Genomic DNA, 48,868 nt, shown 5'->3' with positions numbered 1-48,868 from the left:
CCCGGACCCCAACACCCCCGGGGCCCCGCGCCCCACGACCCGAGGAGCACCGAACCGCCATGCCACTGTGGACCATTCACCACACCCCCGGAATCTTCACCGACCACGACAAGAGTCGGCTCGCCGCCGGCATCGCTGACCACTACGAGAAGGTCGGGCTGCCCCGGTTCTACGTAGTGACCCTTTTCCAGGAGATGCCTGCCACGGACTTCTACGTCGGCGGGGAACCCACCCCGGCCGGTGTCCGCATCACCATCGACCACATCGCCCGGCACCACTCCGACCAGGAGAGCCGCCGCCGCATCGCCGAGTGGATCCGGGCGATGCTCCAGCCCCACCTCGAACAACACGCGGGGCTGCACTGGGAGTTCCACGTCGACGAGACGAGCCGGGACCTCTGGATGATCAATGGAATGGTGCCGCCCCCGGAAGGCTCGGAGGCCGAGAAGGGCTGGGCGCGGCAGAACGCGGCATCCCCTTACTGACCGGTCCTTACTGACTGGTCCTTACTGACCGGTCCTTACTGACCGGTCCGCGGCCCGGGTCAGGTGGCGCTGACCGGCTCGGCCTCATTCACGTCGTACATGCCGAGGTGGCGGTCGAAGACGACCCAGGCGATGGAGGTCGCGAGGCCGCAGGCCGCGATGACCAGGGCCGTGGTGGGGCTGAGGAACTGGGAGACCGTGCCGCCCACGAGCGCGCCGATGGGCTCGAAGCCCAGCGTCGTGAAGCGCATCGCCGAGGTGACCTGGCCGATCATGTGCGAAGGCGTCACCATCTGCTTGATCGTCTCGCTCATGACCAGGTTCACGACGATGGCGAAGCTCCACAGGAACATTCCGGCGGCCACGGCCAGGAACTGGAGAACGGAGGAGCCCAGCAGTTCGGAGCCGGGGACGAGGAACGCGCCCACGGTGGGTACGGCCAGGGACAGGACGTAGAGCAGCCGGGTACGCACCTTGCTCATGAACGTGGAGGCGGCTGTCGCGGACAGGACGCCGCCGAGCCCGCCGGCCGCGCTCGCCAGGCCTACGAGGAGGGGGCTGAAGCCCAACTCCTTGACCACGTAGTAGGTGTAGACGGCGAAGAACATCGCGGTGAAGAAGTTGAAGTGGGCCGCGGAGACGATCACCGGACGCAGCACGCGGTGGGAGAAGGCCCAGGTGAAGCCGGACAGGGCGCCCTTGACCGTCTCCTGCTCGGCATCTTCGTGGGCGGTCTCGGCATCTTCGTGGCCGGTCTCGGCGTCCTCTTCCGCGGTGTTCGTCGCTCCCTCCTTCGTCCCCTTCCTCGTGCTGTCCCCCGCTCCGAGCAGCAGCACTGTGCTCGCGATGTAGCTGCATACGTCGGCGACCAGGGCCAGGGGTGCCCCGAGCGCCTGGACCAGGAGGCCTCCCAGGCCAGGGCCCGCGACCTCGCTGACCGCGGTGCTGCCCTCCATATACGAGTTGATCTTGGGGAGTTGGCGGCGGTCGAACGTCAGGACCACGTGCGAGGACAGGGCGGAGTCGTAAAGGAGCGTGAGGGCCCCGACCAGGAAGACGGTGACGAAGAGCAGGGGGATGCTCAGGGCGTCGAGCGCGTAGGCCACCGGGATCAACCCGATCAGCAGCAGGCGCAGGATGTTCGCGGTCACCATGACCGACCTGCGCGGGTAGCGGTCGGCGGTCATGCCCACCCAGAGCCCGAGGAGCAGCACGGCCAGTGACTCGGCGCTGCCGAGCAGGCCCATCTCGAACGCGGAGGCGTCGAGGGTGCCCAGGGCGAGCAGCGGGATGATGACCACGCTGGCCTGGGTACCGAACAGGGATACGGTCTGGGCAGTCCACAGGCTTCTGAAACTGCTGTCTTTGAGCACGTCGAACTCCTGGCGGCACGCCGGTAGATCTGATGAGAGCGGGGGTGGACATCACCGCACGGCTCTGCCTGTGGTGGCGAGAGCCGTGCGGGGGTCAATGGTCGGCCGCCGGGGCCGGTCGGGGCGAGCCGTATTTCGGAGCGGCCGTTACTTGGCCGTGCCGAAGTGGACGGCGACGGAGAAGCGCACCCAGGTCCGCGAGCGGATCCCGCACACGCTGTGGTGGTATCCGGGGTTGATCCGCAGGAGCGCCAGGCGCCCTCGCTCGGGCTGCGTGGCCAGGGAGGCGCCGCTGGGAGCCTCCACGACCAGTTCGCCGCCGTCGCCCGCGGACCAGCCGGGCGAGAGGAAGAAGACGAGCCCGAAGCGCCGGTCGTCGAAGGTGTCGGAGTGGCGGCGCAGGTAGTGGCCGGCCTCGTACCTGGCGATGTCGGCCGAGCGGAAGGAGACGCTCTCGCCGAACGCGGAGGAGAACGCGTCGGCCACCTTGCGGCTCTTGAGCGCGGAGATGAAGGCGCGGATGCCCAGGGCGGACTGGGGGATGTCGCGCAGGCAGCCGCTGCGCGAGAAGCGCCGCTCGGGGGCTGCCTCGGTGAACTCCTGTTCGCTGCACGGCTTCACGTCGTCATCAGGGGTGAGCAGCCAGTGCTCCGTGGCCCAGGTCGGCAACGCGGCCAGCTCGGAGACGAGAGGGGCGGTCATGTCCGCCGGCATCAAGGGCAGGCTGGTGGCCGGGGCGTCGCTTCCCGGCCGCAGCAGACCGAGCGCTTCCGTCACGGGGGCCGCGGTCAGCATGTCGATCGTCCTGCCGTGGAAGGCGATCGCGGCGTCCCTGCTCATGTGGTCCGTGGCAGAAGTGGACTCCTGGTCCGGGACGGAAGTGGACTGCCGGTCCGTGACAGAAGTGGTCTGTGCCGAGTCCTGCATCTTGCCTCTCCTTCGATCGGTAGGGGTCACGCCAAGGGATCAGCGGGCCCTGGTCACCCGGCTCTCGTCCCACACCGGTTCCTGCGTCTGCACGACCTCGCCGTCGGAGCGGAAGAGGAGGTAGCGGTTGAAGGAGCTGGCGAGCCAGCGGTCGTGGGTGACCACGACGACCGTGCCGTTGAACTGTTCGATGGCCTGCTGGAGCGCCTCGGCCGAGACCAGGTCGAGGTTGTCCGTCGGCTCGTCGAGCAGGAGCAGCGTCGCGCCGCCGAGTTCCAGGAGCAGGATCTGGAACCGCGCCTGCTGTCCTCCGGAGAGCGTTTCGAAGCGCTGGTCCGCCGCGGCCGCCAGTTCGTAGCGCGAGAGCATGCCCGCGGCGGCCCCGCGGTCCAGGCCCTCGCGGATGCCCTCACCGCGGCCCATGATCTCTACGAGCGTCTTGCCCGCCCACTCCGGATGCTGGTGGGTCTGGGTGAAGAAGCCGGGTACGACCCGGGCGCCGAGGCGCCAGGAGCCCGTGTGGTCCACGTCGAGGCCGGCCAGCAGCTTCAGCAGGTGGCTCTTGCCCGAGCCGTTCGACCCGAGCACCGCGACGCGGTCCCCGAGGTAGACCTCCAGGTCGAACGGCTTCATGAGGCCGGTCAGTTCCAGCTGCTCGCACGTGATGACGCGCGTGCCGGTGCGCCCGCCCGTCAGACGGGGGACCACGCGCTGCTCCCGGGGCAGCTCAGGCGGCCGGCCGGCTTCCTCGTACTTGCGCAGCCGGGTCTGGGCGGCGCGGTAGCGGGGCGCCATGGCGGCGCTGATCTTCGCCTGCTCGCCGAGCGTGTGTACCAGTTCCTTGAGGCGTTCGTGCTCCTCGTCCCACCGGCGGTGCAGCTCGGCCAGCCGCTCGCGCCGCGCCTGGCGGGCCTCCTTCCATCCGGTGAAGGAGCCGCCGTGCACCCAGGTGGTGCGGCCTTCGAGGGCTACGACCTTCGTGGCGACGTTGCCCAGCAGGGCGCGGTCGTGGCTGACGAGGAGCACGGCCTTGTCGGTCGTGCGCAACTGCTCCTCCAGCCACCGCTTGCCCGGGACGTCGAGGTAGTTGTCCGGCTCGTCGAGGATGAGCACCTGCTCACGCCCGCGCAGCAGCGCTTCCAGGACGAGGCGTTTCTGCTCGCCGCCGGAGAGGGTGTTGACGTCGCGGAAGCGGGCGCGGTCGAAGGGCATGCCGAGCGCCGCGGTGGTCACCACGTCCCAGAGCACCTCGATCTCGTAGCCGCCGGCCTCGCCCCAGGTGCCCAGCGCCTCGGCGTACCGCATCTGGGTGGCCTCGTCGTCGCGTTCCATCAGTTCGAGTTCGAGCGCGTCGATGTCCGCCGCCGCCGCGGCGATCCGCTCGGGAGCGGCGGCCAGCAGCAGATCGCGCACGGTCGACTCATCACGTACGGAACCGATGAACTGCGGCATCATCGCCAGGCCGCCCTGTACGTGGACGGCGCCCGCGCGCGGCTTGAGGCGCTTGCCCGCGACGTTGACCAGGGTGCTCTTCCCCGCGCCGTTGTGGCCGATCAGCGCTGCGACCTCCCCGGCGCCCACGGAGAAGCTGACGTCTTCGAACAGTGTCCGCCCGTCGGCGAGATTGCACTCGACACCGTTGAATTCAAGGAATCCCATGATTCTGAGCTTCGTTCTCTCGGCTTTGGAAGATGCGCTGTGTGCGGGCTCGGAATTTCATGTTCCGGTTTTCGTGATCCGCCCAAAGGGTCCACTACCCCTCCCGGGCGTCGCTTCAATCCCCCGTGCCAATCCTTTATTCCCGCCGCAGTATTCCTTCCGCGGTACGGCCCCAAAGGCCTTCATGCGTTTCACGGATCCTGCCTGGAGAGATTGGCGAACACAAGGGAAGAAATGTCCGCATTGAAGGCATTGGGTGCGCTTTGCGTGGAAAATAAAAATCCTGCCTTGAAGATGCTTGACAAGAACCTGGGGGAATGGTGAAGCTTCCTGGCGTCAGAGCAATTCAGTTCCGATGCACATGAGGAGCGACAGTGAACGAGAACGTTACTGAGACCGCAATTCAGGTTGCTACGCAGGAGCAGGATGACATCTTCTTCATCGAGGAGATGGACGTGGCCGACGCCGCTCAGGTGATGGTCCACCGCTGCTGACAATGTGAGTGGGAGGACAGCCCCGTTAAATCGGGGCTGCCCTCCAACTCCTTGCATCTGTGCGTGTTATTCGCTTCCTGCCTCAAGGATGTGTCGCGGGCTATGCGTGTATGGCTGAACCCTGCCTGGCAACTGGAATCGGCCGGCAGCACGGTGACGTTCCGGGGCGAGAAGAAGAAATACGTCCTCGATGACAGTAAAGGCGTGGTCAGCCGGCTGGTGGCGGCCCTTGAAGACGGCTGCGAAACTGACGCCCTCGAAGCGCTGACCAGTAGCGACTCCGCCTGCGAAAGCCTCGTCGGAGCCCTGCGCAAACGCGGCCTTCTCATCGAGTCGCCCGCGGGGCCGAGCGGCGACGACAGCATCCACGCCCGTCAGTGGGGGCACCTGGCCCTGCACAGCCCCCGCCCTGACGAGGCACAACGCCGTATCTGCGCTGCCACGGTCATGGTCATGGGCGTGGGGGGCACCGGCAGCGTGATCCTCCAGCACCTCATCGGGGCCGGAGTGCGGCGCTTCGTACTCGTCGACACCGACAACGTGCAGCTGAACAACCTGAACCGCCAGTTCCTCTTCCCCGGGGCGGCCGTGGGCGAACCCAAACTGGAAGCGGCCCAATCCTATATTCGTGACCGTGTGTCAGACGCCGAGGTCTCGCTCGTCGACCGGTTCGTCACCTCATCCGCGGACATCGAAGAACTCCTCGAAGCGCATACGGACGTCGATGTCATCGCCGTCTGCATAGACCAGCCGATAGGCAGCATCTCTGATGCTGTGACCGAATCCGCCTGGGGTCGGGAAGTGCCGTCCATATTCGGCGGAGTGGGTATGCAGCGCGGATTCTATGGGCCGCTCTTCGCTCCCGGTAAATCAACTGTTACTCCGCAGCAACTAGCATTTTCCGCGCGCGCGGATGATGCTGGGGCGACGGCCGATTCCGGGAATCTGCGGAGCACGCGCTATTCGTTCGGCCCCAACAACACCATCATCGGTGCCTGGATGGCCTCCTCGATTATTCACCACCTCGCGGGTATTACCGAACTCGTCGACTACGACGTACGGAAAATCATCGACTTCGAAACCGGCCGTATCACCGCCCAGACCCCGTAAACACGCGCCCGGCGCCCTGAAGGCCCCGCCTAGCGCGCTTCGCCGTAACGGCATGGGTTCGCGCCAAACACGCGGCGGTATCGCGCCAAAGGGGAAGCGGCATGCCCAAGCCGATCCGAGTGGAAACGGACCTCATCCCGTCGGGCCTCTACGGCGCGGCCGACGACTGGACCGGCCTGACCATCACGCGCCAACTCGCCCGCCCGCTCTTCGTGGAAGGCCCCGGCCGCACCCTGATGCCAGGCCTGTTGCACCAAGCGCAACGCCTGGACGACAAACGCTGGGACTTCGCCCTGCGGCCCGGTGCGCGATGGTCCGACGGCCCGCCGATCCGCGCTCTCGACATCGCCCGGCACATCACGGCGGTCGCCAAACAGGCCGGCCCCTTCGCCTGGCTCGTGTCGCTCATCGAGCAGATACGGCCCATCGGCCCCGACCGGCTGCGGCTGACCACCCGCCACCCCGTGGGCAACCTGCCCGCACTCCTGGCCAACCCCGTCTTCGGCCCCCGGCACAGCGACCCGGCCGTCACCAGCGGCGCCTACACCCTGGCCGACGCACCACCGGGGGAACTCCGGCTGCGGGCCACCGGGCCCGGACCCGATGTCACGTACGTACTGTCCTCCGACGCCCAGCACGGTCAGCGCCTCTTCGACCGGGGAGCCGTCGACATCACCTGCCCGACGACATTCCCCGTGCTCCAGTGGGCACGCCGCGCCGACTACCCCGACCTACAGGTCGACGACCTCGACATCGCCGTCGCCCTCCTGCCGCCGAGCGGCATGGCCGCCGAACGCAAACGGGCCGTCGCCGCCGCCCTCGACCGCCGGGAGCTGTCCCGCAGGCTGCACGGCGCCATCAGCCCACTCGACTCCCTGACCGGGCTGTGGGATCCCGGCCGTCCCGTCCCACCGGCCCTCGCCTCCCGCGACCTGTTCCCGGCGGCCGACCGCACCCCCATGCGTCTGGTCTTCCCGGACTTCTCACCGAACCGGGAGGCGGCCCACGTCCTCGCCGAGCAGATCGGCGACCACACCGGACTCACCCTGCGGCCCGAGGCCATCGACTACCGGGCGTATCTCACCCAGCTCCCCACCACGTACCGCGAGGACTTCCGGCTCGTGCTGATGGCCTCCCCCTGGCCCGACCCGGTCTCCCTCCTCCTCCCCTTCACCCGGCGCCCCGCGGCCCAGCTGCCCGGCGGACCCACGTCCGCGTTCAAGGACCTCGTGCACCACGCCCTGGCCGCGGACGACCTCGACGACCGGCTCGCCCGCTGCGCGCAGGCCGAGCAGGCGCTGAACGCCACCGGCGAAGTGTGCGTGTTCGGACGGCTCAGGTCGGCGGCCCGGCTCCGCGTGAAGAACTACGTCAGCCCGCCGTCCGGCTGGGCGGACCTGTCGGTTTGCGAACCCCCGCAGGACTGAGGACAGCGATGGCAAAGATCAATTATCTCAAGGTCAACGAGCGGTACTGGGACTCCAACAGCGAGCTGTACCACGACGCCCACCCCGAGCACTTCGACGCCGCCCGGCACCCCTCCTGGGGCATCTGGCACCTTCCGGAGAGCGACCTCAGGATCTTCACGGACGACCTTCCGGCCGGCTCCCGGATCATCGACCTCGGCTGCGGCATCGGGCACGACACCGAGGGGTTCGCCCGCGCCGGGTTCCGGGCCTACGGCGTCGAACTCTCCTCCGGCCAGCTCTCGCGGGCCCTCGGCGAGGAGGCCGCGGGTTTCGTCCAAGCCGCGGCGGAGCGCCTGCCGTTCCGTTCCGGAGCCTTCGACGCGGCCTTCTGCGACCACGGCGCGTTCGACTTCTCCCCACCCCGGCGCCTGCTCGAAGAGGCGCACCGCGTGCTCCGCCCCGGCGGCATCCTCGGCCTGTGCACCTACTCCCCGCTCCTACAGATGTGCTTCGACAACCAGAGCGGCACGGTCGGCGAGCACCTCGCGAACCCCTATGGCGACGCCCGTCTGAAGTACGGCGGCGACGTGGTCGTCTTCCACTCCACCTACGCGCAGTGGATCGACATGTTCCGGGAGTGCGGATTCACCATCGAACGGCTGGTGGAGCCCACCGCCCCCGCCGACGGCGGCACCTACTTCAAGGAAGCCCTGGACCGGGAGTGGGCTGAGAAGTGGCCGGCGGAGGTGCTGTGGAAGGTGCGCAAGACCTGAGTTCCAGCTGCTGACCTGGGGGAGCGGAGTCAGTGGGGAGCCGTTTCCGCGAGTACCGTCGCGATGCCTTCGTGGGCCAGTGCCGCCGCGTACTGATTGCCGAGGCGCGGGGCCATGGCCAGCGCCTGGCGATGCAGCCGCAGCGCCTCTTCGGGGAGGCCCGCGAGGCGGCAGGTCTCGCCGTAGCCGTTGAGGAAATGGATCTTCCAGTGCTCCTCGAACAACTCGTCGAGCAGGGCGAAGGCCTCCCGGTGGCTGGCCAGGGCCTCCTCGTACCGGCCCATCTGACGCAGCGCGACGCCCTGGCAGTTGAGGCACCACGCCTGATTGTGCAGGTGTCCGTCGTCGCGGGCCTGGGCCAGGGCCAGGCGGAGGTGCTCCGCCGCCTCGTCGGGCGCCTCGTGGGCGAGGGCCACGCCGAGGGTGAGCCGGGCCGTCAGGGCGGGCGGCCACGCCGGGTCGGTGTGGGGCGTGTCCAGCACCGCGCGGGCCCGTTGCGCGGCCTCCTCGCGGTGGCCCAGTTGCAGCATCGCCCAGGCCTCGGACGCGGCCGCGTGGGCGGCGCCCGTCGGGCTGCCCGACTTGTCGTACAACTTCCCCGCCAGCCGGAAGAGTTCGAGCGGCTCCGTCACCTGTCCCGCGTCCCAGCTCAGGTAACCGCGGCGCAGGGCAAGCTCGGCATCGGCCCGTGTGTCGCCCGTCTGGGACACCCGGATCCCCGCCGCCTCGTACGCGGCCGCGGCCTCCGCCACGCGGCCCGCGTTGTAGCGCGCGAAGCCCAGGTCGCTGTGCGCTTCCGCCAGTTGCAACGGGTCGCCCAGGCGTTCGGCGGCGGCGAGGGCGCGTTCGAAGAGGGAGTTGAGGTGGGTCGTGCCGCAGCGCCGTGCGAAGTACGCGCGGAGGAAGCGCGGCAGCTCGCATACGTGCGCGTCGGCTCCGACGGCGGCCGCCGTCTCGAAGGCCGCCATCAGATTTCCGTACTCCGCGACCAGCCAGGCGAAGGCCGCGTTCTTGTCGGAGAACCGCGGCAGCTCGGCCGGCGCGCGTCCCGCGGCGGGGGGCCTGCCGGATGACGGGAACGGCATCGCCGCGTCGGCGGCGGCCGCCGCGTGGACGTAGTAGTCGAGTACCCGGCCGAGCGCGCGGCCCCGCCCCTCCTCCGAGTCCTGCTCTGCCGCGGCCCTGCGCGCGTGCTGGTGCACCAGGTCGTGCAACCGGTACTGGCCCGCCGCGGGCTGCTGGACCAGGTGCGCGTCGAGCAGGTCCTCCAGCATCACCCTGGCGGTGCGCAGCGGCACGTCCGCCAGCGCCGCCACCACGTACTCGTCGAAGGACGCCCCGGGCAGCAGGCCCAGCATCCGGAACAGGCGGGCCTGCCCCCGGTCCAGCTGCCGGACCGACATGGCGAACGCCGTGTCGAACTCGCTCGCGCCCTCGGCGAGCCGCTCGACCAGGATGCCCACGGTCCAGCCGGGCCGGTGCCGCAGCCGGGCCGCCGCCAGCCGCAGCGCCAGCGGGAGGTGACCGCACAGCCGCAGCACCTCGGCGGCGGACTCCGGATCGCGGGCCAGCCTGCTGCCGGTACCACCGGGGTCGCCGCTGGCCCGGGCCAGCAGCTCCGCGCTCTCCCGCGCGCTCAGCACGTCGAGCGAGACCGGGGGCACCTCGTCCAGGTCGAGGAGGCGGTTGCGGCTGGTGATCAGGGCGACCGAGGGGCCCGCGCCGGGCAGGAGCGGGCGTACCTGCTCGGCGTCGGCGGCGTTGTCGAGGACCACGACGACCCGGCGGCGCGCCAGCTCCGACCGCCAACAGGCAGCCAGCTGTTCGACACCCTCCCGTGGGACCCGTTCGGACGGGACGTCGAGGGCGCCGAGCAGCATCCGCAGCGCGGAGTCGGGGTCGAGGGGCGGCCGGCCTTCGGTGAACCCGTGCAGGTCCACATAGAGCTGGGCGTCCGGGAAGTCGGCGGCGAGCCGGTGCGCGGCGTGGATCACCAGAGCGGTCTTGCCGACGCCCGCCATCCCGTCGACGGAGACCGCCCGGTGACTTTCGACAGCGGCGAACACGGCCGCGAGCCGCTCCTCGCGCCCGGTGAAGTCGGACACGTCACGCGGCAGGTCGTTGCGGGGCAGGGCCCGGACCTGACGGCTGCTCTTCGGGGGCGCGGGCAGCGGGGCCGAGGTCCGTTCCCACAGGGGGCGCAGCGGGCGGGGGTCGCGTTTCACCAGGCGGCAGAGGGCGACCACGGCGGGCCAGGGCGGGACGGTCTGACCATTGAGGTAGCGCGACAGTGAGGACGAGCTGAGGCCGGTGTCCCGGGCGAGGGCCCGTACGCCGAGCCCGGACAGCTCCTGGAGCAGGCGTAACCGGGCGGCAAGCTCGTCCTGAGGGGCGCCCTTCGCTCCTTGCCCACGTTCGGCGGCTCGCCCTTGACCGTGACCGTCCATCGTTCCCCCGTGTCCCCGTGTCCCCGTATCCCTGTGTCCCCGTGTTCCCGCTTCTCCGGCGCCTCGCGCCCCGTCCCGCCCTGGCCGAAGTTTCCCGAGCCAAGTCGCCGCTGGTCAAGGCTTGTTCGGCTGTCCCACGGTGTCCCAGCGCCGTGGTCCGGCCCGGCGGGGACGGCTGTTATGGAGTCACACCCCGACGGAACGAGGAGAAAAACCAGATGCAGTCCCGTATGAAGAACCCCGCCGCCGTCCTGCCCGACGCGATGCAGCCCATCCAGCAGCTCCTCAAGGCCACGCACGCCGGTGGCGTGGACCCTCAGACGCTGGAGCTGGTGCACCTGCGGGTCAGCCAGATCAACGGTTGCAGCGCCTGCGTCGACGGCGGCGCCAAGACCGCTCGCAAGGCCGGAATCAGCGACGAACGGCTTGCCACGGTCGCCGCCTGGCGCGAGGCCCCGTACTTCACCGAGGAGGAGCGGGCCGCCCTCAGCCTGGCCGAGGCAGCGACGCGGCTGGCCGACCGTCCCGACCCGGTGAGCGACGAGGTCTGGGACACGGCCGCCACCTACTTCGACGAGAAGCAGCTGGCCGCGATCGTCCTGATGATCGGCGTCACCAACCTGTTCAACCGGCTCAACGCCACGACCCGCCAGATCGCCGGCGCGTGGGGCTGACGAGCCCCGGCCCCGCGACGCCCTGGCCCCACGACGTCCAGTGGTTTCACGTGAAATGGCGCCGATGTTTCACGTGAAACATCGAGGAAGCATCGAGGGGCGGAAGACGAGGGCGGAAGATGAGGGGCGGAAGACCACCCGGTCTTCCGCCCCTCAACGGTGTGTGACGTGCGTCAGCCCCGTCAGCTCCGCTTGTCCCGGTCGGCCGCCTCTGCCTCGGCCTGCTTGGCCTGGACCTCGGGGTCGAGGGCCGCCTGGTCGCTGCCGTCGACCGAGGTCAGCGGCGTGGTGTCCGGGACCTCGGTGGCCGCGGGCGGCTCGACCAGCCAGTCGGGGTTGGCCTGCTTGTCCCACCACTTCCAGGCGGCGAAGGCACCACCGGCGAGGATGCCGATGACGGCGACCCTCTTGGCGATGCGTCCGTTCCTGGCCCGGCGCTCGTGCTTGCGGACCAGGCGCTGGATCTCCTTCGCCGAGACCTGACCGCGCAGCGCGGCGAGGGCGGCTGCGCTACGGGAAGCGGCCTCCTCGCGGACGGGCTGCGCGGCGGCCACGGCGTACTCGATCCGGGGCTTGGAGTAGTCGGCGGCCTGGCGGGCCGCCTTGCGGGTGCGGGCGGCAGCCTCGTGCGCGGCGTGGTCGACCTTCGGCGGCACATGCGTAAGCGCCTGCTCGACGCGGGGGGCGACGTGGGCGCCGTACTGGACACGGGCCTGTTCGGCCGCCTGTGACACCTTGGGTGCCAGCCGTACACGCGCCTCATGGGCGTAGTGCGCGGCTCGGTCCTTGGCCGTGTCGGCGTATGGCGCCACCGCGTCCGCGGCGTGCCGCACGCTGTCCTTGGCCGAGCCGGTCGCGGCGCGCACGCTGTCGATGCGGGTCACGTGATCCTCCTCCTCGGTGGCGTATACGTATGTCACCTTTCCACCCTTTCAAAGATCATGCCTTCTGGATGGCTCCGAGGCCTGAAAGGGCGGGCATCCGGGTCAAGGGCGCCTCAAGGACGCCGACTCCGGATGAACGGTGCGAGAAGAGCCCTGCGCCGACCATGCCACGGATCGCTTCGACGCGCGCCTACTCGGTGGCTACTCGTCACAATCCGGTCCGTGCGAGGATCGGGGTGTCACAGAAGACAACGGAAGGCAGATCGTGGCTGAGCAGCTTTACGCCACCCTGAAGACCAACCAAGGCGACATCGAGGTGCGGCTGCTGCCGAATCACGCGCCGAAGACGGTCAAGAACTTTGTGGAGCTCGCCCAGGGCGAGCGCGAGTGGGTCCACCCCGCGACCGGCAAGAAGACCACGGACCGGCTGTACGACGGCACGGTCTTCCACCGGGTCATCAGCGGTTTCATGATCCAGGGCGGTGACCCGCTGGGCAACGGCACGGGCGGCCCGGGTTACGAGTTCGAGGACGAGTTCCACCCGGACCTCGCCTTCGACAAGCCGTACCTGCTGGCGATGGCCAACGCCGGTCCGGGCACGAACGGCTCGCAGTTCTTCGTGACTGTGTCGCCGACCGCGTGGCTGACCCGCAAGCACACCATCTTCGGCGAGGTCACCGACCCGGCCAGCCAGAAGGTCGTGGACGCCATCGCGACCACGCAGACCAACCCGCGCACCGACCGCCCGGTGAACGACGTGGTCATCGAGTCCGTGGTCATCGAGACCCGCGACGCCTGATCAGCGCGTACCCCCGCGTACGCGGGGGAACCGACCGCCCCGCCCATCCGTAAGGAAGGGCGGGGCGGCGCGTTGCCATGTCATGCGCGTTGCCATGTCATGCCGTCACAGTGCCTTCGTACGGAGATTGAGGGGACCTCATGGACCAGGTGCCAGGCAGCCCGCAGGAGCCGCGGGAGGCGACGGGCCTGCCCGTCTGCTACCGCCACCCGGACCGTGAGACCGGCATCACCTGCACGCGCTGCGAACGCCCCATCTGCCCCGAGTGCATGATCAGCGCCTCGGTCGGCTTCCAGTGCCCGGAGTGCGTGCGCGACGGCTCGGGGACCGGTCACGCCCCGGCGGCCAACCAGCCGCGCACGGTCGCGGGCGGTACCGTCACCGCCGACCCGCGCCTGGTCACCAAGGTCCTCGTGGGGCTGAACCTCGCCCTGTTCCTGGTGCAGCTGGCCGTCGGTGACCGCTTCACCGACCAGTACGACCTGCTCGGGCGGGCCTTCGTCCCGGAGTTCGGATCGGTGGAGGGCGTTGCCGAGGGGCAGTGGTACCGCTTGGTCACGGCGATGTTCCTGCACGGCAGCATCATGCACCTCGCCTTCAACATGCTGAGCCTGTGGTGGATCGGCGGCCCGCTGGAGGCGGCGCTCGGCCGGGCTCGCTATATCGCCCTGTACCTGGGCTCGGGCCTCGCGGGCAGCGCGCTGACCTATCTGCTCGAAGAGCCGTACAGGCCCTCGCTCGGTGCGTCCGGCGCCATCTTCGGTCTCTTCGGCGCGACCGCCATCCTGATGCGGCGGCTGAAGTACGACATGCGACCGGTGCTCGCCCTGCTGGCGATCAACCTGCTCATCACCGCTTTCTGGCCCAGCATCGCGTGGCAGGCGCACGTCGGAGGCCTCGTCGGCGGTGTCATCATCGGCTTCGCCATGGTGCACGCGCCCCGTGAGCGGCGGAACGTCATCCAGTACGGCAGCTGTGCGCTGGTCCTCGCCGTGACCGTGATCATGGTGCTCGTGAGGACCGGGCAGCTCACCTGAGCCCCTGTTGTCCACAGCGTGTGTTCGACCCTGTGCACGCGGTGGGGAACAACCGTGCCCCTTGTCGCTGACCTGGGTTTCCCCAGGAGGGACAAGGGGCGCGCGGACTCCGCGGAGCCGGTGGGCCAGTCACACCGGCGTCAACCGGCGGAGAGTTATCCACAGATCTTCAGACCTTTTCCACTCGTGTGGATAGCGCTGTGGATAACTCAGGGCAAGGCTTGTGCGCGGAGTCGAGAAGTGCCTCGCGGCAGGTGCCGCGGTGGGCCTACTTCCACTGCGTCGAGACGCCGAATCCCGCCGCGATGAAGCCGAAGCCGACCACGATGTTCCAGTTGCCGAGCGGGTCGATCGGCAGCTTCCCGTCCGTGACGTAGAAGACGACGATCCAGGCGAGCCCGATGAGGAACATCGCCAGCATCACCGGAGCCACCCAGCTGCGGTTGGTCAGCTTGATGGCCGTCGCCTTCTTCGCGGGCGGCGGCGTGTAATCGTCGGCCTTCTTGCGGATACGTGACTTCGGCACGAGGGTCTCTCCTGTCGATGCGCTGCGTGGCCGCGCAGGGAACTGTGGTGTGACGCCGGGTGGGACTCCACGGGGAGCTGAGGCCTCCCCCGGGCGTCCGTTAGCGTAGTGCTTCCGCGGCGCTGAAGGAGATAAGGGTACGTTGAGCAATTCCGCCGACTTCCCCAAAGGTGCCGGTCGCCGCATCCGATGGCGTCCGGTTCGGGTGCTTACGGGCGCCGTTTTCGCGCTCGCGGGTCTGATTTTCTTCACCAGTTTCAACACGGCCAAGGGCACCAACATCCGTACGGACGCGTCGCTGCTGAAACTCTCCGACCTGATTCAGGAGCGCAGCCACAAGAACGGCGCGCTCGACGAGTCCAACGGCTCCCTGCGCGACGACGTCGAGTCGCTGGCCCAGGGCGACAACGGCGGCACCAAGGCGGACCAGGCCCGGCTCAAGGCCCTGGAGGACAACGCCGGCACCAAGGAGCTGCGCGGCAAGGCCGTCACGGTCACCCTCGCGGACGCCCCGCCCGACGCCACGGCCAAGCTCCCCGGCTACCCCGAGCCCCAGCCGAACGACCTGGTCATCCACCAGCAGGACCTCCAGGCCGTGGTCAACGCCCTCTGGCAGGGCGGTGCCAAGGGCATCAAGGTCATGGACCAGCGCCTGATCTCCACGAGCGCCGTGCGCTGCGTCGGCAACACCCTGATCCTCCAGGGCCGCGTCTATTCCCCGCCCTACAAGGTCACCGCCGTCGGCGAACCCGACAAGCTCAAGAACGCCCTCGCCGCGTCCCCCGAGATCCAGAACTACATGCTGTACGTCAACGCGTACGGGCTCGGCTGGAAAGTGGACGACGACGGGGCGGTGACTCTTCCCGGCTACTCGGGCACAGTGGATCTCCACTACGCGAAGCCCGTGGAGTAGCGGCCCCTGGGGGAGCTTGTGTCCGTGCGCGTGATGGTCAGGACGCTCAGCGAACTGTGCATCACCGTCGGCGCGTTGATCGTGCTCTTCGTCGTGTACGTCCTGTTCTGGACCGGCGTGAAGGCCGACAGCGCCATGGACACCCAGATCGACGAGCTTCAGGACCGATGGGCGCGGGCCTCGCTCTCCGAGGGGACCGGAAACGACCCCCTCGACGCCTCCCCGAAGAAGCCCGCCCCCTACAAGGACGGCCAGCCCTTCGCGGTGATGTACATCCCGCGGTTCGGTTTCACGTGGAACAAGCCGGTGCTCCAGGGCACGGGTGCCGACGTACTGAAGAAGGGCCTCGGGCACTACGCGTCCACCGCCCAGCTGGGGCAGAAGGGCAACTTCTCCGTGGCCGGACACCGCCGCACGTACGGCGATCCCTTCAAGGACGTCCCGAAGCTGCGCCCGAACGATGCCGTCGTGCTGACCGACGGCGCCACCTGGTTCACGTACCGCGTGGACAGGGAGCCGTACAGAACCCTCCCCTCCGACATCGGCGTCATCGACGCCGTGCCGCGTAGATCCGGCTTCGACGGCCCGGGCCGCTACCTCACCCTCACGACCTGTGAACCGGAGTGGGGCCACAGCCACCGGCTGATCGTCTGGGCGCGTTTGGATGCCACCCAGCCCGTGGAGGCCGGGAAACCGGAGGCACTGCGCCGTTAGTCTGGTGCCGTACGGCGAGGGAGGACTGTTGCCGTACGCGACGGAAGGGACGGCATGTACGGCTGGATCTGGCGGCATCTGCCGGGAAACGCATGGTCAAGGGCGCTGATTTCGCTGGTGCTCGTCTTCGCGGTGGTCTATGTGCTGTTCCAGTACGTCTTCCCCTGGGCCGAACCGCTGCTGCCCTTCAACGACGTCACCGTGGACGGCCAGTGAGCGCCGCCGGCGGCACGGGCCGCGGCCGCAGTCGGATCCTCGTCGTCGACAACTACGACAGCTTCGTCTTCAACCTCGTCCAGTACCTCTACCAGCTGGGCGCCGAGTGCGAGGTCCTGCGCAACGACGAGGTCGAGCTGCGGCACGCGCAGGACGGCTTCGACGGGGTCCTGCTCTCGCCGGGCCCCGGCACCCCTGAGCAGGCGGGCGTCTGCGTCGAGATGGTGCGGCACTGCGCGACCACCGGCGTGCCCGTCTTCGGCGTCTGCCTCGGCATGCAGTCGATGGCGGTGGCGTACGGCGGCGTGGTGGACCGCGCACCGGAGCTGCTGCACGGCAAGACCTCGCGCGTACGCCATGAGGGCAGGGGCGTCTTCGCGGGGCTGCCGTCGCCGTTCACCGCGACCCGCTACCACTCGCTGGCCGCCGAGCCGGCCACGGTCCCGGCCGAGCTGGAGGTCACCGCGCGCACGGAGGACGGCATCATCATGGGGCTGCGACACCGGGAACTGCCGGTCGAGGGCGTACAGTTCCACCCGGAGTCCGTGCTGACCGAGCACGGCCACCTCATGCTCGCCAACTGGCTGGTGGAGTGCGGCGACACCGGGGCCGTCGGCCGATCGAGTGGGCTGGCCCCGGTGGTGGGCCGGGCCACGGCGTGACGGCCTTGGGCCCCGAGCACGACTCCTCCGGAGCCCCGCACGACGCCCATGGCGCGCACGGGGGCGGCGGCGGGTTCGCCCACGGGGACGCGGGGGCGCTGGAGGAAGCGGTCGATCACCTGACCGATCCGCTGACCTATCCGCTGCCGGGGCAGCATCCGTCGCCGTGGTTCCGCAGCGCCTCGGTGGAGCCGCGGCAGCAGAGCGCCGTACAGCAACAACCGCAGCCTCAGCCACCTGAGCAGCAGCCGCAGAGCCCCGTACGACAGCAGCCTGAGCCGCAGCCGCGAAGCACCCCTGAACCCACGTACGAACAGCTCTACGGCGCCTACGCCCCCGAGCCGATAGCCGACGACGAGACGGTGGGTCTGCGTACCGCCGACACGCGTCGCGCGGTGGAGCCGGGCGCGGGGCTCAAGGCCGGGCCCGATCTCCCCACCGAGGGCAGGGCGGCCCGCCGCAAGGCCGCCAAGAAGGGCGGCGCGCGGTCCTCACCGCCTCGGCCCGCCGGGGCCCCGCTCTCCCGCCTGGAGGCCCGCCGCGCGGAGCGTGCCCGCAGGCCCTCGCCCGGCGCGGTGATCAGCCGGGGGCTCGGCGAGGTCTTCATCACCGTGGGCGTGCTGATGCTGCTCTTCGTCACGTACCAGCTGTGGTGGACGAACATCCGGGCCCAGCAGCAGGCGGACGGCGCCGCCCATGACCTCCAGGAGGAGTGGGCGAAGGGCAAGGGCAAGCCCGGGGCCTTCGAACCAGGACAGGGCTTCGCGCTCCTGCACATCCCCAAGCTGGACGTCGTCGTGCCGGTCGCCGAGGGCATCGACAAGCAGAAGGTCCTCGACCGCGGCATGGTCGGCCACTACAACGAAGGTGCCACGAAGACCGCGATGCCGGACGCCAGGAAGGGCAACTTCGCGGTGGCGGGCCACCGCAACACCCACGGCGAACCGTTCCGGTACATCAACCGCCTGGAGCCGGGCGACCCCATCGTCGTGGAGACGCAGGACAAGTACTTCGTCTACAAGATGGCGAACATCCTGCCGCAGACGGACCCCGGCAACACGAGCGTGATCGGCCCGGTCCCGTCGGGCAGCGGCTTCACGAAACCCGGCCGCTACATCACACTGACCACTTGCACCCCGGAGTTCACGAGCAAGTATCGAATGATCGTCTGGGGCAAGATGGCCGAGGAACGGCCGCGCAGCAAGGGCAAGCCGAGCGCGCTCGTCAACTAGAAGTGTGAGAACGGGGCAGAACCAGTGGCAGCCACGACCGAAGACGATGAGAAGCAGGCCGAGGCGCCCGCTCCGGCGCCCGCCCCACGACGTCGGGGCCGCGGCCCCCTCGCCCTGGTGGTCAGCGTCTTCGGCGAACTCCTGATCACCGCGGGGCTCGTGCTCGGCCTCTTCGTCGTCTACTCGCTGTGGTGGACGAACGTCGTGGCCGACCGCGAGGCGCACAAGCAGAGCGACAAGGTGCGCGACCGCTGGGCGGGCGGGCCTGGCAGCGTCGACACCAGGGGCGGCATCGGCTTCCTCCACGTACCCGCGATGGGCGACGGCGAGATCCTGGTCAAGCCGGGCACCGACAGCAAGCTCCTGAACGACGGCGTCGCCGGCTACTACAAGAAGCCGATCAAGTCGGCCATGCCCGAGGACAAGAAGGGCAACTTCACGCTGGCCGCGCACCGCGACGGGCACGGCGCGAGGTTCCACAAGATCGACAAGATCGAGAAGGGCGACGCGATCGTCTACGAGTCGCGCGACAAGTGGTACGTGTACAAGGTGTACGCGATGCTGCCCTCGACCTCGAAGTACAACGTGAAGGTCCTCGACCCGATCCCCAGGGAGTCGGGCGCGAAGAAGCCGGGCCGCTACATCACGCTGACGACCTGCACGCCGGTCTTCACCTCCAACTACCGCTACGTGGTGTGGGGCGAGCTGGAGCGGATCGAGAAGGTCGACAACAAGCGGACGCCTCCGCGGGAACTGAAGTGACCCCCGGCCGATTCACTGAACGACGACGCCGTCGCTGAACGGCAGAGCCCCGGTACCGCTCAGCGGTACCGGGGCTCTGCCGTTGGTGCGAGTCAGTCCTGGTCGAGGTACGGGTCCCGGTGGGAGTCACGCTGCGACAGACCGCCGATGAAGCCGCCGCCGTCGTCCCCGCCGCCGTTGCCGCCGTTGCCGCCGCCGTTTCCGTTGCCGCCGTTGCCGTTACCGCCGCCCGCGGTGGTCAGGTCGACCGCCGTGCCGGGGTCCGCCTTCTCGCCCGCGCCGGGCGTGGAGAGGACCACGAGGGCGTCGTCGTCCTGCGGGCCGGTGATGGTGCCGACCGACAGCCCGGCGTCCTCGATGGCCTTACGGGCGTCCTTGAGCTTCTGGCCCATCAGCGTCGGGACGGTGGTCTCCTCGGGGGCCTTGGCGACCTGGACGGCCACGGTGGAGCCGGGGTCGGCGGGCGTGCCCGCCGACGGCGTGGTCTTGATGACCTTGCCCTCGTCCACCTCGTCGCTGGCGACGTCCGACCGGGTGGCCGCGAAACCGTTGGCCTTGAGCTGCTTCTCGGCAGCCGCGTAGTCGAGGCCGGTCACGTCGGGGACGTTGACCTGCTTCTTCTCCTCGGCGACGGTCAGCGTGATGGTCTCGCTCTTCTCGATCTTGCTGTCGCCCGGCGGGTCCTGGCCGATGACCTTGCCGGGGGTCCGGTCGGACTCCTCGGTCTCCCGCTCGATGGAGGTGAAGCCCTTGGCCTTGAGCTGGCTCCTGGCCTCCTCGTAGCTCAGACCCTGCACATCCGGGACGAGGATCTTCGGGGAGCCCGTCGACACCGTCACCGTGACGGTGTCGCCCTTCTCGACGTCGGTGTCCGCCTTCGGGGTCTGGTCGCAGACCTCGCCCTTCGGGTACTTCGCGCACGCCTTGCGCTCGCCGACCTTGAACTTCAGTCCGACGTTCGTGGCCGAGTCCTTGGCCTCGGCCTCGGTCTCACCGACGAGATCCGGCGCCTTCATCTGCCCGTCACCGCCGCCCTCACCGCTGAACGCGAACTTCCCGATGAGGATCGCCCCCACCAGGACCAGCACGCCCGCGAGGATCAGCAGCCAGGTCGACGCGTTGCTCTTCTTCTGACGGCGGCCGTGGCCGGCCTCGTCCGAGCCGTAGCCCCCCTCGGGGCTGACCGGCGGCATCATCGCCGTCTGGCCGCCGTTCTGCGGGCGCAGCATCGCCGTCTGCTGGTCGGCCCCGTAGCCGTCGGTGCCGCCGTAGCCGACCGCGCCCATGGCGGCGGTGGCGGCGACGGGCTGGCCGTCCAGGCACGCCTCGATGTCGGCGCGCATCTCGTCGGCCGACTGGTAGCGGTAGTCCGGGTCCTTGGTGAGGGCCTTCAGGACGATGGCGTCCATCTCCGGAGTGATCTCTCCGTCGAAGACGCTCGGGGCCTGCGGCTCCTCGCGCACGTGCTGGTAGGCGACCGCGACCGGGGAGTCGCCGACGAACGGCGGCCGGACGGTGAGCAGCTCGTAGAGCAGACAGCCGGTGGAGTACAGGTCGGAGCGGGCGTCGACCTGCTCGCCCTTGGCCTGCTCGGGCGAGAGGTACTGGGCCGTGCCGATGACCGCGGCCGTCTGCGTCATCGTCATGCCGGACTCGCCCATGGCGCGGGCGATGCCGAAGTCCATGACCTTGACCTGGCCGTTGCGCGTCAGCATGACGTTCGCGGGCTTGATGTCGCGGTGGACGATGCCGTTCCGGTGGGAGTACTCCAGGGCCTGGAGGATGCCGATCGTCATCTCCATGGCCCGCTCCGGCAGCAGCTTGCGGCCGGAGTGCAGCAGCTCGCGCAGCGTGGAACCGTCGACGTACTCCATCACGATGTACGGGATGGAGACCCCGTCGACGTAGTCCTCGCCGGTGTCGTAGACCGCGACGATCGCCGGGTGGTTGAGCGAGGCGGCAGACTGGGCCTCACGGCGGAACCGGGCCTGGAACGACGGATCGCGGGCCAGGTCGACCCGCAGCGTCTTCACCGCCACGGTGCGTCCGAGGCGGGTGTCGTGCGCGAGGTAGACCTCCGCCATCCCACCACGGCCGAGCACCTGGCCCAGCTCGTACCGGCCGCCGAGGCGACGCGGCTCTTCCATAGCTAATCCAGCCCTCTCCGTCGGTCCCGACCGCACCTTTGTGTGGTCCGGCGGTGTGCTGTCCGGGCATACCGTACCCGGCTCGACTTGCGTGACCCGGACGCGACCGTCAGCCGATACCGGACCGGTACCGCAACGTGCACCGATGTGGAGTGGCCGTGACGGGCGTCACTTCTTGCTCTTGATGACCGCTTCCATCACGGACTTTGCGATGGGCGCGGCGAGCCCGCCACCGGAGATGTCACCGCGGTCGGCGTCGCTGTCCTCGACGACCACGGCGACGGCGACCGGCGACCCGGAGTCCGTCTTGGCGTACGAGATGAACCAGGCGTACGGGTTCTTGCTGTTCGCGACGCCGTGCTGGGCCGTACCCGTCTTGCCGCCGACGGTGACGCCGGGGATCTGGGCGTTGGTTCCGGTGCCCTTCTCGACGACCGTCTCCATCATCTGCTGGAGCTTCTGGGCGTTCTCCTTCGACAGCGGCTCGCTCATCTCCTTGGGCGAGTGCTTCTCGATGACGTCCAGGTTCCGCGCCTGGAGTTCGCTGACCATGTACGGCTCCATGAGGGTGCCGTCGTTCGCGATCGCGGAGGCGACCATGGCCATCTGGAGCGGCGTCGCGGCGGTCTCGAACTGGCCGATGGAGGACAGCGCGGTCTGCGGCTTGTCCATGTCCTCGGGGAAGTGCGAGGCGTTGGAGCGGACGGGCACGAACTGCTGTTCGTTGAACCCGAACTCCTTCGCCGTCTCCAGCATCTTGTCCTTGCCGAGATCGGAGCCGATCTTGCCGAAGACGGTGTTGCAGGAGACCTGGAGGGCCACCCGCAGCGTGGCGTTCTTGCAGGGCAGGTCGCCCTCGTTCTTCAGCGGGGTCGTGGTGTTCGGCATGGTCCACGGCAGCGGTGAATCGGTCTTCTCGTCGATGCCGTCGTACAGGCCGTGCTCAAGGGCGGCCGCCGCCGTGACCACCTTGAAGGTGGAGCCGGGCGGATAGGTCTCGCGCAGGGCGCGGTTGACCAGCGGCCTGTTCTCCTTGTCCTTGTCGAGTTCGAGGAACTTCTCGGCCTCTTCGTTGGTGTTGCCCGCGAAGTCGCCGGGGTCGTACGAAGGGGTGGAGGCCAGCGCCAGGATCGCGCCCGTGGACGGGTCGATCGCGGCGACCGCGCCCTTGCCCTTGCTCTTCAGGCCGTTGTACGCGGCCTTCTGCGCGGCGGAGTCGAGGGTCGTGACGACATTGCCGCCCTCCTTCTTCTCACCGGTCAGCATGTCGAGGGTGCGGCGGAAGAAGAGCCGGTCGTCGTTGCCGGTGAGGATGCCGTCGTCGATGCTCTCCAGCTGGGTGGCGCCGATGCGCTGCGAGGAGTAGCCGGTGATGGGGGCCCACATGGGCCCGTTCTTCCAGGTGCGCTTGTACTTCAGGTCGCTGCCCGGGGTGGCCTTCGAGCCGGTGATGGGCTTGCCGTCGACGATGATGTCGCCGCGCGGCTGGGAGTAGCGCTCGATGGTGACGCGGCGGTTCTTCTCGTGCTTGGCGAGGGTGTCGGCCTGGACGTACTGGAGCCAGTTGTCCCGGGCGAGCAGGGCGAGGACGAGCAGCCCGCAGAAGATCGCGATCCGGCGCAGGGGCTTGTTCACGGTCGGACCACCTGGGTCATTTCGGCGTCGGGGTTCGGGGCGGGGGACGGGGCGGGACGGCGCGCGGTGTCGCTGATCCGGAGCAGGATGCCGATGAGGGCCCAGTTGGCGATGACGGACGAACCGCCGTACGCCAGGAAGGGCATGGTCATACCGGTCAGCGGGATCAGGCCCATGACGCCGCCGGCGACGACGAAGACCTGGATGGCGAAGGCCCCGGAGAGGCCGATCGCCAGGAGCTTGCCGAACGGGTCGCGGGCGGCGAGCGCCGTGCGGACACCGCGCTCCACGATCAGGCCGTAGATGAGCAGGATCGCCATCACGCCGGCCAGACCCATCTCCTCGCCGAAGGTGGCGAGGATGAAGTCGGAGTTGGCGGCGAAGCCGATGAGGTCGGAGTGGCCCTGGCCGAGCCCGGTGCCGAGGACCCCGCCGGAGCCGAAGGCCATCAGGGACTGGGCGATCTGGTCACTGTTGTTCTGGATGACCGTGTCCGAGAACGGGTTCAGCCAGGCGTCCACACGCTGCTGTACGTGGGGCTCGAAAGAGGCCACGCTGACCGCGCCCACGGCGGACATCAGCAGACCGAACACGATCCAGCTGGTGCGCTCGGTGGCGACGTACAGCATCACGACGAACATGCCGAAGAACAGCAGCGACGTACCGAGGTCGGTCTCGAAGACCAGGATCAGGATCGACATCGCCCAGACGACGATGATCGGGCCGAGGTCGCGGCCGCGCGGCAGGTACAGCCCCATGAAGCGGCGGCTGGCCAGGGCGAGGGCGTCGCGCTTCACCATCAGATAGCCGGCGAAGAAGATCGCGATGACGATCTTCGCGAACTCACCGGGCTGGATGGAGAATCCGCCGACCCGGATCCAGATCTTGGCGCCGAACACATCCATGCCGAGGCCCGGCACGAGCGGCAGCAGCAGCAGGACGAGGGCGCCGACCATGGAGATGTACGTGTAGCGCTGTAGGACGCGGTGGTCCTTGAGCAGGAGCAGTACGCCGACGAAGAGCGCGACGCCGATCGCGGAGTACATCAGCTGGTTCGGCGCGGCCTCGACGAAGTTCTTGCGCTGCTGGAGCTTCTCCGACTGGTCGAGCCGCCAGATGATCACCAGCCCGAGGCCGTTGAGCAGCGTCGCCAGCGGCAACAGCAACGGATCAGCATATGCGGCGAACTTGCGTACGACGATGTGGCCGACGCCCGCGAGCAGGCCGAGGCCCATGCCGTAGCCGAGCATGCCGGTGGGCACCTTGCCCGTGAGCGCGAGGCCCACGTTCATGTAGGCGAACAGCGGGATGACGACCGCGAACGCGAGCAGTGCGAGCTCGGTGTTGCGCCGGCTCGGCGCACCGATCGCGCCGATCGTCGACGTGTGTGTAGTACTGCTCATGGCGTGCAGAGGCCCCCAACGGCTGCTTACTGCTTACCGCACAGCGGGACCAGCTTCTGCTCATCCTCGGAGAGGCTGGGGCCGGGTGTGGGAGTCGGTGCGGTCTTGGACTTGTTCTTGTCGGTCGGGTTGTTCTTGTCGTTCTTGTCGTTCTTGCCGGCCGGGTCGGTCGGGTCGGACGACGGGTCCGTGGTGGGGTCGTCGCCCGGGGCCTTGGACAGGCCGGTCGTGCCGCCCGCCTCACCCTCACCGGTCCGTGCGTTGTTCTCCCGCTCGACCTCGCGGCGCTCGGCGTCCTTCTTGCACGCCGACGCCTGGAGGCCCAGCTCCTGGATCTTGTTCTCGGCCTCGTCGAGGTTGCCCTCGGCGATGGTGGCCTCGACCTGCTTGCGCTGGTACGGCGGCAGGTACTTGAGTTCGATCTCGGGGTGGTCCTTCTCGACCTTCGACAGGCTGACCCACGCCAGGTCCTGGTCGATGCCGCGGTAGAGCGCGATGTGCTCGTCCTTCGTGCCCACGTAGTACTGGGTCTGGGTCCAGCGGTAGCCGCCGTAGAGGCCGCCTCCGATGACCGCGAGCGCGAGCACCGTGTAGAGGGATCTCTTGAGCCACTTGCGGTTGCCGCCGGGCTTCACGAAGTCTTCGTCGTCGTACGCCCCGAAGCCGCCCTCGGGGGCGTACCCCGTGGTGTCGCCGCTGCCGGGCGGGCCGAAGCCGCCACCCTGGCCGTGGGACGTCTGCGGCGGCACGGGGCGGCCGAGGCCGGAGGCGCGGCCCGCGGGCGTCTGCATGGCGCCGTCGTCCTGCGCCTGGAGTTGGTTCTCGGCGACCGCGCCGACCACCACGGGGGTGTCGGACAGCTGGCCCGCGAGAGTGTCGCCGCTGTCGATGTCCAGGACGTCGGCGACGATGACGGTGATGTTGTCGGGGCCGCCGCCGCGCAGCGCGAGCTGGATCAGATCCTGCACGGTCTCCTGCGGGCCCTGGTAGGAGGCGAGGGTGTCCTCCATGGTCTGGTGCGAGACGACTCCGGAGAGGCCGTCCGAGCAGATCAAGTAGCGATCCCCGGCGCGGACTTCGCGGATGGAGAGGTCCGGCTCGACGTGGTCACCGCTGCCCAGCGCGCGCATCAGCAGGGAGCGCTGCGGGTGGGTGGTGGCCTCTTCCTCGGTGATGCGGCCCTCGTCGACGAGGCGCTGCACCCAGGTGTGGTCCTGTGTGATCTGCGTGAGGACGCCGTCCCTCAGGAGGTACGCGCGCGAGTCGCCGACATGGACGAGACCGAGGCGCTGTCCCGTCCACAGGAGGGCGGTCAGGGTGGTCCCCATGCCCTCGAGCTGGGGGTCCTCCTCGACCATCAGCCGCAACTGGTCGTTGGCCCGCTGCACGGCCGTGCCGAGCGAGGTCAGGATGTCCGAGCCGGGGACGTCGTCGTCGAGCGTGACGAGCGTCGAGATGACCTCGGAGCTGGCCACCTCGCCCGCGGCCTGGCCCCCCATGCCGTCGGCGATGGCGAGGAGGCGCGGGCCGGCGTAACCGGAGTCCTCGTTCCCCTCCCGGATCATGCCTTTGTGCGATCCGGCGGCGAAGCGCAAAGACAGACTCATGCGCACCTCGCCCGTCGGCTCCGGGTACATCCGCACGGTGCCCACCCTCCGGTCGGGAGCGCGCCGGCGTCCAGTACCTGGACAGCCGCTTCGGCTCGCTCGCTCCGCTCGCGCTCTTTCATGACGTACTACTTCCGCAGCTCGATGACGGTCTTGCCGATGCGGATCGCCGTGCCCAGCGGAACGGGCGTCGGGGTGGTGAGTCGGGTCCGGTCGAGATACGTGCCGTTGGTGGACCCGAGATCCTCGACGATCCACTGGCCGTCCCGGTCCGGGTAGATCCTGGCATGCCTGCTGGAGGCGTAGTCGTCGTCCAGCACGATCGTCGAATCGTGCGCACGGCCCAGCGTGATGGTCTGGCCCTGTAGCGCGACCGTCGTCCCGGCGAGGATGCCCTCGGAGACGACGAGCTTGCTGGGGGCGCCGCGGCGCTGGCGGCCGCCACCGCCCTGCTGCTGGCGCTGTGGTGGTGGTGTGGCGGCCTGCTGCGCTCGGGCGGCCTGTTGCGGCCGCTCGCGGCGCGAACCGCGCTGAGTGACGCGCGTTCCGAACAGGTCGCTGCGGATGACCTGGACGGCCACGATCACGAACAGCCACAGAACGGCCAGGAAACCTAGCCGCATGACCGTCAGGGTCAGCTCTGACATTGCCCCCGCTTCACCCTTCGGCTTGCCGGTAAACGATGGTGGTTTGGCCCACGACGATCCGCGAGCCGTCGCGGAGCGTAGCGCGGGTGGTGTGCTGCCCGTCTACCACGATGCCGTTGGTAGACCCGAGATCCTGGATCGTCGAGGGCGTTCCGGTCCGGATCTCACAGTGCCGGCGCGAGACGCCGGGGTCGTCGATCCGCACATCGGCGTCGGTGCTGCGTCCCAGCACCAGCGTCGGGCGGGAGATCTGATGGCGGTTGCCGTTGATCTCGATCCAGCGCCGCACCTGGGCGCCCGGAAGTGGTCCGGCGCCGGGACCCGAGGGTCTGGCCGATGCCGGGGACTGGCCGCCGGGGCGGCCTCCGCCGGGCGGCGGCGCCGCCGGCATGGGAGGTGCCCCGCCGGGGCCCGCGGAGGGCGGCTGCGGATAGCCGTAACCCCCGCCGGCGCCGCGGCCGGGGGCCGCGGGGCCACTGGGGGCGCCGGGACCACCGGGGCCGGGGCCCGCGGGGGCGCTCTCCGGAGCCTGGGAGGTGCTGGAGGCGAGCGTGCGGCTGCGGACGCGGTACAGGCCGGTGTCGAGATCCTCGGCCTTCTCCAGGTGGACCTTGATGGGTCCCATGAAGCTGTAGCGCTGCTGCTTGGCGTAGTCGCGCACCATGCCGGACAGCTCGTCGCCGAGCTGCCCGGAGTAGGGGCTCAGGCGCTCGAAGTCGGGCGCGCTCAGCTCCACGATGAAGTCATTGGGGACGACGGTCCGCTCGCGGTTCCAGATCGTGGCGTTGTTGTCGCACTCGCGCTGGAGGGCGCCGGCGATCTCGACGGGCTGGACTTCGGACTTGAACACCTTGGCGAAGGTGCCGTTGACCAGACCTTCAAGTCGCTGTTCGAACTTCTTCAGGACTCCCATGGGGCACCTCCTCCGTCGTAGTCATCCTGGTACTGCTTACTGATCGTATCCACGCGCCGGGAAATCGGCTGGTTCCCCCTGTCCGCCCAGTCGACGAGTGTCGCCTCTCACAAGGCATGCCCGCACCAGCCTCCAGGGATCCTCCCAGGACCCCTGACGTGGCCCTGATTTCCGGATCAGGAAACCCTTCCGGGCAGCTGCCGGGGACGGCTGCCCGAGTCTCCTCTTACCAGGGATCGTAGAGGGGGCCCCGAGCCAGTGTCCCGCACCTGGCGCCGGACCCCGGCGAGCTGGCCGGGGGCGGCCCGTCTTGCGGCCCATCTTCCGGTCCGACTTGCGGTCCGACTTGCGGCCCGGGGCGCAAGTCGGGTCGCGGTCCGGATCGTGGTGCGGGTCGTGGCCCCCGGCTTGTCCGAGGGCGGGCCCCTTGGCAGGTGCCCGCCGAATACGGATGTGAATCCACCCTCGGCAGCGTGCTAATCTTCTGGATGTCGGCAGGCGCTCGCACCACACAGTGAGAGACCCAAAGACAGCACCCATGCGCGGGTGGCGGAATAGGCAGACGCGCTGGATTCAGGTTCCAGTGCCCGCAAGGGCGTGGGGGTTCAACTCCCCCCTCGCGCACCACGAGGAAGCGGTCCTCCTCCGGATGAAAGTCCGGAAGGGGGCCGCTTCTTTTTTGTGTCTGTTGGTGTGCGTGTTGCTGTGCGCGGGTTGTTGTACCCGGCGGCGTGGTGATGTATGTCACCGAAGTTATCCACAGGCTCTGACGGGGATCGGCACGCGGCGGTACTTTCGAGGCCTGGGTCACCTTCGAGGCCCGGGTCGGTGACGGTCGGCGGGCGGGGGCGATGGACATGGCGGAGCTGGTCGAGGGCGGGAGCTGGACGGTTCCTGGGCAGCGGGGGCAGCGGGAGCGGGCCTGTGGGAGGTTGCCGGAGGTGCCGGGGTTCGCGGCCCGGCCCACGGCCGCGCAGGAGTCGCCCAAGGGCGAGGGCAAGGCGCTGCGGGGGCGGGTCCCGCGCTCGGAGCACGCGCGGTTCGAGGCGGGCGCCGGGCGCCCCGACGCCGTGGCGGCCGTGGAGGAGTCGAACCGCAGCAGGCTCCCCGAGCTGGCGCCTATCCGGGTCGGCAGGATGACTGCCTCTCCCTTCGCGTTCCTGCGGGGCTCCGCGGGACTCATGGCGTACGACCTCGCGCGCGCCCCGCTGACCGGCATCGGCGCACAGATATGCGGGGACGCGCACGCGGCGAACTTCGGGCTGTACGCGGACGCGCGGGGCGGGCTCGTCATCGACCTCAACGACTTCGACGAGACGGCGCACGGCCCCTGGGAGTGGGACCTCAAGCGCCTCGCCACCTCCCTGGTGCTCGCGGGGCGCGAGGCGGGCGCGAGCGAGGACGTCTGCGCGGCGGCCGCGCTGGACGCGGCGGGGGCCTACCGCCGCACCATGCGGCTGCTCGCGAAGCTGCCCGCCCTGGACGCGTGGAACGCCATCGCGGACGAGGAGTTGGTCTCGCACACGGACGCGCGTGATCTCCTCGGCACGCTGGAGCGGGTCTCCGAGAAGGCCCGGCAGAACACGAGCGCCCGGTTCGCCGCGAAGTCGACGGAGCCGGTCGAGGGCGATGACGGGTCCGTGGGGCGGCGCTTCGTCGACGCCCCGCCGGTGCTGCGGCGCGTACCGGACGCGGAGGCGGCCGCGGTCGCCGCCTCCCTGGAGGGGTACCTGGGGACGCTCGCCGAGGACCGGCTGCCGCTGATCGGGCGGTACGCGATCCAGGACGTGGCGTTCCGGGTCGTGGGCACGGGAAGCGTCGGCCTGCGGTCGTACGTGGTGCTGCTGCTCGATCACCGGGGCGAGCCACTGGTCCTCCAGGTCAAGGAGGCGCGGCCCTCGGCGCTGCTTCCGCATCTGCCGGAGGCGGGCTTCGAGGCGCCCGCGGCCACGCACGAGGGACAGCGGGTGGTGCTCGGACAGAAGCGGATGCAGGTCGTCAGCGACTTCCTGCTCGGGTGGACGACGGTGGACGGTCGGCCTTTCCAGGTACGCCAGTTCAGGAACCGCAAGGGCAGCGTGGACCCGGTGTCGCTGACCGCCGATCAGATCGACGACTACGGCCGTATGACCGGCGCCCTGCTGGCCCGCGCCCACGCGCACAGCGCCGATCCGCGGCTCATAGCGGGGTACTGCGGCAAGGGGGACGTTCTGGACACGGCGATTTCGCGGTTCGCGACGGCGTACGCGGATCGTACGGAGGCGGATCACGCGTTGCTGGTGCGGGCGGTCAAGGAGGGGCGGGTGGCTGCTGAGGCGGGGGTGTGAGGCCGGGGTGTGAGGTGCGGTGTCGGCTTCCCGGGGGACGGTCGGCGCGGTGGGCGGCCGTGTTTCCGGGGCGGGCGGCTCTGTGGCCTACGCTGGACGGGTGACGATGCCGGAAGCCGAGCCGACGCAGCCCGAGACGCCTGAGACACCCGAGACTCCTGGCGAGGGGGCGGGGCGGCCGGGTCCCGGTGGGCGGCTCAAGGACCAGCTCAAGGAGCGGCTCAGGGCGCGGTCCGAAGAGGCGGGTGGGGAACCGGTCGCGGAAACGGGCGAAGAGCGGGCCGAGCGGCCCGAGGCGCGGCTCGAAAGGGCCGTACGCGCCGCCGAGCAGGCGCTGATCGAGTACGAGATCGCGTTGGAGACCTTCCGGGTGGAGGTCGAGAACTTCTCCCGCCTGCACCACCAGAAGCTCGGCCCGATGTACTCGCGCCTCGACGAACTGGACGCACGGATCGCCGAGGCCACCGCCGCTCGTACGGGCGACCCCGAGGACCGGCGCAAGGCGGACGAGGCGCGGGCTCGGGTGATGCCGATGCCGGGCATCGAGGAGCTGTTCCACGGCTGGATGGACGACGAGGGGCTCCACCCCGAGGCGGCGGCGATGCTGACCGATCAGTCGGTGCGGCCGCCGCAGCGTGTGCGCCCCAGCGAGGAGGCCCGCAAGCTCTACCGCGAGCTGGCCCGCAAGGCGCATCCGGACCTGGCGCAGGAGGAGGGCGAGCGGCAGCGGCGCGAGGAGTTCATCACGCGCGTCAACGCCGCGTACGCCCGTGGTGACGAGGCGATGCTGCGGGAGCTGTCCGAGGAGTGGGCCGCGGGGCCCGTGCCTGAGGAGCAGCGCCTCACGCGCAGCGAGGAGCTGTACGCCAGGCTCGAATGGCTCGCCCAGCGCAAGGAGCTCCTCTCCGTCCTCGCCAAGGAGCTGGAGGAGAGCGCGATCGGCGGGATGCTGCGGATCGCCCCGGACGACCCCGACGCGCTCCTCGACGAGATCGCCGAGCAGTTGCTCGCGCAGGTCGCCGAGCGGGAGGCCGAGCTGGAGCGGCTGACCGCGTCGCCCTGACCGCTGCGTCGGGCAGTCCCGTCCGCGGGCCGTTACGGGTCGGGTAGCGTCGGGGTATGGCTTTCGGATCTCATGTGCCCACCGTCGGCGTCGACGACCTCACGAACGACGACTTTCTGCTGGACGTCCGGGAGGACGACGAATGGCAGGCGGGCCACGCCGCGGGCGCGCTGCACATTCCGATGAGTGAATTCGTCTCCCGGTACGGCGAGTTGACCGAGGCCGCGCCGCAGGACGGCAAGGTCAACGTCATCTGCCGGTCCGGCGGGCGCTCCGCCCAGGTCACCATGTACCTCGGCCAGCAGGGCATCGACGCGGTGAATGTCGCCGGAGGCATGGAGGCCTGGGAGGCCTCCGGGCGACCGGTTGTCGACGACAAGGGGCAGCCGGGCACTGTCGTCTGAGTGTTCTCGGCGTCTCAACTGAGTGCGTGGGCCGCCAGCAGGTCGCCCAGGGCCTCCTCGTGCGCTGCCGCCGGGCCAAGGGCAAGTTCCAGCTGCTTGGCCCAGGCGTGGTAGCGGTGCAGGGGGTAGTCGGTGTCGGCGCCGAAGCCTCCGTGCAGGTGCTGGGCCGTCTGCACGACCCTGCGTACGCCGTCCGACGCCCAGATCTTGGCGACCGCCACGTCTCCCGCCACGGGCAGGGCGCTGTCCACCGCGGTGCTGACGCGCCAGGCGGCCTGCCAGAGGGTGGCCTCCATGGCGCGCAGGTCGATGTAGCGGTCGGCGGCCTGTACCGCCACGGCCTGGAACGTGGCGACGGGGTGCCCGAACTGCTCCCGCTTGCTGGTGTATTCACCGGTCATACGGAGGACGCGCTCACCCAGGCCCAGGGCGAGCGCGCAGGTGCCGGTGGCGAGCAGGTCGCGCAGCCGGTCCCAGGCGCCGTCGGCCTCGATGACGTCGGAAGCGGCGACGCGCACGGCCTCGAGGCGCAGCTGGCCCAGGCGCTCACCGCTGGTGGAGTACTGCTCGGCGAGGGTCAGGCCCTCGTGGACGCGCGGGACGAGGGTGATCACGGTGCGGCCCGCGGGGGTGCGGGCGGGCAGGACGACGAGGTCGGCGTTGTGTGCCCAGGGCACGGCCGTCTGGAGTCCGTCCAGGAGCCAGTCGTCGCCGTCGCGCTGGGCGGTGACGGCGAGTTCGGCAGGGTCGTGGCCGGTGCGGCCGCTGGCGGCGACCGTGAGGACGAGCTGCCCGTGTGCGGCCCGCGGCAGGACCCGCCGCTTCAACTCGGCGCTGCCATAAGTCTGTACGGCCGACGCGGCGGCGCTGCTCTCCAGGAGCGGCACCCGAGCGAGGACCTTCGCGGACTCGCGGAGCACCAGGCACAGGGCGATGGGGTCGAGGCCCACGCCGCCGTGCTCGGCGTCGACGAGCAGGCCGAGCAGGTCGGCGTCCGCGAGCCTGGACCACAGGGCGCGGTCGAAGTCCTCGGCGACGGCACCGGGCGTGAGGGCGGGGCTCGGCACCCCGTCCGGCGTGACGTCGGCGAAGAGCGCGCTGGCCGCCTCGACCACCGCCTGCTGTTCCTCGGTGAAGGTGAAGTCCACTGCCTGTCCTCCCGTGCACCGGCCGCTCGTACCTGACGGGGCGTCAAGATAGAACAGGTTCTAGCGGAAGGGAACAGTGGCGGCGCCCGCGCGCTCGCCTCCGCGCGGTTGCCTCTGGGGGGTCGCTTCCGGGCGGTTGCCTCCCGTCGGTAGCTCTGGTCGGTTGCCTCTCAGCGGTCGAAGTCCAACTCCACTGTGTCCGTGGTCGGGTGGGACTGGCAGGCCAGTACATACCCGGCCTCCGTCTCCTCCGGCTCCAGCGCGAAGTTCCGGTCCATGCGGACCTCGCCCGAGACCCGGAAGGCGCGGCAGGTCCCGCAGACCCCGCCCTTGCAGGCGTAGGGCGCGTCCGCGCGGTTGCGCAGCACCGTCTCCAGGAGGGTCTCGCCGTCCAGGACAGGCCACGTGCCCGAGCGGCCGTCCAGGGTCGCCGTCACCGTGCTGTGCGTGGGCGTGGCGGCCGGGGTCGCGGGCTCGGCCGCCACACCGCCGTCCACGTGGAAGATCTCCTCGTGGATGAGTCGGCGGTCCACACCGAGGCCGCGCAGGGCCCGCTCCGCACCCTGCACCAGACCGAACGGGCCGCACAGGAACCAGCCCCCGATCTCCGCCACCGGCAGCAGCGCGGGCAGGAGCCGAGCGAGCCGTTCCTCGTCGAGCCGCCCGGAGTCGAGGCCCGCCTGCTGTTCCTCCCGGGAGAGGACGGTCACCAGCTGGAAGCGGTCCGGCCAGCGGTCCTTGAGGTCGGCCACCTCCTCCAGGAACATCGTCGAGGCGGCGGTGCGATCGCTGCGTATCAGACAGAAGTCGGCCCGCGGCTCGCGCTCCAGGAGTGTGGTGACGATGGACAGCACCGGTGTGATCCCGCTGCCGCCGACCACCGCGGCGTAACGCCCGGGGGCGGGGTCCAGGGTGAAGCGTCCGGCCGGGGTCATCACCTCCAGCTCGTCGCCGACGGACAGCTCCTTGAAGGCGTACGTCGAGAAGGCGCCGTCCTCGACGAGGCGCACCCCGACCCGCAGCGTCCGCGGCTCCCCGGGGGCGTCGGGGCGCGGGGCGGGGGAGCAGATCGAGTACGTACGGCGGATCTCGGTGCCGTCGACGGAGCGGCGCAGGGCGAGGTGCTGGCCGGGGGTGAAGCGGTACTCTTCGCGCAGTGCGGACGGCACGTCGAAGGTCAGCGTGACGGAGTCGTCGGTGAGCCGGTCGACGGCCGCTACCCGGAGCGGGTGGAAGCGGGCCATCACAACTCCTTGAAGTGGTCGAAGGGTTCACGGCAGGAGGCGCAGCGGCGCAGGGCCTTGCACGCCGTGGAGGAGAAGCGGCTGAGCAGCTCCGTGTCGGTCGATCCGCAGTGCGGGCAGCGGATTGACAGGCTCAGGGGGACGGGGCCGTCGGCCGGGTGGGAGCGCGGGGGCGCTATGCCGAACTCGGCCAGCTTGCGGCGGCCTTCGGCGCTGATGTCGTCCGTCGACCAGGCGGGGGAGAGCACCGTGCGCACGGAGACCTCGGGGATGCCGTGGTCGTGCAGCACCTGCTCTATGTCGGAGGTCATGGCCTCGATCGCGGGGCAGCCGGTGTACGTCGGGGTCAGCTCGACGTCGACCTTGCCGGGGGCGAGGACCCGCACGCCGCGCACGACGCCGAGGTCGGCCAGGGTCAGCACGGGCAGCTCCGGGTCGGGCACCGAGCCCGCGAGGGCCAGCAGCTCCGCCTCCAGCGCGGTGGGCGCGGTCGTCACCATGACGCCCCCGGGTGGCTGCGGTGCAGGTGCTGCATCTCGGCGAGCATCCGGCCGAACGGCTCGGTGTGCAGGCCCTGGCGTCCGGCGCCGGCCGTCCACGCGCCGGTCTGCGGGCCGTCGGGCACGGTCAGGGTGGCCCGCTTGATGACGGCCGTCACCGAGGCCGTCCAGCTCTCCCGCAGCGCCGGGCAGTCGACGTCGAGACCGGCCACCGGCTGGAACATCTCACCGGTGAACCGCCACAGCGCGTCGAGCCCGCGCTGCATCCGATCGTGGCTCTCGGCCGTGCCGTCGCCGAGCCGCAGCGTCCACTGCTCGGCGTGGTCCTGGTGGTAGGCGACTTCCTTGACGGCCTTCGCGGCCAGGGGCGCGAACTCGCCGTCGCCGGACGCCAACTGGCCGTACAGCAGGGTTTGGTAGGTGGAGAAGTACAGCTGGCGGGCGATGGTGTGCGCGAAGTCGCCGTTCGGCTGCTCGACCAGCTGGAGGTTGCGGAAGGCACGCTCCTCGCGGAGGTACGCCAACTCGTCCTCGTCGCCGGCCAAGGAGAGCAGGACGCGGGCCTGGCCGAGCAGGTCGAGGGCGATGTTCGCCAGGGCGACCTCCTCTTCGAGGACGGGGGCGTGCCCCGCCCACTCCCCCAGGCGGTGCGAGAGCACCAGGGCGTCGTCGCCCAGGGCGAGGGCGGGCAGGGCAGGCGTGGGCGCGGGGGTGGCGGTGGGTGCGGCCCCGGACGTGGGGAGGGAGGCGGGCGCGGCGGTCACAGGTGCTTCACCCCTTCCGGGATGTCGTAGAACGTCGGATGGCGGTAGGGCTTGTCGCCCGCCGGTTCGAAGAAGGAGTCCTTCTCGTCCGGCGATGAGGCGGTGATCGCCGTGGACGGCACGACCCAGAGGGAGACGCCCTCGCTCCTGCGGGTGTACAGGTCGCGGGCGTTGCGCAGGGCCATCTCCGCGTCCGGGGCGTGCAGGCTGCCGGCGTGGGTGTGGGAGAGCCCGCGACGGGAGCGCACGAAGACCTCCCACAGCGGCCAGTCGGTCGAGCTGCTCATGCTGTCGCCTTTCCGTGCTTCGCGGCATGGGCGGCCGCGGCCTCCCGGACCCAGGCGCCCTCCTCGTGGGCGCGCCTGCGCTGGGTGATGCGCTGGTCGTTGCAGGGGCCGTTCCCCTTGAGGACGTCCCAGAACTCGGTCCAGTCGATCGGGCCGAAGTCGTAGTGGCCCCGCGATTCGTTCCACACCAGGTCCGGGTCGGGGAGGGTGAGGCCGAGCGATTCGGCCTGGGGGACGCAGATGTCCACGAAGCGCTGGCGCAACTCGTCGTTCGAATGGCGCTTGATCTTCCACGTCATCGACTGCTCGGAGTGCGAGGACTCGTCGTCGGGCGGGCCGAACATCATCAGCGAGGGCCACCACCAGCGGTTCACCGCGTCCTGCGCCATCTCGTGCTGGGCCTCGGTGCCGCGGCTCAGGGCGAGCAAGGACTCGTACCCCTGGCGCTGGTGGAAGGACTCCTCCTTGCAGACGCGGACCATCGCGCGGGCGTAGGGGCCGTAGGAACAGCGGCACAGCGGGACTTGGTTGGTGATCGCCGCGCCGTCCACGAGCCAGCCGATCGCGCCGACGTCCGCCCAGGTCAGCGTGGGGTAGTTAAAGATCGATGAGTACTTCTGGCGGCCCGAGTGGAGCTTGTCGAGCAGCTCGTCCCTGCTGGTGCCGAGGGTCTCGGCGGCGCTGTAGAGATACAGGCCGTGTCCGGCCTCGTCCTGCACCTTCGCCATGAGGATCGCCTTGCGCCGCAGGGAGGGGGCGCGCGTGATCCAGTTGGCCTCCGGCTGCATGCCGATGATCTCGGAGTGCGCGTGCTGCGCGATCTGGCGCACCAGGGACGCGCGATAGGCGTCCGGCATCCAGTCGCGGGGCTCGATGCGCTCGTCGGCGGCGACCGCCTCGTCGAAGGCGGCCTGCTGCTCGGCCGTGCGCGCGGGCGGGGTCGCCTGGCGCGCTGCCTCGCCCGGCTCCGTCCCCGCCGCCTTGTGTGCGGCTGCTGTCGCCATCTCGGTCCCCCTCGACCTGAGCCAACCGACCGACCGATCGTTCGGTTCGTTTGAATTCAATGGTGCGGCGTGCCGCCATAAGGTGTCAACCCTGTGGATAACTTCGCGAACACTGTGCGCGACGGGCAGGCCTGAGTACCGTTCCGGCGGCAGGGTTCGGAGCGGGTGCGGGGAACGGGGAACGGGGCGGAATGGACGGGTATGAGGAGGGTTCCGACGGCGGACCCGCCGGTCCCGAGGGGCCTGAGAGGCCTGAGGGGCCCGGGAGACCTGAGGGGCCTGCCGACAGCCCGGAAACCGCGCCGGAAGCGCCGCCCGCAGCCGCGCCGGAAGCCCGCGTCGGCATCGCCGGGCTCAAGCTCGGCTATCAGATCGCCGCGGCCTGCGCTCTCGCGCTCATCGCCGTGGCCTCATGCGTGCATATCGGGATGCTCTTCTTCCACGTCGCCCCTTCGAACACCCTGACCAAGCAGCACGGCGACGTGATCGACGCGTGGGTCTACCCCGAGTTCGAGCAGAACTGGAAGCTCTTCGCCCCCAACCCGCTCCAGCAGAACATCGCGGTGCAGGCCAGGGCGGAGCTTCGTACGGCGGACGGAGGGGTGCGGACCACCGACTGGTACGACCTCTCCGCGCAGGACGGCGCCGCCATCGACGGCAGCCTGCTGCCCAGCCACACGCGGCAGAACGAACTCCGCCGCGCCTGGGACTTCTACGTCGGCTCGCACGACGCGCAGAATCGTCCCGTCGGCCTGCGCGGGCAGCTTTCGGAGCACTACATCCGCCGCATCGCGCACATGCGGCTCGACCGGGAGCGGCCCGGCGGTGAGGGCGACGCCATCGCGCGCGTGCAGCTGCGCTCCAGGACCACGAATGTGCGGCCGCCGAAGTGGAGCGAGGAGAAGGTCTCCCCGAAGCCGGTCTACCGGCTGCTCCCGTGGTGGCCGGTGGCGTCCGACGACCTGCCGCTCGCGGGTGCGGAAGGGGCCACCAGGTGACCCGTCTCGAACGCCCGCCGGCGCAGTGGCTCGGCAAGGTCACCGGGTTCGCCCTCGGCCCGTACCAGACCGCGGTGGTCCGTATCGGATTCGCCGCCACCTGGCTGTTCTTCCTGCTGCGCGAGCTGCCCCACCGCCACGAGATGTACGGTCCCGACGGCCCCTGGGACTGGGACATGGCCCGGCAGCTCATCTCGGGCAACGGTGCCTTCACCGCGCTGATGTGGTCGGACGGGCGGATCTGGTTCGAGGTCGTCTACGCGCTCGCGATCCTGAGCAGCGCCCTGCTGGTGCTCGGCTGGCGCACGCGCACGATGTCCGTGCTCTTCATGATCGGTGTGCTGTCGCTACAGAACCGCAGCATCTTCATCGGCGACGGCGGCGACAACGTCCTCCACCTGATGGCGACCTATCTGGTGCTCACCCGGTGCGGTCAGGTCTGGTCGCTGGACGCACGCCGCGCCGCACGCGCGCGTGCGGGAGACGTCGACCGGGTGGGGCCCGTCCTGTGGTGTGCCCTCGGGCTCGGCCTGTCCGCCGTGACGTTCATGGGAGAGCTGAGCGGCGGATGGCTGCTGATCTTCTGGGGGCTGTGGCTGGTCCACGGCCTGTGGTGGGCGGTGGGGCGCCGCGCCCCGCACAGCGAGCTGCGCAAGCTGCTCGATGTCATCGCCAACCTCACCCACAACGCGGGCCTACTCGTGATCATGGTCGAGGCCTGTCTGATCTACGCCACCGCAGGCTGGTACAAGATCCAGGGCAGCCGCTGGCAGGACGGTACGGCCGTCTACTACCCGCTGAACCTCGACTACTTCTCCCCGTGGCACGCCCTCTCCGAGCTGCTCTCGTCCAACGGCTTGATCCTGATGCTGGTGACCTACGGGACGGTCGCCGTGCAGGTCGCCTTCCCCTTCACCCTCTTCAACCGCCGGGTGAAGAACGTCCTGCTGGCAGCGATGATCTTCGAGCACGCCGTCATCGCCGTCGTCCTGGGGCTGCCGTTCTTCTCGCTCGCGATGATCACGGCCGACGCGGTGTTCCTGCCGGAGTCATTCCTGCGGCGCGTGGGCGGCTGGGTGGCACGCGCGCGTGGAGCACTGATTTCCCGTACGCCTCTCTCCCGTACGCCCCTCTCCCGCCTGGTGCGCCGGGGCGCCCCGCTGTCGCGGCAGCAGCGTCCCGCGGGCCGGCGGGACGAGGAACCCTCCGAGCACGCGCGCGTAGGCTTCACCCCATGAACAGGACGGACGCGGTGGACCCCGACGCCGCCGTGCGCGCCTGGCGCGCGCTCGCCGACACCTCCGTGCTGCTCGACGGCTTCCACGCGATCAAGCACGCGCTGCGCTTCGACGCACGGGTGCCGGTCGCGCTGACCGGTGACAGGGCCGGGGTGCTGGCCCTCGCGGACGAGCTGGCGCCGGACGTGAGGGACGCGCTGGACGCGCTCCTCGTGGAGGTCCCCGAGGAGCGGCTGCGCGCGCTGGTGCCGCGGCTGCACCCCACCGCAACGGCCGCCCTGGCGGTACGCCCTTCGCGCGCGGCCAATCTCGATGTGCTGGGCCGCATGCCGCGGACCGCGCCGGTCGTGGTGCTCGACGACCCCCGCAATCTGGGCAACGCCGGGGCGGTGATCCGGCTCGCCGCCGGGTTCGGCGCGACCGGTGTCGTCACGACCGGGACGCTCGACCCCTGGCACCCCACGGTCGTACGGGGTGGCGCGGGGCTGCACTTCGCGACGGCCGTGGAGCGGATGGACGTCGCCGGACTGCCGCCGGGGCCCATGTTCGCCCTCGACGCGGAGGGCGACGACATCCGGGGGCTGAAGCTCCCGGACGACGCGGTGCTCGCCTTCGGGTCCGAGCGCAGCGGCCTGTCGGCGGGGCTGCGGGAACGGGCCGATCACTTGGTGTCCCTGCCGATGCGCCCCCAGGTCTCCAGCTACAACCTGGCGACGAGCGTCGGCATGGCGCTCTTCCACTGGTCGGCGGGCAGGCCTCCGGGCCTGGAGACCTGAGCCCGCCGGGTCACGCTCCGCGCGCGGGTCACGCGTCCTTGCGGATCTCCACCACGCGGAAGCGGTTGGCGACGAACGCGCCGTCGCACAGCGCGGCGTTCGCCGCGGGGTTGCCGCCCGAGCCGTGGAAGTCCGAGAACGCCGCCGTCTGGTTCACATAGACCCCGCCCGTGAGGTTCAGCGACAGCTGGGCGCACTCCTCCAGGCAGGTCTCCTCGATGGCCGTGGAGACCTCTTCCGAGGTGGTGTACGCCCCTACGGTCATCGCTCCCTTGTCGCGCACCGTGCGGCGCAACAGCTCCACCGCGTCGGCGGCGGAGTCGACGGCGACCGCGAAGGAGACCGGGCCGAAGCACTCGCTGAGGTAGGCCGCCTCGGCGTCCGGCTTGGCGCCGTCCAGCTTGACGATCACCGGGGTGCGCACTACGGCGTCGGGGAAGTCGGGGTTCGTGACCGCCCTTGAGGGGAGGGCCACTTCGCCGAGGCCCGCGGCAGCCTCCAGGCGGGACTTCACGTCCGGGTTGACCAGCGCGCCCAGGATGCCGTTCGCCCGGGCGTCGTCGCCCAGGAGGCCGCTCACCGAGGCTGCGAGGTCGGCCACCACGTCGTCGTACGACTTGGCTCCGGCGTCCGTCTCGATGCCGTCGCGCGGGATGAGGAGGTTCTGCGGGGTGGTGCACATCTGGCCGCTGTAGAGGGACAGGGAGAAGGCGAGGTTGGCCAGCATTCCCTTGTAGTTGTCCGTCGAGTCGACCACGACCGTGTTGACGCCGGCCTTTTCCGTGTAGACCTGTGCCTGGCGGGCGTTGGCCTCCAGCCAGTCGCCGAACGAGGTCGATCCCGTGTAGTCGATGATCTTGATCTCGGGGCGCACGGCGAGCGTCTTGGCGATCCCCTCGCCGGGCCGCTCGGCGGCCAGGCAGACCAGGTTCGGGTCGAAGCCCGCCTCCGCGAGGACCTCACGGGCGATCCGGACCGTGAGCGCGAGCGGCAGCACCGCGCGCGGGTGGGGCTTGACCAGGACGGGGTTGCCGGTCGCGAGCGAGGCGAAGAGGCCCGGGTAGCCGTTCCACGTCGGGAAGGTGTTGCAGCCGATCAAGAGGGAGATACCGCGCGGCACGGGCGTGAACCGCTTGCTCAGGGCGAGGGGGTCGCGCTTGCCCTGGGGCTTGTGCCACTCGGCGGCGCCGGGCGTGCGGATCTGCTCCGCATAGGCGTACGCGATCGCTTCCAGGCCGCGGTCCTGGGCATGCGGGCCGCCCGCCTGGAAAGCCATCATGAAGGCCTGCCCGCTGGTGTGCATGACCGCGTGCGCCATCTCGTGCGTGCGGGCGCTGATCCGCGCCAGGATCTCCAGGCTGACCATCGCGCGGGTCTCCGCGCCCGCCTCGCGCCAGGCGCGCATCCCGGCACGCATGGCGGGCAGCAGCGTGTCGATGTCCGGGTGGGGGTAGGTGATCCCCAACTCCGGGCCGTACGGAGAGACTTCGCCGCCGACCCAGTCGTTCGTGCCGGGCTGGTCGAGGTCGAAGCGGGCGCCCTGGAGGGCGTCGAAAGCGGCTTTGCCCTCGGGCAGGCTCAGGCTGCCGCCCTCCCCGTACGCCTTGGGGTGCTCGGGGTGCGGGGACCAGTACGCGCGCGTGCTGATGGTCTCCAGCGCCTGATCGAGGGTGGACCGGTGCTTGGCGATCAGCTGGTGCGCGGTGAGTTCGGCGGCCATGACAGGACCAACTCCTCGTCGGTCAGCTCTCCATCGAGCTGGCGAGTGGGCGGGAACAGTGGGCAGGGACTGGCTGACAGAGCTAGAGTAACCGAACGATCGGTCGGGACAAGAGGGTCCGCCAAACCTGTGGACAACTTCTCCGGGCCACCCCGAACCCGGCGGTCGGCGGACCGTGCGGGAGGATCGCGAACATGACAGCACTCGAGCTCAGCAGCGCCGTTGCCGTGGTGGGCACCGGAACCATGGGGCAGGGCATCGCACAGGTCGCCCTGGTGGCCGGCCACCCCGTGCGGCTGTACGACGCGGCCCCCGGCCGGGCTAAGGCGGCGGCCGACGCGATCGGCGCCCGTCTGGACCGGCTCGTCGAAAAGGGCAGGCTCACGCCCGCGGACCGTGCCGCCGCGGCCGCCCGCCTCACGCCCGCCGACAGCCTCGCGGAGCTGGCGGGCTGCGGCCTCGTCATCGAGGCCGTCCTGGAGCAACTGGACGTGAAGCAGCGGCTGTTCCAGGACCTGGAGGACGTCGTCGACGGGGACTGTCTGCTGGCCACCAACACCTCCTCCCTCTCCGTCACCGCCATCGCGGGCGCCTTGGAGAAGCCGGGCCGCTTCGTGGGCCTGCACTTCTTCAACCCCGCGCCGCTGCTCCCCCTAGTCGAGGTCGTCAGCGGCTTCGCGACCGACGAGACGGCGGCCACGCGCGCGTACGAGACCGCGAAGGCCTGGGGCAAGACGCCGGTGCGCTGCGCGGACACCCCCGGCTTCATCGTCAACCGCGTCGCCAGGCCCTTCTACGCCGAGGCGCTGCGCCTGCACGAAGAGCGCGTCGCCGACCCGGCGACGATCGACGCGGTCCTGCGCGAGTGCGGCGGCTTCAAGATGGGCCCCTTCGAGCTGACCGACCTCATCGGCCAGGACGTCAACGAATCCGTCACGCGCTCCGTGTGGGAGTCGTTCTTCCAGGACCCCAAGTTCACCCCCTCGCTCGCCCAGCGACGGCTCGTCGAGTCACGCCGCCTCGGCCGGAAGTCGGGCCAGGGCTGGTACGCGTACGGGGATGGCGCCCCACGCCCGGAACCGCACACCGCCGGGCTCGAGCGGGCCCCGGAGTCCGTCACCGTCCACGGTGAACTCTTCGCCGCGGAGGCACTGCCCGGCCTCATGCGGGATGCCGGCATCCGGGTCGAGCAGGGCGAGGACGTGCCGAGCTACCCCGGCTCCATCGAACTGCCGGGTGGCGCGCGGCTCGAACTGGCCGACGGGATGTCCCCCGACGCCGCGGCGGAGCCCACGATCCACTTCGACCTCGCCCTGGACTACCGCACCGCGACCCGCATCGCCCTCGCCCCCTCCGGCAGGGTGAGCGAGCAGGCGCTGAAGGAGGCAATCGGTCTCTTCCAGGCGCTCGGCAAGAAGGTCAGCGTCATCGGGCCCGCCCCGGGGATGATCGTCGCGCGCACGGTGTGGATGCTGATCGACTTCGCCCTGGATGCCGTCGGCCGCGAGGTGGCGGACGCCGAGGACGTCGACACCGCCATGCGCCTCGGCGTCAACTACCCGCTCGGACCGATCGAATGGGGCCGCCGCCTCACCGCGTACCGCGTGGCCGAGGCGCTGGACCTCCTGCACGACGAGTACCCCACCGGGCGTTACGCGCCCTCCCAGGCCCTGCGGCGCCAGGCCGTGCGAGAGGAGTACTCATGACCACCGCCCGGCGGGACACGTACACCCCGGAGACGCTGCTCAGCGTCGCCGTCCGGGTCTTCAACGAGCGTGGCTACGACGGCACGTCCATGGAGCACCTCTCCAAGGCGGCCGGCATCTCCAAGTCCTCGATCTACCACCACGTGGCGGGCAAGGAGGAACTGCTGCGCCGCGCGGTGAGCCGGGCGATCGACGGGCTCTTCGGGATCCTCGCCGAGGAGCACGCGCGCGTGGGCAGCGCCGTCGAGCGCCTCGAATACGTCACGCGCCGCACGGTGGAGGTCCTGGTCGCCGAGGTGCCCTATGTGACGCTGCTGCTGCGCGTGCGCGGCAACACGGACACCGAGCGGTGGGCCCTGGAGCGGCGCAGGGAATTCGACCAGCAGGTGGCCGAGCTGCTGAAGGAGGCCGTCGCGGACGGCGACCTGCGCTCCGACGTCGAGCTGCGCCTGGCCACCCGGCTGCTCTTCGGAATGATCAACTCCATCGTGGAGTGGTACCGGCCGGAGAGCCGGGGAGCGGCCAACGGCGCGGAGATCGCCGACGCCGTCGTACGGCTGGCCTTCGCGGGGCTGCGCACCGAACGCTGAACCTAGGAGTCGGCGCGACGGCCGCTCGGGCGGCCGTCGGTCAGCTCTCGGGCTCCATGTCGTCCTCCTCGAAGACCAGCAACGTACGTGTGCTGAGGACTTCGGGGATGGACTGGAGGCGGGTGAGCACCAGCTCGCGCAGGGCGCGGTTGTCCGGCGTGTGCACCAGGAGCAGTACGTCGAAGTCGCCGCTGACCAGCGCGATATGGGACGCACCCGGGAGTGCGCGCAGATGCTCGCGCACCGTACGCCAGGTGTTCTGGACGATCTTGAGCGTGATGTAGGCGGAGGCGCCCTGCCCGGCGCGCTCGTGGTTGATCCGCGCCCCGAAGCCCCGGATGACGCCGTCGTCGATGAGGCGGTTGATGCGCGCGTACGCGTTGGCCCGCGACACATGGACGCGCTCGGCCACGGAACGTATCGACGCGCGACCGTCCGTGTGCAGGATCTGGAGGATGTCGCGGTCGATGGCGTCCAGGGGCCGAGGATCCGGCACCCGGGCCTCCGGAGGTCGGGGCTCAGGCATTCGGGCCTCCGGTACTCGGGGCGCAGGCGCCCGGGCCTCCGGTCGGGGCTCTGGCACCCGCGGCTCCGGTACGCGGGATTCCGGTACTCGGGGCTCCGGTGGGCCGCCGGCGTGCTGGTCGGCCATTCGTTCAGATGCCATGTCCCCCCGCCTCCCTACCATGGACGTACTGCATCCATCCCAGGCTGTGCAGAACCGTTTGTCCACAGCCTGGAGGTGCCTGTAGCCAAAATGTGCCGACGACCGAACAATCGGTAGGTGAGGCGCATCACATCGCTGCGCCTCTTTTGCCGCTCCCCACGAGGAGTCCGCTTCCCCAGGAGGTGCCGTCATGACGGTCATGGAGCAGCGGGGCGCCTACCGGCCGACCCCGCCCCCTGCTTGGCAGCCCAGGACCGACCCCGCGCCGCTGCTGCCGGACGCCGAGCCGTACCGCGTCCTCGGCACCGAGGCCGCCGGGAAGGCCGACCCGGGGCTGCTGCGCCGGCTCTACGCGGAGCTGGTGCGCGGACGCCGTTACAACACGCAGGCGACGGCACTCACGAAGCAGGGCAGGCTCGCCGTCTACCCCTCAAGCACCGGCCAGGAGGCCTGCGAGATCGCCGCCGCGCTGGTGCTGGAGGAGCGGGACTGGCTCTTCCCCAGCTACCGGGACACGCTCGCCGTGCTCACCCGCGGCCTCGATCCCGTGAGCGCCCTGACGCTGCTGCGCGGCGACTGGCACACGGGATACGACCCGCGCGAGCACCGCATAGCGCCCTTGTGCACCCCACTCGCCACGCAGCTGCCGCACGCCGTGGGCCTGGCGCACGCTGCCCGTCTCAAGGGCGACGACGTGGTCGCGCTCGCCATGGTCGGCGACGGCGGCACCAGTGAGGGCGACTTCCACGAGGCGTTGAACTTCGCCGCGGTGTGGCGGGCGCCCGTGGTCTTCCTCGTGCAGAACAACGGCTTCGCGATCTCCGTACCGCTCGACAGGCAGACCGCCGCCCCCTCCCTGGCCCACAAGGCCGTCGGGTACGGCATGCCGGGACGCCTGGTGGACGGCAACGACGTGGCCGCGATGCACGAGGTCCTCGGCGAGGCGGTCGCCCGCGCGCGGGAGGGCGGCGGGCCGACCCTGGTCGAGGCGATCACGTACCGCATGGAAGCCCACACGAACGCCGACGACGCCACGCGCTACCGCCACGACGACGAGGTCGCGGCCTGGCGCGACCACGACCCGATCCTGCTCCTGGAGCGGGAGCTGGTGGAGCGCGGCCTCCTGGACGAGGACACCCGGCGACGGGCGAGCGAGGACGCCGAGGCCATGGCGGCCGACCTGCGCGAACGCATGAACAAGGACCCCCTCCTGGCCCCCATGGACCTCTTCACGCACGTGTACGCCGAGCAGACCTCGCAACTACGGGAGCAGGCGGCGCAGTTGCGGGCCGAGCTGGAAGCGGCCGCGGAAGAGACGGAAGCGGCGGCATCGGCGGAATCGGCGAAGGGGGAGACGCGATGACCACGGTCGCGGCGAAGCCGGCCACCAAACCGGCCACCATGGCGCAGGCGCTCGGACGAGCGCTGCGCGACTCCATGGCCGAGGACTCCTCCGTGCACGTCCTGGGTGAGGACGTCGGGGCTCTCGGTGGTGTCTTCCGGGTCACCGACGGGCTCACCAAGGAGTTCGGCGAGGAGCGCTGTACGGACACACCGCTGGCCGAGGCGGGCATCCTGGGGACGGCGGTCGGCATGGCGATGTACGGCCTGCGGCCCGTCGTCGAGATGCAGTTCGACGCCTTCGCCTACCCCGCCTTCGAGCAGCTGATCTCGCATGTGGCGCGCATGCGCAACCGCACCAGGGGCGCGATGCCGCTGCCCATCACCGTGCGCGTGCCCTACGGCGGCGGGATCGGCGGCGTCGAACACCACAGCGACTCGTCCGAGGCGTACTACATGGCGACGCCGGGCCTGCACGTGGTCACGCCCGCCACGGTCGCCGACGCGTACGGCCTGCTGCGGGCCTCCATCGCCTCCGACGACCCGGTCGTCTTCCTGGAGCCGAAGCGGCTGTACTGGTCCAAGGCGGACTGGAACCCGGACGCACCCCAGAGCGTTGAACCGATAGGCCGCGCGGTGGTGCGGCGCCCGGGGCGCAGCGCCACGCTCATCACGTACGGCCCGTCCGTGCCCGTCTGCCTGGAGGCGGCCGAGGCCGCCCGCGCCGAGGGCTGGGACCTCGAAGTGGTCGACCTGCGCTCGCTGGTGCCCTTCGACGACGAGACGGTCGCCGCGTCCGTACGACGCACGGGCCGGGCTGTCGTCGTGCACGAGTCGAGCGGCTTCGGCGGGCCCGGCGGGGAGATCGCCGCGCGGGTCACCGAGCGGTGTTTCCACCACTTGGAGGCGCCGGTGCTGCGGGTCGCGGGGTTCGACATCCCGTATCCGCCGCCGATGCTGGAGAAGCACCATCTGCCGGGCGTCGACCGGATCCTGGACGCGGTCGCGCGGTTGCAGTGGGAGGCGCAGAGCTGATGGCGCAGGTGTTGGAGTTCAAGCTGCCCGACCTCGGCGAGGGGCTGACGGAGGCCGAGATCGTCCGCTGGCTCGTCGAGGTCGGGGACGTCGTCGCCGTCGACCAGCCGGTCGTCGAGGTCGAGACGGCCAAGGCGATGGTCGAAGTGCCGTGTCCCTACGGAGGCGTCGTCACGGCCCGCTTCGGTGAGGAAGGCGTGGAACTGCCCGTCGGGGCGCCGCTGTTGACCGTCGCCGTCGGGGCCCCTGCCGCTCCTGGCGCACCGGTCGGGGCCCGCGCGCCGGAGGAGCCCGCCGAGCGGGCGCTGCAAGCGGCGGCCGAGGAGTCTTCCGGCAATGTCCTGGTCGGTTACGGCACCGCGGCCGCGCCTGCCCGCCGCAGGAGGGTGCGGCCCACCCGGCCGGCCCTGGAGGTGCCCGCCGCGCTCTCCGGAGAGGCGCTCTCCGGAGGGGCGGACAGTCCGTCCACGCGCGTGGACGGTCCTGTGCCGGTGATCTCCCCACTCGTACGCAGGCTGGCGCGGGAGCATGACGTGGATCTGCGCGCGCTCGCGGGCTCGGGCCCCGATGGGCTCATCACGCGGGCCGACGTCGAGGCGGCCATCGGCGCGGGCACGGCGGACACGGCGGACGCACGTGAGGCCGTGGCTTCCGAGGCACGCCGCCAAGTGGACGCGGGGCAGGAGCCCACGGGCACGGGCGTGGCGTCCCGGCATCCGCTGACCGGCGTCCGGGGCCTCGTCGCGGACAAGATGTCCCGCAGCAGGCGTGAGATACCGGAGGCCACCTGCTGGGTCGACGCCGACGCGACCGAGCTGCTCGCCGCCCGCGCCGCCATGAACGCCGCTGTGACGGAGCGCGACGGCCAGAAGGTGTCGCTGCTCGCGCTGTTCGCCCGTATCAGCGTGGCCGCGCTCGGCCGGTTCCCGATGCTGAACTCCAGCGTGGACATGGAGGCGCGGGAGGTGCGCCGGTTCGCCGACATCCACCTCGGGTTCGCCGCGCAGACCGATCGTGGCCTGGTCGTCCCCGTCGTACGGCACGCGCAGACACGGACGACGGAGTCGATCAACGCCGAGCTGATCCGGCTCACCGAGGAGGGGCGGGCCGGGAAGCTGACCCCCCGCGACCTCACCGGGGGGACGTTCACGCTGAACAACTACGGCGTGTTCGGGGTCGACGGCTCCACGCCGATCATCAACCACCCCGAGGCGGCCATGCTCGGCGTGGGCCGGATCGTGCCGAAGCCGTGGGTGCACCAGGGGGAGTTGGCGGTGCGGCACGTGGTCCAGCTGTCGCTCACGTTCGACCACCGGGTGTGCGACGGCGGTACGGCGGGCGGCTTCCTGCGGTATGTGGCGGACTGCGTCGAACAGCCGGCGGTGCTGCTGCGGTCGGTGTGAGGCGGGTGTCGGAGTGAGGGGGCGCTCGGAGCGGGTGTCCGGGCGCTGGAGTGAGGGGGCGTGGGGCGCGTTCGGGGCCCGCGTGGGGGAGCGGGGGCGCCCCGGCGCTCCCTGGTGACGTAAGTCCCTTGCCCTGAGCGCCCTTAGCGGGGTGGCAATGATCCTCCGTATGCCCATACTCAGGGGGTGACCGCGAACGAGGGTGCCTCCTATGACGCCGTGGTGCTCGCAGGTGGCGGCGCCGCTCGGCTCGGCGGCGCCGACAAACCCGGCGTGCGCGTCGGCGGGCGGACGCTGCTCGACCGGGTCCTGACCGCCTGTTCCGGCGCCGGGACCACCGTCGTGGTGGCCGCGCCGAGGCCGACCGCGCGGCCCGTGGTGTGGGCGCGCGAGGAGCCGCCGGGCGGCGGGCCGCTGGCCGCGCTGGACGCCGGGCTGCGGCGCACCGCGGCGGAGCGGGTGGTGGTGCTCTCCGCGGACCTGCCGTTCCTGGCGGAGCCGACCGTACGCCGTCTGCTGGGCGCCCTGCGGGAGAGCGGGGCGGACGGGGCGGTTCTCACCGACCCGGAAGGGCGTGATCAGCCGCTCGTCGCGGCCTATCGCAGTGCGTCGCTGCGGCGGGGGATCGCGGAACTCGCGGGCACGGGTGAAGGCGGCGGGCTCGGCGGGCTGCCACTGCGGCGGCTCGTTTCGCGGCTCGGTCTGACCCGGGTAGCCGATCCCGTCGCCGCCTTCGACTGCGACACCTGGGACGACATCGCCACCGCGCGGGCGCGGATCAGGGAGCATGGGCATGTGTTGGATGAATGGATTTCCGCAGTCAAGGACGAGCTGGACATCGACCTCGACGTCGATACCGGCATGCTCCTCGACCTCGCCCGCGACGCCGCGCACGGTGTGGCCAGGCCGGCGGCACCGCTGACCACCTTCCTCGTCGGCTACGCGGCAGCGCAGGCCGCTGCGCGGGCGGGGGCGACGGGCGGAGCCGAAGCCGTCGCCGACGCGTCGCGCAGGGCCGCGGCGCTTGCCGACCGCTGGGCGGAGGAGGCCCAGCAGGGTGCGACGCCGGGGGCCGGGGCCGCCCCCACCACCCCCCCAAATCCGCAGACCTCGCCCTCGCAGACCTCCCCCTCGCAGCCGCAGGCCTCGCCCTCGCAGTCGCAGGCCGCCGCCCCTGCCTCGCAAGCCCCCCACACCCCCAACAC

General features: G+C 70.4%; 45 protein-coding genes and 1 tRNA gene. 26 read left to right on the top strand and 20 right to left on the bottom strand.

Annotated features, from left to right (window positions below):
* The first annotated feature begins 59 nt into the window (after positions 1 to 59).
* Positions 60 to 485 carry a tautomerase family protein gene (locus IG54_RS0128245; protein WP_030790504.1) on the top strand — a complete coding sequence of 142 codons (426 nt, stop codon included), beginning with the start codon at positions 60 to 62 and terminating at the stop codon, positions 483 to 485.
* Positions 486 to 544: 59 nt separating this feature from the next.
* Here the strand turns inward: IG54_RS0128245 and IG54_RS0128240 are convergent, their stop codons facing one another.
* The 3 genes from IG54_RS0128240 to IG54_RS0128230 all read right to left on the bottom strand — a co-directional run bounded on the left by IG54_RS0128240 (position 545) and on the right by IG54_RS0128230 (position 4,444).
* The gene (locus IG54_RS0128240) at positions 545 to 1,858 is read right to left on the bottom strand and encodes an MFS transporter (RefSeq protein WP_030790501.1); all 1,314 of its coding nucleotides are present in this window, start codon (positions 1,856 to 1,858) and stop codon (positions 545 to 547) included.
* Between the two features lie 147 nt (positions 1,859 to 2,005).
* Positions 2,006 to 2,785: a 2OG-Fe(II) oxygenase gene (locus tag IG54_RS0128235; RefSeq protein ID WP_030790497.1), complete on the bottom strand. Its 780-nt coding sequence runs from the start codon at positions 2,783 to 2,785 to the stop codon at positions 2,006 to 2,008.
* 39 nt (positions 2,786 to 2,824) lie between these two features.
* A complete protein-coding gene (locus tag IG54_RS0128230; RefSeq protein WP_030790493.1) occupies positions 2,825 to 4,444 on the bottom strand; it encodes an ABC-F family ATP-binding cassette domain-containing protein in 1,620 nt (539 codons plus the stop codon).
* A 596-nt stretch (positions 4,445 to 5,040) separates the two neighbouring features.
* On the opposite strand from IG54_RS0128230, the gene IG54_RS0128220 reads away from it, so the two are divergent.
* The 3 genes from IG54_RS0128220 (at position 5,041) to IG54_RS0128210 (ending at position 8,230) form a co-directional block, all read left to right on the top strand.
* Positions 5,041 to 6,048, top strand: a complete 1,008-nt coding sequence (locus tag IG54_RS0128220) for a ThiF family adenylyltransferase (protein WP_030790490.1) — start codon at positions 5,041 to 5,043, stop codon at positions 6,046 to 6,048.
* A 101-nt stretch (positions 6,049 to 6,149) separates the two neighbouring features.
* Positions 6,150 to 7,475: an ABC transporter substrate-binding protein gene (locus tag IG54_RS43500; RefSeq protein WP_030790486.1), complete on the top strand. Its 1,326-nt coding sequence runs from the start codon at positions 6,150 to 6,152 to the stop codon at positions 7,473 to 7,475.
* 8 nt (positions 7,476 to 7,483) lie between these two features.
* On the top strand, positions 7,484 to 8,230 hold the full coding sequence (locus IG54_RS0128210; protein WP_030790484.1) for a class I SAM-dependent methyltransferase: 747 nt from the start codon (positions 7,484 to 7,486) through the stop codon (positions 8,228 to 8,230).
* A 29-nt stretch (positions 8,231 to 8,259) separates the two neighbouring features.
* Here the strand turns inward: IG54_RS0128210 and IG54_RS0128205 are convergent, their stop codons facing one another.
* Positions 8,260 to 10,677 (bottom strand): helix-turn-helix domain-containing protein, encoded by a 2,418-nt coding sequence (locus IG54_RS0128205; protein ID WP_030790480.1) that lies wholly within the window; start codon positions 10,675 to 10,677, stop codon positions 8,260 to 8,262.
* Positions 10,678 to 10,895: 218 nt separating this feature from the next.
* On the opposite strand from IG54_RS0128205, the gene IG54_RS0128200 reads away from it, so the two are divergent.
* On the top strand, positions 10,896 to 11,351 hold the full coding sequence (locus IG54_RS0128200) for a carboxymuconolactone decarboxylase family protein (RefSeq protein ID WP_030790476.1): 456 nt from the start codon (positions 10,896 to 10,898) through the stop codon (positions 11,349 to 11,351).
* A gap of 182 nt (positions 11,352 to 11,533) precedes the next feature.
* Here the strand turns inward: IG54_RS0128200 and IG54_RS0128195 are convergent, their stop codons facing one another.
* Positions 11,534 to 12,235, bottom strand: coding sequence for a DUF5324 family protein (locus tag IG54_RS0128195; RefSeq protein ID WP_030790473.1), 702 nt, complete (start codon positions 12,233 to 12,235; stop codon positions 11,534 to 11,536).
* Positions 12,236 to 12,500: 265 nt separating this feature from the next.
* Between IG54_RS0128195 and IG54_RS0128190 the strand changes: the two genes are divergently transcribed.
* Entirely contained in the window at positions 12,501 to 13,034 is a 534-nt protein-coding gene (locus IG54_RS0128190; protein ID WP_030790470.1) for a peptidylprolyl isomerase, read from the top strand.
* Positions 13,035 to 13,174: 140 nt separating this feature from the next.
* Entirely contained in the window at positions 13,175 to 14,071 is an 897-nt protein-coding gene (locus IG54_RS0128185) for a rhomboid family intramembrane serine protease (protein WP_030790468.1), read from the top strand.
* Between the two features lie 268 nt (positions 14,072 to 14,339).
* Here IG54_RS0128185 and crgA read toward each other — a convergent pair whose 3' ends face one another.
* Positions 14,340 to 14,597, bottom strand: a complete 258-nt coding sequence (gene crgA, locus IG54_RS0128180) for a cell division protein CrgA (RefSeq protein WP_030790466.1) — start codon at positions 14,595 to 14,597, stop codon at positions 14,340 to 14,342.
* A gap of 142 nt (positions 14,598 to 14,739) precedes the next feature.
* Between crgA and IG54_RS0128175 the strand changes: the two genes are divergently transcribed.
* Genes IG54_RS0128175 through IG54_RS0128150 form a run of 6 tightly spaced genes read left to right on the top strand, consistent with a single transcriptional unit; the run spans position 14,740 to position 19,096 of the window.
* Positions 14,740 to 15,510 (top strand): DUF881 domain-containing protein, encoded by a 771-nt coding sequence (locus IG54_RS0128175; RefSeq protein ID WP_051820077.1) that lies wholly within the window; start codon positions 14,740 to 14,742, stop codon positions 15,508 to 15,510.
* 24 nt (positions 15,511 to 15,534) lie between these two features.
* Positions 15,535 to 16,224 carry a class E sortase gene (locus IG54_RS0128170; RefSeq protein ID WP_030790462.1) on the top strand — a complete coding sequence of 230 codons (690 nt, stop codon included), beginning with the start codon at positions 15,535 to 15,537 and terminating at the stop codon, positions 16,222 to 16,224.
* 54 nt (positions 16,225 to 16,278) lie between these two features.
* Entirely contained in the window at positions 16,279 to 16,440 is a 162-nt protein-coding gene (locus tag IG54_RS41505; protein ID WP_030790461.1) for a hypothetical protein, read from the top strand.
* Complete coding sequence (locus IG54_RS0128160; RefSeq protein ID WP_030790460.1) at positions 16,437 to 17,102, top strand: aminodeoxychorismate/anthranilate synthase component II; 666 nt, start codon at positions 16,437 to 16,439, stop codon at positions 17,100 to 17,102. The genes IG54_RS41505 and IG54_RS0128160 overlap by 4 nt, the downstream gene beginning before the upstream one ends.
* A gap of 5 nt (positions 17,103 to 17,107) precedes the next feature.
* Positions 17,108 to 18,334 (top strand): class E sortase, encoded by a 1,227-nt coding sequence (locus IG54_RS0128155; protein ID WP_420712292.1) that lies wholly within the window; start codon positions 17,108 to 17,110, stop codon positions 18,332 to 18,334.
* A 24-nt stretch (positions 18,335 to 18,358) separates the two neighbouring features.
* Positions 18,359 to 19,096 (top strand): class E sortase, encoded by a 738-nt coding sequence (locus IG54_RS0128150; protein WP_030790453.1) that lies wholly within the window; start codon positions 18,359 to 18,361, stop codon positions 19,094 to 19,096.
* Between the two features lie 92 nt (positions 19,097 to 19,188).
* Here the strand turns inward: IG54_RS0128150 and pknB are convergent, their stop codons facing one another.
* The 6 genes from pknB to IG54_RS0128120 form a co-directional block, all read right to left on the bottom strand.
* Positions 19,189 to 21,243 (bottom strand): Stk1 family PASTA domain-containing Ser/Thr kinase, encoded by a 2,055-nt coding sequence (gene pknB / locus IG54_RS0128145; RefSeq protein WP_051820075.1) that lies wholly within the window; start codon positions 21,241 to 21,243, stop codon positions 19,189 to 19,191.
* A 168-nt stretch (positions 21,244 to 21,411) separates the two neighbouring features.
* Positions 21,412 to 22,878 (bottom strand): peptidoglycan D,D-transpeptidase FtsI family protein, encoded by a 1,467-nt coding sequence (locus tag IG54_RS0128140; RefSeq protein ID WP_030790444.1) that lies wholly within the window; start codon positions 22,876 to 22,878, stop codon positions 21,412 to 21,414.
* Positions 22,875 to 24,281, bottom strand: coding sequence for an FtsW/RodA/SpoVE family cell cycle protein (locus tag IG54_RS0128135; RefSeq protein ID WP_030790441.1), 1,407 nt, complete (start codon positions 24,279 to 24,281; stop codon positions 22,875 to 22,877). The genes IG54_RS0128140 and IG54_RS0128135 overlap by 4 nt, the downstream gene beginning before the upstream one ends.
* Before the next feature lie 26 nt (positions 24,282 to 24,307).
* On the bottom strand, positions 24,308 to 25,888 hold the full coding sequence (locus IG54_RS0128130; protein WP_199809602.1) for a Stp1/IreP family PP2C-type Ser/Thr phosphatase: 1,581 nt from the start codon (positions 25,886 to 25,888) through the stop codon (positions 24,308 to 24,310).
* 128 nt (positions 25,889 to 26,016) lie between these two features.
* Positions 26,017 to 26,535 carry an FHA domain-containing protein FhaB/FipA gene (locus IG54_RS0128125; protein ID WP_030790435.1) on the bottom strand — a complete coding sequence of 173 codons (519 nt, stop codon included), beginning with the start codon at positions 26,533 to 26,535 and terminating at the stop codon, positions 26,017 to 26,019.
* A 10-nt stretch (positions 26,536 to 26,545) separates the two neighbouring features.
* Positions 26,546 to 27,448 (bottom strand): FhaA domain-containing protein, encoded by a 903-nt coding sequence (locus IG54_RS0128120; protein WP_030790432.1) that lies wholly within the window; start codon positions 27,446 to 27,448, stop codon positions 26,546 to 26,548.
* Between the two features lie 540 nt (positions 27,449 to 27,988).
* On the opposite strand from IG54_RS0128120, the gene IG54_RS0128115 reads away from it, so the two are divergent.
* The 4 genes from IG54_RS0128115 to IG54_RS0128100 all read left to right on the top strand — a co-directional run bounded on the left by IG54_RS0128115 (position 27,989) and on the right by IG54_RS0128100 (position 31,242).
* Positions 27,989 to 28,075: transfer RNA gene (locus IG54_RS0128115), tRNA-Leu, on the top strand.
* A 230-nt stretch (positions 28,076 to 28,305) separates the two neighbouring features.
* Positions 28,306 to 29,775: a DUF2252 domain-containing protein gene (locus tag IG54_RS0128110; protein WP_030790428.1), complete on the top strand. Its 1,470-nt coding sequence runs from the start codon at positions 28,306 to 28,308 to the stop codon at positions 29,773 to 29,775.
* Between the two features lie 100 nt (positions 29,776 to 29,875).
* On the top strand, positions 29,876 to 30,838 hold the full coding sequence (locus IG54_RS0128105; protein WP_078594591.1) for a hypothetical protein: 963 nt from the start codon (positions 29,876 to 29,878) through the stop codon (positions 30,836 to 30,838).
* Between the two features lie 56 nt (positions 30,839 to 30,894).
* Entirely contained in the window at positions 30,895 to 31,242 is a 348-nt protein-coding gene (locus IG54_RS0128100; RefSeq protein WP_078594589.1) for a rhodanese-like domain-containing protein, read from the top strand.
* 14 nt (positions 31,243 to 31,256) lie between these two features.
* On the opposite strand, the gene IG54_RS0128095 is transcribed toward IG54_RS0128100, so the two are convergent.
* The 6 genes from IG54_RS0128095 to paaA all read right to left on the bottom strand — a co-directional run bounded on the left by IG54_RS0128095 (position 31,257) and on the right by paaA (position 36,189).
* Entirely contained in the window at positions 31,257 to 32,390 is a 1,134-nt protein-coding gene (locus IG54_RS0128095) for an acyl-CoA dehydrogenase family protein (protein ID WP_030790420.1), read from the bottom strand.
* A 170-nt stretch (positions 32,391 to 32,560) separates the two neighbouring features.
* The gene (locus IG54_RS0128090) at positions 32,561 to 33,634 is read right to left on the bottom strand and encodes a 2Fe-2S iron-sulfur cluster-binding protein (protein WP_030790417.1); all 1,074 of its coding nucleotides are present in this window, start codon (positions 33,632 to 33,634) and stop codon (positions 32,561 to 32,563) included.
* A complete protein-coding gene (gene paaD / locus IG54_RS0128085; RefSeq protein ID WP_030790412.1) occupies positions 33,634 to 34,134 on the bottom strand; it encodes a 1,2-phenylacetyl-CoA epoxidase subunit PaaD in 501 nt (166 codons plus the stop codon). Before paaD ends, IG54_RS0128090 begins: the two co-directional genes overlap by 1 nt.
* The gene (paaC, locus tag IG54_RS0128080) at positions 34,128 to 34,898 is read right to left on the bottom strand and encodes a 1,2-phenylacetyl-CoA epoxidase subunit PaaC (protein ID WP_030790410.1); all 771 of its coding nucleotides are present in this window, start codon (positions 34,896 to 34,898) and stop codon (positions 34,128 to 34,130) included. Before paaC ends, paaD begins: the two co-directional genes overlap by 7 nt.
* On the bottom strand, positions 34,895 to 35,185 hold the full coding sequence (gene paaB, locus IG54_RS0128075; protein WP_030790406.1) for a 1,2-phenylacetyl-CoA epoxidase subunit PaaB: 291 nt from the start codon (positions 35,183 to 35,185) through the stop codon (positions 34,895 to 34,897). The genes paaC and paaB overlap by 4 nt, the downstream gene beginning before the upstream one ends.
* Entirely contained in the window at positions 35,182 to 36,189 is a 1,008-nt protein-coding gene (paaA, locus tag IG54_RS0128070; RefSeq protein ID WP_030790405.1) for a 1,2-phenylacetyl-CoA epoxidase subunit PaaA, read from the bottom strand. The genes paaB and paaA overlap by 4 nt, the downstream gene beginning before the upstream one ends.
* Positions 36,190 to 36,380: 191 nt before the next feature.
* On the opposite strand from paaA, the gene IG54_RS0128065 reads away from it, so the two are divergent.
* Genes IG54_RS0128065 through IG54_RS0128055 form a run of 3 tightly spaced genes read left to right on the top strand, consistent with a single transcriptional unit; the run spans position 36,381 to position 39,201 of the window.
* Positions 36,381 to 37,187: a DUF5819 family protein gene (locus tag IG54_RS0128065; RefSeq protein WP_037897874.1), complete on the top strand. Its 807-nt coding sequence runs from the start codon at positions 36,381 to 36,383 to the stop codon at positions 37,185 to 37,187.
* Complete coding sequence (locus IG54_RS0128060) at positions 37,184 to 38,425, top strand: HTTM domain-containing protein (protein ID WP_030790399.1); 1,242 nt, start codon at positions 37,184 to 37,186, stop codon at positions 38,423 to 38,425. The genes IG54_RS0128065 and IG54_RS0128060 overlap by 4 nt, the downstream gene beginning before the upstream one ends.
* Positions 38,422 to 39,201, top strand: a complete 780-nt coding sequence (locus IG54_RS0128055; protein WP_051820073.1) for a TrmH family RNA methyltransferase — start codon at positions 38,422 to 38,424, stop codon at positions 39,199 to 39,201. Before IG54_RS0128060 ends, IG54_RS0128055 begins: the two co-directional genes overlap by 4 nt.
* Before the next feature lie 28 nt (positions 39,202 to 39,229).
* On the opposite strand, the gene paaN is transcribed toward IG54_RS0128055, so the two are convergent.
* The gene (gene paaN / locus IG54_RS0128050) at positions 39,230 to 40,921 is read right to left on the bottom strand and encodes a phenylacetic acid degradation protein PaaN (RefSeq protein ID WP_030790393.1); all 1,692 of its coding nucleotides are present in this window, start codon (positions 40,919 to 40,921) and stop codon (positions 39,230 to 39,232) included.
* A 194-nt stretch (positions 40,922 to 41,115) separates the two neighbouring features.
* Here paaN and IG54_RS0128045 point away from each other — a divergent pair, with 194 nt between their 5' ends.
* Both IG54_RS0128045 and IG54_RS0128040 read left to right on the top strand, forming a co-directional pair.
* Positions 41,116 to 42,627, top strand: coding sequence for a 3-hydroxyacyl-CoA dehydrogenase (locus IG54_RS0128045; RefSeq protein ID WP_030790389.1), 1,512 nt, complete (start codon positions 41,116 to 41,118; stop codon positions 42,625 to 42,627).
* Entirely contained in the window at positions 42,624 to 43,217 is a 594-nt protein-coding gene (locus IG54_RS0128040; protein ID WP_030790386.1) for a TetR/AcrR family transcriptional regulator, read from the top strand. The genes IG54_RS0128045 and IG54_RS0128040 overlap by 4 nt, the downstream gene beginning before the upstream one ends.
* A 40-nt stretch (positions 43,218 to 43,257) precedes the next feature.
* Here IG54_RS0128040 and IG54_RS0128035 read toward each other — a convergent pair whose 3' ends face one another.
* Positions 43,258 to 43,884 carry an Lrp/AsnC family transcriptional regulator gene (locus tag IG54_RS0128035; protein WP_420712291.1) on the bottom strand — a complete coding sequence of 209 codons (627 nt, stop codon included), beginning with the start codon at positions 43,882 to 43,884 and terminating at the stop codon, positions 43,258 to 43,260.
* Positions 43,885 to 44,074: 190 nt separating this feature from the next.
* Here IG54_RS0128035 and pdhA point away from each other — a divergent pair, with 190 nt between their 5' ends.
* The 4 genes from pdhA to IG54_RS0128015 all read left to right on the top strand — a co-directional run.
* Positions 44,075 to 45,247, top strand: coding sequence for a pyruvate dehydrogenase (acetyl-transferring) E1 component subunit alpha (gene pdhA / locus IG54_RS0128030; RefSeq protein ID WP_030790381.1), 1,173 nt, complete (start codon positions 44,075 to 44,077; stop codon positions 45,245 to 45,247).
* Positions 45,244 to 46,260: an alpha-ketoacid dehydrogenase subunit beta gene (locus tag IG54_RS0128025; protein ID WP_030790378.1), complete on the top strand. Its 1,017-nt coding sequence runs from the start codon at positions 45,244 to 45,246 to the stop codon at positions 46,258 to 46,260. Before pdhA ends, IG54_RS0128025 begins: the two co-directional genes overlap by 4 nt.
* Positions 46,260 to 47,663 carry a dihydrolipoamide acetyltransferase family protein gene (locus IG54_RS0128020; RefSeq protein WP_030790375.1) on the top strand — a complete coding sequence of 468 codons (1,404 nt, stop codon included), beginning with the start codon at positions 46,260 to 46,262 and terminating at the stop codon, positions 47,661 to 47,663. The genes IG54_RS0128025 and IG54_RS0128020 overlap by 1 nt, the downstream gene beginning before the upstream one ends.
* Before the next feature lie 186 nt (positions 47,664 to 47,849).
* Positions 47,850 to 48,868: NTP transferase domain-containing protein (locus tag IG54_RS0128015; RefSeq protein ID WP_106977108.1), on the top strand; the 1,019-nt coding region annotated here is incomplete at its 3' end.

The sequence above is a fragment of the Streptomyces sp. NRRL S-920 genome (assembly GCF_000717945.1).
GTDB lineage: Bacteria > Actinomycetota > Actinomycetes > Streptomycetales > Streptomycetaceae > Streptomyces > Streptomyces alboniger.
The sequence above is the reverse complement of the archived record's forward strand: the minus strand, read 5'-3'. Positions and strand labels throughout refer to the sequence as shown.

Coding starts and splice junctions, on each gene's coding strand:
- IG54_RS0128245 (WP_030790504.1), top strand. CDS start 60: ATGCCACTGTGGACCATTCACCACACCCCCGGAATCTTCACCGACCAC.
- IG54_RS0128235 (WP_030790497.1), bottom strand. CDS start 2,785: ATGCAGGACTCGGCACAGACCACTTCTGTCACGGACCGGCAGTCCACT.
- IG54_RS0128230 (WP_030790493.1), bottom strand. CDS start 4,444: ATGGGATTCCTTGAATTCAACGGTGTCGAGTGCAATCTCGCCGACGGG.
- IG54_RS0128220 (WP_030790490.1), top strand. CDS start 5,041: ATGCGTGTATGGCTGAACCCTGCCTGGCAACTGGAATCGGCCGGCAGC.
- IG54_RS43500 (WP_030790486.1), top strand. CDS start 6,150: ATGCCCAAGCCGATCCGAGTGGAAACGGACCTCATCCCGTCGGGCCTC.
- IG54_RS0128210 (WP_030790484.1), top strand. CDS start 7,484: ATGGCAAAGATCAATTATCTCAAGGTCAACGAGCGGTACTGGGACTCC.
- IG54_RS0128205 (WP_030790480.1), bottom strand. CDS start 10,677: ATGGACGGTCACGGTCAAGGGCGAGCCGCCGAACGTGGGCAAGGAGCG.
- IG54_RS0128200 (WP_030790476.1), top strand. CDS start 10,896: ATGCAGTCCCGTATGAAGAACCCCGCCGCCGTCCTGCCCGACGCGATG.
- IG54_RS0128185 (WP_030790468.1), top strand. CDS start 13,175: ATGGACCAGGTGCCAGGCAGCCCGCAGGAGCCGCGGGAGGCGACGGGC.
- IG54_RS41505 (WP_030790461.1), top strand. CDS start 16,279: ATGTACGGCTGGATCTGGCGGCATCTGCCGGGAAACGCATGGTCAAGG.
- pknB (WP_051820075.1), bottom strand. CDS start 21,243: ATGGAAGAGCCGCGTCGCCTCGGCGGCCGGTACGAGCTGGGCCAGGTG.
- IG54_RS0128135 (WP_030790441.1), bottom strand. CDS start 24,281: ATGAGCAGTACTACACACACGTCGACGATCGGCGCGATCGGTGCGCCG.
- IG54_RS0128130 (WP_199809602.1), bottom strand. CDS start 25,888: ATGAGTCTGTCTTTGCGCTTCGCCGCCGGATCGCACAAAGGCATGATC.
- IG54_RS0128125 (WP_030790435.1), bottom strand. CDS start 26,535: ATGTCAGAGCTGACCCTGACGGTCATGCGGCTAGGTTTCCTGGCCGTT.
- IG54_RS0128120 (WP_030790432.1), bottom strand. CDS start 27,448: ATGGGAGTCCTGAAGAAGTTCGAACAGCGACTTGAAGGTCTGGTCAAC.
- IG54_RS0128110 (WP_030790428.1), top strand. CDS start 28,306: ATGGCGGAGCTGGTCGAGGGCGGGAGCTGGACGGTTCCTGGGCAGCGG.
- IG54_RS0128100 (WP_078594589.1), top strand. CDS start 30,895: ATGGCTTTCGGATCTCATGTGCCCACCGTCGGCGTCGACGACCTCACG.
- IG54_RS0128090 (WP_030790417.1), bottom strand. CDS start 33,634: ATGGCCCGCTTCCACCCGCTCCGGGTAGCGGCCGTCGACCGGCTCACC.
- paaD (WP_030790412.1), bottom strand. CDS start 34,134: ATGGTGACGACCGCGCCCACCGCGCTGGAGGCGGAGCTGCTGGCCCTC.
- paaB (WP_030790406.1), bottom strand. CDS start 35,185: ATGAGCAGCTCGACCGACTGGCCGCTGTGGGAGGTCTTCGTGCGCTCC.
- paaA (WP_030790405.1), bottom strand. CDS start 36,189: ATGGCGACAGCAGCCGCACACAAGGCGGCGGGGACGGAGCCGGGCGAG.
- IG54_RS0128065 (WP_037897874.1), top strand. CDS start 36,381: ATGGACGGGTATGAGGAGGGTTCCGACGGCGGACCCGCCGGTCCCGAG.
- IG54_RS0128055 (WP_051820073.1), top strand. CDS start 38,422: ATGAACAGGACGGACGCGGTGGACCCCGACGCCGCCGTGCGCGCCTGG.
- paaN (WP_030790393.1), bottom strand. CDS start 40,921: ATGGCCGCCGAACTCACCGCGCACCAGCTGATCGCCAAGCACCGGTCC.
- IG54_RS0128045 (WP_030790389.1), top strand. CDS start 41,116: ATGACAGCACTCGAGCTCAGCAGCGCCGTTGCCGTGGTGGGCACCGGA.
- IG54_RS0128040 (WP_030790386.1), top strand. CDS start 42,624: ATGACCACCGCCCGGCGGGACACGTACACCCCGGAGACGCTGCTCAGC.
- IG54_RS0128035 (WP_420712291.1), bottom strand. CDS start 43,884: ATGGCATCTGAACGAATGGCCGACCAGCACGCCGGCGGCCCACCGGAG.
- pdhA (WP_030790381.1), top strand. CDS start 44,075: ATGACGGTCATGGAGCAGCGGGGCGCCTACCGGCCGACCCCGCCCCCT.
- IG54_RS0128025 (WP_030790378.1), top strand. CDS start 45,244: ATGACCACGGTCGCGGCGAAGCCGGCCACCAAACCGGCCACCATGGCG.
- IG54_RS0128020 (WP_030790375.1), top strand. CDS start 46,260: ATGGCGCAGGTGTTGGAGTTCAAGCTGCCCGACCTCGGCGAGGGGCTG.